This window comes from Chryseobacterium sp. WLY505, from assembly GCF_030846215.1.
In the GTDB taxonomy this organism is placed as follows: Bacteria; Bacteroidota; Bacteroidia; order Flavobacteriales; family Weeksellaceae; genus Chryseobacterium.
On record NZ_JAVCWI010000011.1, the window covers coordinates 57,672 to 115,342 of the forward strand.

Below are 57,671 nucleotides of genomic sequence, written 5' to 3' on the forward strand. Positions count from 1 at the left end.
TTAGTAATCTTATTATCTTTGGTTAGAATATATTCAATTTTAAAATATAAGTCATTCATATCTTTTGAGTTTTCCTGCTTCATTAAGGGAATTATGAAGTCATCAAAAGTTTTTTCATGGTTAAATATAGGTCGAATTATCTGATTGGCAACTAATAAGCTATCATTGTTTCTAACTTCAATTTTAGGTCTAAATTCTGGATACTTTTTTATAAAATCCTCTCCTTTTAATAATAGTGATATTTCATTTCCTTCTTGTAATATCAGATAATTATCTTCAAACCAGTATTTGAAGGTACGATTTTCAAGATTTATCTTATCATTATAAAATTTAGCTTTGAATCTTTGCTTATAAATGACTAATTCATCTTGATTAATAGTATACAAAAGTCTGAAGGAATACTTAGAGTTATTTATTTCTAAGTTTTTTCCATTAGATTGAACAATTTTATCTAGAATCCATTCACCTCTTAATTTTTGTGATTGAGAGTAAGTTTTAATACAGATTATCAGATAAAGTATAAATAATATTCTTTTCATCATATTTAAAAAATTAAAATATCCAAAATCATAAGACTTTGGATATTCAATATACTCATTTTAATGGTCTATTTCTGAGGAATATTCGCTAAAATATCTTTCAGGAAGCTCCAGAATTTCTGAGTGGAAGGGATGTTTGCCTTCTCGTCAGGAGAGTGCGCTCCTCTGATCGTTGGTCCAAAGCTTACCATTTCCATTTCAGGATAGTTGGCTCCGATGATTCCACACTCAAGACCTGCGTGGCAAGCTACTACATGAGGTTTTTCGCTGAACTTTTCAGTATAAAGCTTCTCCATTAGTTGTACAATTTCTGAACCTGGTTTTGGCTTCCATCCCGGATATGATCCGCTGAATTCAACATTCATTCCAGCAAGCTCTGCTACCGATTTTAATTGTTCTGCCACTGAATATTTGGAAGAATCTACAGAAGATCTTGTAAGGTTTAAAATCTTAAGTTCTCCACCTTTCAGTTCTACTCTTGCAACGTTGTTGGAAGCTTCTACAAGATCAGCCACATCAGGGCTCATTCTGTAAACTCCATTGTGAAGAGCTTTTAAAGTATAGATCACTTTTTTAGAATCTGCTTCTGAAATAGCTTTATCAGAAGACGTAGAGTTCTCAATATTGATTTGAAGTCCCGGTTCTACAGTCGCGAATTCTTCTAAGATATCTTTTTTAAGAACCGTTACATTTTCAATAAATTCCTGAGCATTTCTCACAGAAATAACAGCAGTTCCTTCTCTTGGGATGGCATTTCTCAGACCTCCGCTATCTATAGAGATCAGTTCAATATTCTGGTTTTCCAGTCCGGTGTAAAGAAGTCTTCCCAAAATAATATTGGCATTTCCGAAACCTTTATGGATATCCATTCCGGAGTGTCCACCCTGAAGACCTTTTACTTCAAGTCTTACAATTTGTCCTTTTGAAGCTTCTGCAGCATAGGTTTGAGTGATTGTCACGTCTACACCTCCTGCACAGCCAATATCAATTTCATCATCCTCTTCAGTATCAAGATTCAATAGAATTTGCCCTGTCAGTTGTCCTGGTTTTAGTCCTAAAGCACCTGTCATTCCAGTCTCTTCATCAATCGTGAAAAGAGCTTCCAATGCAGGGTGTGGAATATCTGAACTTTCAAGGATAGACATGATGGTAGCTACTCCTAAACCATTATCAGCTCCTAAAGTAGTTCCTTTTGCCTTTACCCAGTCACCATCAATTTCCATTTTGATTCCTTCCGTTTCAAAATCGAAATTCACATCATTGTTTTTCTGGCAAACCATATCAAGGTGCGATTGAAGCACGATCGATTTACGGTTTTCCATTCCTGCCGTGGCTGGTTTTTTAATAATTACGTTTCCTACTTCATCTACCGTAGTTTCCAGTCCTAAATCTTCACCAAATCCTTTGATGAAAGCAATTACTTTTTCCTCTTTTTTTGAAGGTCTTGGAACTGCATTTAATTTGGAGAAGTTTTTCCAGATAATCTGCGGTTCTATATTAGATAATTCCATTGAATTTTATTTTTCTCAAATTTACGAAATAAAAAATGCTTCCGTGAGATACAGAAGCATTTTTGTGGGATTTCGCTTTATTAACATCCGCATTCTCCATAGATCGGAGTGGTAAATGTGGTTCCGTCCGGTTTCTCTATAGTCAGAGTGCCTTCAAACAGTAAAGCTTCTTCGCCTTTTATTTTTTTACCTTTTACAGAAATTTTGTAATCGTCATTTTCTATTTCCTTGGTAAGCAATTCATCTACTTCCATATCACTTGAGGAAATAAGATTCATAGCCAGCCTTTTGCCGTCCAGCATCATATAAGCTGTTTTTCCGGCGTCATCTGCATAAATGTATCTCTCATTTTCAAAATCAGTTTTGCTTGCTGCAAAATAGCAGGAGCATTCTTTGATTTCTTTTGGAAACGGAATGGTTCCTACCAGAATATTTCCTGATGAATGATGTGCTGAAGCAGTATCTTTAGTAATATGTAAAGAATCAGCAGCAGAACCTGAAACTGTTTCTTTCTCCTTTTTACAGGCTACCAATAGAAATGCGGAAAATACAATGATTACATATTTCATGTCTTTGTGGTTTTATTATTTGTTTATCCTCTTGCTCTTTCAAGAAGTGTCATCATTAATAAAGAAAGGATTACCAAGCTTTCTTCTTCGTCATCAATATCGATCAGTCTGTCCAGCTGGAATCTTCTTCCGAAGAATGAAGGCATTTTTTTCAGTTTAAAATAAGCCTTTCCATCAATTCCTGTTACGGTGTAAGATGGATTAAGGAAATACCCTGTAAACATTCCGATAATAGGAAGTTCTCCTACAAAGCTGTCCCAGAATCGCACCCATGCACTGTCTTCCTGAATTTTAAACTTCGGCTGATCGTGTGAATCCAGAATATCATAACTTGCTTTCCAGATAGAACGCATTCCTTTTCTTGCCAGTCTGCCGAAATTTTTGTTGTCAATAAGATCATTCAAAGAATAAGAAGCATTGAAATCAATCCATTGATTTGCCCTGATTCTGAAAAGCTCTTTAGACTTGCTTTCATCATTAAAAACGATAACATCCTCTTTCAACTTAAACATTTTCTGACGAACATAGGCTACATAATTTCCATTTTTGTCAGTAATATTAAAGTCACTTGCTAAAGTAGTGATTTTGAATTTGAAATCCAGAGGATAATTAAGATTGTTAAGTACCATGTCAGTTTATTTTTTTCATATTTAATTTAAGCCGCAAATATAAAGGTTTTTTTAGTGCTCTCAGGTATGGTAGAGATTTAAAATATCATAATGAGACATTGTGTTAAAAATAAACGCTATGGTCGCAAGGTTGATATTTACTTTATTTATTTCGATAGCAAAGGCGCTTCGTTCCAAGGTATTCGCTTTGTTTATTGCTGAGTGGAACGCCCTTGCGATTCTTTTTTAGCCATTAGATATCTTAGTGGACCTCGCATGAGAATCTATTTAACACAGCATTTGCAGGGTTTGCTCGCAAAGACATTTTGTTCAGCCAGGATATCAGCTTTATCTATTGCTGAGTGAAACGCCCTTGCGATCGTTTTAAGAATTATAAAAATTCCTTAGCGAACATTGCATTAAAATTTATTTATGTTGTATGAAAATTCACAAGCAAAGCGAATTGACGATTCACTATTCACTATCAATTATCAACTTTAATCCTTATTTTTGTACCTATGGATTACCCTAGTAAAGTATTGGCAAAAGCGGTAGATGAGATTTCGGGATTGCCTGGGATTGGACGAAAAACGGCTTTGAGGTTAGCACTCCATTTGTTGAAGCAGCCCAATTCAAGAGCTGTAAGTCTTGGAAATTCTCTGATTAACCTTGTCAATGAAATAAAATACTGTAAAGAATGTCACAATTTTTCAGATTTTGACATTTGTGAAATATGCAGCAATGAAAAGAGAAATGGTGAACTGATCTGTATCGTTGAAGATGTGCGTGACGTAATTGCGATTGAAAATACAGGAAAGTATACAGGAAAATATCTGATTCTCGGTGGGAAAATTTCTCCCATGGAAGGAGTAGGGCCAGGCCAGCTGAATATTCCAAGTATTGAAAAGAAACTGAATGACGGGAAAGTAAAGGAATTTATTTTCGCACTGAGTGCCACCATGGAAGGGGACACCACAGCTTATTATATTTACAAGAAATTTAAAAACTTCAATGTGAATTTTTCAAGTATTGCAAGAGGAATTTCTGTTGGTGATGAATTGGAATATGCGGATGAAATTTCTTTAGGAAGATCTATTATCAACAGGTTGCCGTACAACGAAAAGGATTAATATGAAGCTGTCCGTTATTATTGTTAATTATAATGTTACCCAATTACTCAGAAGCTGTCTCCTGTCACTCCAGAAATACATTCAGGAAATAGAGTATGAAGTGATTGTTATTGATAATGCTTCTACAGACAGTTCATGGGGAGATCTTATTCCGGAATTTTCCGATGTACATTTTATTTCATCTGCAACAAATGGTGGTTTTGCAAAAGCAAATAACCAGGCTGTTCAGCAGGCAAAAGGAGAATATGTATTGCTTTTGAATCCCGATACGGAATTTGAAGGGTTTTATATGAATGAGCTGCTGGATTTTGCAGATGCTCAGCCTTCATTCGGATGCCTGGGAGTGAGAATGCATGATGCAGAAGGGTATTTCCTTCCTGAAAGCAAACGTTCGGTTCCGGATATGTTCAACTCGTTTGAAAAGCTGTTTACCAACTTTAAGAATAATAACTCCAAATCTTATTACAGAAACGATATAGAAGAAAATGCCATTGCAGAGGTGGACGTGATCACCGGAGCATTTTTATTGGCTAAAAAAAAGGTCTATGAAAAAATTGGTGGATTGGATGAAGCTTATTTTATGTATGGAGAAGATATTGATCTCTGTTATACTTTTTTAAGAAACGGATATAAGAATTTCTATTATGGGAAAGTTTCTATCCTTCACCATAAAGGAGAAAGTACCATCAAGGATGAAGTCTATCTCAACAGGTTTTATGGAGCGATGCAGATCTTTATTGATAAGTATTATAAAGAATCGAAGCCTGTACAGTATTCATTTTTAAAGGCAGGATTAAAACTTCGGCATCAGATAGAAAAGATCAAGTTAAAATAAAAAAGCAACTCAATTTGAGTTGCTTTTGTTGTATGTAAGATAATATTCTTCTTATTTTGCCGGAGCTGCAGGAGTCTGTGCCGGAGTAGTTGTAGAAGAAGCAGGAGCTGACTGTTTAGCCGGAGCTTCTTTCTTAGCAGGCTGTTGTGCAGGAAGTGCCTGAGACGGCTTACCTGTAATAACAACACTTAAAAGGATAAGAACGATGATAGTTCCGCCTAGAGTCCATGTTGCTTTTTCCATGAAATCATTGGTTCTCTGTACTCCGAACTGTGCAGATGATGCACCTCCGAATGTACTGGAAAGGCCTCCTCCTTTTGGGTTTTGTGCCATAACGATAATTACCAATAAGACACTGGCAATCATAACAAGAACCATCAATAGTGTAAATATAGTATCCATTAATTCTTATATCTTTTTGAATGGGCAAATTTAATCTTTTTTTACTGAATTACAAAAAAAGATGTCGCCAAATGTTGATAAAAATAAAAACGGCAACAATTGTTGCCGTTTTTTGTATAAAAACAGGATGTTCTTATTTAAAATCGGCATCTGTAGCCTTATTGATCTCATAAGACTTTACCGTCATCGTCATGTCCATTCCCATCTGGCTTACAGAGATGGTATAAGGCATTTTTACGCCGTTTACATCTTTGTAATTCGAGAATGTCGTCGGAATGGTCATTTCCTGACCTTTAGCTTTTATTTTTTTAGTTTCTCCGGTTTTTAATCCCGTTGCCACACTGTAGTAATAGGTTGTATTTCCTCCTTTAATAGCATAAGAATCTTCACCTCCGATTTTCTCAATTCCTCCTAATTTATAGTCGGGAGATTTTGCAAATCCCAATTCTTCAAAAATCTCAGGATTTTTTTGTTTTTCGGCAATTTCCTCTGGTGTGATGTCAACCTTTTGTCCCATTTGCATAGAATAGCCGGTTTTCCCGTCGAATACCTGCTTCTGAACAACCTGTCCCATTGCTGTTACAGTGGTAAGCTCCTTTCCGCCTTGTGCTTTAACAATTTTAAAATCGATATTTTGTCCTTGCATAGACATTGAGGCGTTGGTTGTATAAGAAGTGATTTTCGCCAGATTAGCTTTTCCTCCGATAGCATTGATGTACTTGTCAACAACAGATGCAACGGTTACATTGGCATCCACTTTTTGTACAGTTGGTTTTGCAACAGGGTTGGCTTCTTTATCGAAATATTTTACAGGATAACCTAGTTTTTCCAGTCCTTCAGAAATATCAGAAGCTTTACCAGCGATGAATATTCTGCTCTGGTTGGGTAAGATGGTAGCTTTTACTGCATTGGAAACATCTGCTGCAGTTACCTTATCAATAGATTTTAAGTAATTGGTGTAGAAATCAGCAGGTAAATCCTGAACCTTCAGGTTTAAAGCAAATCTTGCGATATTGGCAGGTTGTTCCAGGGCCAGAATGAAAGCTCCTTTCAATTTAGCTTTAGCATTTTCCAACTCTTCTGGTTTTATGGTAGAGATCGCGTTAAGTTCATTCATGAATTCCTTAACAGCTTTGTCTGTAACCTCATTTCTTACGCTTGCACTTGCAGAGAATTGTGGAGAATACTTGCTGGCCACCATTTCTGAGTAAGCCCCATAAGTAAATCCGTTTTTCTCACGAAGGTTCATGAAAAGTCTGGCTTCACCGCCACCACCAAGGATGTAATTGGCGATTGTAGCAGGGAAGTAGTTGGCATCTTTCATTTTCAGGGTGTTCAGGTTGTTTAAAGAAACAACCGACTGTACTGCAGAAGGAACATCTACTATGTTGATCTCCGTTTTAGCAACATTAGAAGCAGGTTCTAATGGTGTAATAGGAGTGTTCGCTTTTTTCCAGCCACTGAAAGCTTTTTCGATCAAAGGCTTTACCTGGTCAAACTTTACGTCTCCTACAATTACTAAGTAAGCATTGTCCGGAGCGTAGTATTTTTTATAAACATTTTGTACATCAGCAAGCTGAATTTTGTTGATAGACTCAACGGTTTCAAACTCACCTCTTGACGTATTCTTCCCATACATCAAAGCGTTGGATACTCTTTCAGCAATTGAAGAAGCATTTTTTTCATCAGCTTTTAATCCTTCAAGGGTTCTCTCTTTAGAGTTTTGAATTTCCTCAGCGGAGAATTTAGGATTAATGATCGCATCAGCCATTAGACCTAAAATTTCAGGGAAATATTTTGAAAGTGAATTGGCAGAAGCACCTCCTGAAGAGAAATTAAGATTTGCCCCAAGATAGTCTACTTTTTTGTTGAAATCGTCTTTGCTGATGTTGGTTGTTCCGTTTTCGAACTGCTCAGCCATAATGCTGCTTACTCCAGTTACTGCTCCTTCGTTGTATGGAGGTCTGTCCATAGAAAGGCTGGCACTTACTCTTGGTAATTTGTTGTTCTCAACCACCATTACGGTAAGACCGTTGCTTAGCTGGAAAGTTTTTGGCTTCGCAATGTTAATCGCAGGAGTAGGTCCTGGTTTTGGCATTGCATTAAGATCTATTTTTTGTGCTGAAACCATTCCTGTAAAGAAAAATGCTGCAGCTATATATGTTAATTGCTTTTTCATTTGTAAAAATTTAATTTTTAATAATCATATTGTCACCTAAAAAGTTGAATGATTACTTTTTCTCAGGTACGTAATTGATGATTATTCTTTGGTTGGAATTAAGATATTTTTTAGCTGCATTTTGAAGATCCTGTCTGGTGATAGATCTGTAAATGTCGATTTCTTTGTTGATCAGATTTGTGTCACCCATCAATACGTGGTTGGTTGCCAATGAAGCCGCAATTCCCTGAATGCTTGAGTTGGCATTTACAAACTGGTTTTCGTATTGGTTTTGAAGTTTTTGATAATCTTCTTCAGAAATTAAAGTCGTCTGAAGCTTTTTGATTTCAGCATCAATATCTGTCTGTAAAGCCTGTTTCGTAGTTTGTCCCATTGGAATCGCGAAGAAGGCAAAAATACTGTAGTCTTCAAGTCCCTGGTTGAAAGCCGCTACCTGAAGTGCTTTTTTGTCCTGGTCTACTAATTTTTTGTATAAAATAGAAGACTTACCACTGCTTAAATAAGAAGAAAGCATATCCAAAACATAAGCGTCTTTTTCTTTGTTAGCTGGAGTTCTGTACGCGAATACATAAGCAGGAAGCTGGATGTTCGGGTCAGTAGCAGTCACTTCTTTTTCCTGAGTGATAGGTGTTTCTTTCGGGAAATCTTTTGGATAAAGGGTTCCTTTTGGAATTCCTCCGTAGTATGTTTCAATCCATTTCTTAGTCTGCTCAGGTTTGATATCTCCAGCAACCACTAAAGTAGCGTTATTAGGAACATAATACTTTTTGTAAAATGCCTGGAATTCTTCCAGTTTGGCCGCATTAAGGTCTTCCATTGAACCTATAGTGGGCCATTTGTAAGGGTGATTTGTAAATAAATTATTTAAAATTGCTGTAAAGAGATTTCCATATGGCCTGTTATCCATATTTAATCTTTTTTCTTCTTTCACTACTTCTCTCTGAGTATCTACACCAATCTGGTTGATTACTGCATGACGCATCCTTTCTGCTTCCATCCAAAGGCCAAGCTGTTCATTATTGGAAGGGAAGGTTTCGTAATAATATGTTCTGTCGTTGGTCGTATTGGCATTATTTACACCTCCATTTGCAGCGACAATCTTCATCCATGTACCTCTCTTGATATTTGGTGTTCCTTCGAATAAAAGATGTTCAAAGAAGTGAGCAAAACCTGTTCTGCCTTGTACTTCGTCTTTTGCTCCTACATGGTACATTACACTTGTTGTTACAACCGGTGCAGAATTATCCTGATGAAGAATTACGTGAAGACCATTAGGAAGATCATACTCCTCGAATTTGATTTGCTGTGCATTCATGATTAGCCCGAAGAAAGCTACGGCAGCAGCAGAAAGAAGTCGCTTTTTCATAAAATTTAGAAATTGTTTATCAATTAGTGCCAAATATGCTCTATTTGTTACAATTTCTAATGAAAATAAAAGATGGGCAGTTAATAAAAAGAAATCCGTACCTCATTAAAGATACGGATTTTATTATTTAGCATTCTTCTACATACATTGTCATTTCAGCGGGACCTCGGCCTAATATGGATGTGTTGACTCCGCATCCCATGCCAGCTCCTCCACTCATTGGAGCACAACTATCGCAATGATGCATTGAAATTACTTTTCCGGATGAACATGTCATACCACAAACAAGGCTGCCTTCACCGCCCGATAGCTTTCTAAGCTCCGTTCTGGAAAGCTTTTTTAAATTTTTCATGATTAAAAGTTTTGTTAAAATTCAGTTATAAATATACATATTAATTCTATTGAAAGAGATAAATTTTGTTTTTTTTCAAAATATTAAATTTAATTCTCTCTATATCGAAAATATTCAGTTCTAAATTCTGTATAAATTATTTTGATGCAGATGCAATACTATGAAAGTTTGAATTCTCCTCCGAATACCTTAATTTTGTGTTCCCAAAAATTTTTTTGCTGTATGGACTATTTGAAAGGACTCAACGAATCACAATATGAAGCTGTTACCTCTTTACAAGGACCTTTGATGGTACTTGCCGGAGCAGGTTCCGGGAAAACGCGTGTATTGACCATGCGTATTGCCCATTTAATACACAACGGAATAGATCCCTTCAATATCCTGGCGCTTACCTTTACCAATAAAGCAGCACGTGAGATGAAAGAACGTATCGCCAAAGTAGTAGGGGACAGCAATGCAAGAAGCCTTTGGATGGGTACATTTCACTCGGTTTTTGCAAGAATTTTAAGAATTGAAGCCCATTATCTTGGGTATCCTTCCAATTTTACCATTTATGATCAGCAGGATGCCCTGAATGTGATTAAAAAAGTGCTGAAGGATATGAATATTGATGCTGATCTTTATAAACCTAAAAAAGTTCAGGCAAGAATTTCAACCTATAAGAACAACCTGATTACGGTAAAAGCTTATTTCAACAATCCGGAACTGATGGAAGCGGATGAAAAAGCGAATATGAAATTCATCGGGCAGATTTATCAGAAATACGTAGATCAGTGCTTCAGAAACGGTTCTATGGATTTTGATGATCTTTTATTGAAAACCAATGAACTATTAACCCGTTTCCCGGAAGTGCTGGCAAAATATCAGGACAGATTCAGGTATATCATGGTAGATGAGTATCAGGATACCAACCACTCTCAGTATCTTATTGTAAAAGCTTTGGCTTCAAAATTTGAGAATATCTGTGTGGTAGGAGATGATGCACAGTCTATTTATTCTTTCCGTGGAGCGAATATCTACAACATCTTAAACTTTAAAAAAGATTATCCGGATGCTATAACGGTATCTCTGGAGCAGAATTACCGTTCCACACAGAATATTGTCAATGCAGCGAATGTGGTCATCGCTAAAAACCTGCAGCAGTTTAAGAAAAATGTCTTCAGTGATAATGAAGAGGGAGATAAGATCAAAATATACCGATCTCTTTCCGATGCTGATGAAGCCAATTTCGTGGCAGGAAATATCTGGGAACTTCGTAACCGTGACCAGAGAAAATACAGCGATTTTGCCATTTTATACCGAACCAACTCTCAGACGCGTGCTTTTGAAGATGCGCTGAGACGTAAAAATATTCCGTACAAAGTGTATGGAGGCCTTTCTTTCTATCAAAGAAAAGAAGTAAAAGACCTTATTGGATACCTTCGTCTTCTGATCAATGAAAATGATTCTGAGGCGTTAATGAGGATTATCAATTATCCTGCAAGAGGAATTGGAGAAACGACACAGAATAAACTGATTGTTTTTGCTGATGCTCACAATATTGCGGTTTCAAAAGTATTGGAGAATCTTCCGATGTATGCACCGCAATTAGGTCTGAACAATGGAGTTTTAAACAAACTGAATGACTTCTGGTCAATGATCAAAGCTTTTCAGGTATTGCTGAAAACAGAAACGGCTTACAGTGTTGCTATGGAAGTGGCAAAACGAAGTGGTTTAATCAAGTTTCTGAAAGATGATCAGACGCCTGAAGGAATTTCCAGAGTAGAAAACGTACAGGAATTGATGAACTCTATGCAGGGGTTCATCGAAGAACAGATGCAGCTTGAAGACGGAGATCCTAGTCTTTCCAATTTCCTTGAAAATATTGCCCTTTCTGCAGATACCCAGGATAAGGAACTGGAAGATGATATGGTTTCTCTGATGACGATTCACCTTTCAAAAGGACTGGAGTTCCCGGTGGTTCACCTGGTAGGACTTGAAGAAAACCTTTTCCCAAGCTTTATGAGCTCGGCAACCAGAGAAGATCTGGAAGAGGAGAGAAGATTATTCTATGTGGCATTGACAAGAGCAGAAAAACAAGCTTTCTTCTCTTATGCTGTTTCCCGTTTCCAATGGGGAAAAATTACGGATGCAGAACCTTCAAGATTCTTAAGCGAAATTGATGATGAATATATTGAATTCCTTAATCCTGCTTTGGAAAAAAGGTTTATCAATAATTCAGGCGTGAAATCCAATATTTTTGATGAGCATCCTTCAGAAATGAAATCGTTCAAAAAGGTTGAAAAGAAAACTATTGACAGAGTTGATACTTCGAAACCTGCTCCTGAAGTCAGAAAGCTGAAACCGGTAAGTACAGCGAAGATTATCAATCCAAGCGGAGCTTCTTCTCAGGATATTGAAGTAGGAGATAAAGTGAGACACGACCGTTTCGGAATTGGGGAAGTGACTTTCCTGGACGGAACAGATCCTCAGAATATCAAAGCAAAAGTTGTTTTCATGCATGAAGGAGAGAAAAATCTGATCCTGAAATATGCTAAACTGACTAAGATTTAATTTTCAAAATAAAATAAAGTAAACGGATTCATTTTTTGGATCCGTTTTTATTTTTAAACACAAAGTTCGCAATGTCTGGATCTGCTATTTTTTGTTCGCAAGGACGTTTCACTTAGCATAGATGATTTCCTTGCTGAACGAAGTGCCGTTGCGACCGAAAGAATAATCAATAAGCAATTTGTCTCTTTGCGTGTTTAGCGTTTTTACTAAATTCATTTTAACGGGAAGTTCGCAATGTGATTATCTGGATCTTCTATTTTTCGATCGCAAGGGCGCTCTACTTAGCATAGATGATTTCCTTGCTGAACGAAGTGCCGTTGCGATCGTAAAAATAATCACTAAGTAAGAATTTCTCTGCGCACATAGCGTTTTTTCAAAATTTATTTTACTGTTAGCCTTCTATAAAACAATGTTTTTTTACGAATGTTTCCTTAAATTATCATAACTTTAAATGAGGGATAGAAAGAAACGATAATAGTTTTTTACAAAAACAAAGTCTATCTGTTTTGTAGACTAGTAAATAAATTTTACATTTGCACCTTGTAAAAACATAAATGTTAATCAAATTATAAACTATGAATAATAAGAAAACTATTCTTTCGGCCTCAGTTTTATTTTTCCTCGGCGTATTCACTTACGGACAGGAAAAAGACAGCATAAAAGCACATAAAGACACTATAAAAACCAATACTGTAGAAGAAGTAGTCGTACTAGGTTCAAGAGCCGGTGCCAGATCTAAAGTAGACAGTCCGGTTCCTGTAGATGTATTCAATGTAAAAGAATCTTCTATTATCCTTCCACAAACCAATATCGGACAAATTCTTAATGCGGTTGCCCCTTCATTTACTTCTACCATTCAGACCAATTCAGATGGAACAGATCACCTGGATCCTGCACAGCTGAGAGGGTTGGGTCCCGATCAGGTTTTGGTTCTGGTGAATGGAAAAAGAAGACATACTTCAGCATTGGTGAACGTCAACGGAACACCCGGAAGAGGTACTGTAGGAACTGACTTGAATGCTATTCCATCTTTCGCTTTGAACAGAATTGAAGTATTAAGAGACGGAGCTTCCGCACAATATGGATCTGATGCCATTGCCGGAGTAATCAACCTTGATTTGAAAAGAGATACAGGAAAACTGGCAGGACAGATAAGCTATGGAGGAAATCTTACACCAACAGCTAATGACCACACCGGAGATTTTGACGGGCAAAATATTCAGTTGGATTTAAACTATGGGAATAAAATCGGAACCAAAGGAGGTTTCTTTAATATCACCTGGTCTTCACAATTCAGAAATCCAACGTATAGAGCAGGTACAGAAAGCGGTCCTATCTATAACCCATATAATGCGATCGAACAACGTGCCTTGAACGACGGAGTCAACCTTTCTTCACTTTTTACCAATATTGGAAGTACACCCAATTCACAACAGATTGTAAATTACATCCATCAGTATGCGCAAAATGTGAGCTATTTTTCTCAGGGTTTACAGAATGATATTCAGGGAGCGAATACCATTTCTGCACTACAAAATGTTTTAAAATCTGCAAATTTCACCAGAGAACAGCTTAATTATTTTACTGATCAGGAGCTGGCCTACAGAGGACAGACGAGAAAGGATTTTAATATGCAGGTAGGGCAGTCTAAGCTTAACAATCACCAGCTTTTTGTGAATGCTGAAATTCCTGTAAGTGATAACTGGAAAGTGTATACTTTTGGTGGTTATAGCATAAGACACGGAACTTCCGGAGGATTCTACAGAAGACCAAGTGAAAGCAGAACTTTTACTGGATTGTATCCTAATGGTTATCTTCCACAGATCGGAACAGATATTCAGGATATCTCATTAGCAGCTGGAATCAAAGGAAAATGGGAAGGATGGAATATTGATTTCAGTAATACATACGGACAGAATTCATTTACCTATAATATTCAGAATACAGGAAATACTTCTTTGCGTTTTGCTTCACCAAGAGAGTTTAATGCAGGAGGACTAAGATTTTCTCAAAATACCATCAATTTAGATTTCTCTAAAAAATATGATGTATGGGAAGGGATTAACGTTGCCTTTGGAGGTGAGCACCGTTATGAGAATTTTAAAATTACCCAGGGAGAAGAAGCTTCTTATGCAACCTATGATGTTTCTGGAAATGTTTGGAACGGAAATTCTGTAAGACCTACAGATTTTTTTGGAGCATCGCTTCCGGGAGGATCACAGGTATTCAACGGGTTTAAACCTGGAAATGCAGTGGATAAAAACAGACAGTCGGTAGCAGCGTATGCGGATGTGGAATTTAACTTTACCAACTGGTTATTGGTAGATGCTGCAGCGAGATATGAAAACTATTCAGATTTCGGATCTACATTTAATTATAAACTGGCTTCAAGAATCAAAGTAGCGCCTGATTTTAATGTGAGATTTGCTGGTTCTACAGGATTCAGGGCACCATCTATCCACCAGATTTATTATAATGTAACCTCTACATTATTTACGAATAATCAGCTTTTGGAAGTAGGAACTTTCAGTAATGATTCTCAGCTGGCAGGATTGCTGGATATGCCAAAACTGAAGCAGGAAACATCCAAATCAGCAAGTGTAGGATTTACCTACAGAATTCCTTCAGCGAGTCTTACCTTTACAGCAGACGGATATTTCACGAGAATTGATAACCGTATTATTCTTACAGACCAGTTCCTGAGAGCCAATGTTCCTCAGAAAGCACAGGAAGCTTATGATCAGCTGGGAATCAATGCAGCGCAGTTCTTTACGAATGCCATTGATACGGAAACAAAAGGAGTGGACGTTGTAATTTCCCATAATGTGAGATTTTCAGGAATAAAACTGGATAATAATTTTGCTATTAACCTTAATAAAACGAAACAGGTTGGTGATATCCATTCTGCAGGACTTCTGCAGTCGCCACAATTGGAGAAGGTATATTTCTCTGAAAAATCAAGAGTATATCTTGAAGAGGCTGTGCCTAGAGTGAAAGCCAGTCTTTCTCACACCCTTTCATGGAAGAATGCAAGTTTATATCTGAGAAATACCTATTTCGGGAAAGTGACTGGAGCTGATATTATTGATGTGAACGGAGACGGAATTATTGATTTTAATGAACACCAGCAGATCGGAGATAAGATTATTACGGATTTGTCTGCGGCTTACCAATTTACCAAAAATGTAGGATTGACGTTAGGAGTAAACAATTTGTTTGATATCTATCCAACGAAAAACCTTACTGCTTCTACCAATAACGACCAATTCATCTATTCAAGATCGACTTCACAGTTCGGACAGAATGGAAGGTATGTTTTCGCAAGATTGAATTTCAATTTTTAAATAAAATAAGAGATCATATTTATAAACTTTTATATGTTGAACCATTAAGATGTAATGAGAGTTTAAGAGTATTAAGATAAGCTTCGTTTTAAGCTTAAGAATCAAAATGATTCACCTTAACTATACTTTATTTCTTAAATCCCCTTAATGGTTTTAATATATTCTACGTTTAAATAACTCTAATAAAAAAACAGTTCAGAAATCCTGAACTGTTTTTTCTTTATGTAATTAAACTTTTATTTTTGAACCATTAAGATGTAATGAGAGTTTAAGAGTATTAAGATAAGCTTCGCTTTAAGCTTAAGAATCAAAATGATTCACCTTAACTATACTTTATTTCTTCAATCCCCTTAATGGTTTTTCTTTATAAAATTTGAATCTTATCTTTCTACCAGTTCTTTCACTGGTTCACCATAATGGTCAATTTCAGTTGTTTTGATTTGAAGCAGCTGATACCACTTTCTGAAAGCTCCTGCAAATACAATAAGCATCAGAACCATGGCTGTCACCGCTAAAGCAGCCAGTAAATATTGTCCTTTAGGAATATAAATGGCAGTTACTTGAATATAACCTGCCCAGAAGGTAATTCCCGCCATAAACACACCCGGAATAGCCGAGCATAAAGCATATTTTCCTCTGTTCATTCTGATCAGCATTGTTGTACAGACGATAAGTCCGCAAGCTGCCAAAAGCTGATTACTGATTCCGAATAACGGCCAGATACTGTTTACATTTCCGGTATACACCAAATATCCCCAGGCAAAAGTGAAAAGGAGACTGCTGATAATGATCCCCGGAATCCAGTTTTTATCATTGAATTTTGGTATCACAGATCCCAGCATTTCCTGCAAAAAGAAACGTCCGACTCTTGTGCCTGCATCAATGGCAGTAAGAATAAATACTGCTTCAAACATAATGGCAAAATTATACCAATAAGCCGTCAGCTGGTCCATATACGGGATTTTATTAAAGATATGGGCCATTCCCACGGCCAGAGATACAGCACCTCCGGTTCTGCCATACAGATCAATACCTATTTTCTGGGAGTAATAATCAATATCTACCCCATGTAGGGAAGGGTGCGCTGCCAGAAATGAGTCATAAGCCTCTTTGGGTGTATTGATCGCAAAATAATCACCCGGCATCAAAGTACATGCTGCAATAAGCGCCATCAATGCCACAAAACCTTCCACAAGCATAGCTCCGTATCCTACAAAAAGAATTTCTCTTTCCTTATTAAGCATTTTTGGAGTCGTTCCGGTAGCAATCACCGCATGGAATCCGGAAATCGCTCCACACGCAATCACAATAAAAATAAAGGGAAGGACCGGACCGCCAATAATAGGGCCGCCACCATTCACAAAAGCTGTGATAGCAGGCATCTGTATCGTAGGATGAATAACGATTACCCCGATAGCCAGCATAATAATAGTTCCTATCTTTAAATAAGTCGAAAGATAATCTCTTGGAACCAAAAGAAGCCATACCGGCAATACAGAAGCAATAAAACCATACAGTGGGATCGCTATAGAAATCGTTTTAATATCCCAGGAAAATAAACCATTCATCGTAGGATTCTGCATCAGAGTGTGTCCACCAATAATCCCTGCAATCAGAAGAATTCCTCCCAAGATACTTGCAAAAAGTACACTGTTCTTTTTATAGCGCATAATCAGCCCCATAATGATGGCAATAGGCATCGTAATGATTACTGTAAAAAGAGACCATGAAGCTTCATGCATCGCGTTGATGCAAGCTAAAGATAGACCTGCCAGTGTAAGAATCAAAATGAAGAGGATCGCAAAACCTGCTACCGTACCCGTTGCTTTCCCGATTTCTTTGGAAGCAATCGTGGCTAGACTTTGCCCTTTATGTCTTACTGAAGCAAAAAGAACAATCATATCATGAACCCCACCTCCCAGTACGCATCCTATCAATATCCATAAAGCTCCCGGCAGATATCCGAACTGTGCAGCAAGAACAGGTCCTACCAAAGGCCCGGCAGCTGCAATAGCTGCAAAATGATGCCCGAAAAGTACATTTTTATTGGTAGCCACATAATCTTTACCATCGGCAAATTCTACAGCAGGTGTTGTATTCTGGTCATTGAGCCGGAGAACTTTGTTGGCAATGAAAATACCATAAAAACGGTAAGCTATTGCAAAAAGAAGAACAGATACAAAGATGAGCGTAAGCGCATTGATATTGTTTAAAGATTCCATATTGCTTATTTTTATTGATAAAAAATTAAATTATTGGTGTTTTTATTGTTAATAATTTAAACAAAGACCAAGGTAATTAATTCTCAATGAAAAAATATCAATATGTATATCAATCTAGCAAATTTGTGATTTGTTTTTTATTTATCGTTATGACTAATAGTGTTTTGTATTATTCTTAAACAGGAATATGTATATTACTTCTTTTGTGAAAGAATGAATTCCACCATCTGATCCGTAAGTTGATCCAGATAAGCTTTATCAGTCGTGCCGAAACCATGCACTCCGCCATCAACGACGATCAGGGAGTTCTGTATTTTGGCTCTGTTTAATTTTCTGTGGAGCTTTTTAGACTGGCTTAAAGGAACAATTTTATCATTATTCCCCTGAACAATTAAAGTAGGAACTCCCTCTGAAACAAAATAAACGGGAGATATCGTTTTAAGATAATCAATAGCGCTGTCCTGATCTTTTCTGATATTATATCCGGAAATTCCTTTGACAAGATTTTCCTGTAAACCGACAATTTTTTTAGACATTAATCCGATCATTCCTACCGGAATTGTTCCTAATCTTGTATGAAAAAGCTTATTAAGATCAGCCGGCCCATAATGATCAATCACATAATTCACTTTAGCCGAATAAGAGGAAAGTTCGGGATTGCCCAGATAAGTATTGTCTGGTGTATAGGCTGCCATGAGGGATAGGTGAGCTCCGGCAGAAGCCCCGAACAACCCGATATTATTGGGATCAAGATGATACTGCTCTGCATTTTTTCTTACCCATCTTATGGCATCTTTGGTATCTTCCAAAGGCAAAGGAAAATGAATGCTGTCACTTAAAAGCGTATAATTGATACTGATTACCGCATACTGTTTGTCTATCAGTTTTTTTACAGTTGTTTCAAGATAATTATCTGCATTAACCACTTTGTCGCCTTCTACCCATCCGCCTCCGTGAACATAGATCAATACCGGAAGTTTTTCAGTGGTGGCATTCTTGGGAGTATAGAGATCAAGAGCGAGAGGTTTCCCCTTTCTGTTTGTTTTGTACACGATATCTTCGGAAACTGTTGCAATTTCAGGGAGTAATGTACTTTTTACAGCAGCAGCTTTGTTGGGTCTTAATGGTAAGTCTTGTGAAAAAAATAAATTTGTAAAGCTTAAAAATAAAATAAAAAACAGGTTTGTGAAAAACCTGTATGTTGATATGTTGTTGATGTGTAATTTCATAATAAATTTTTAAGGAGTGTTATTTTACTAACTCCTCAAAAAGCTTACCAAAAGTGGCATTCAGATCCTTTGATTTTCCCGGATGAGGTCTTGAGGTCTGTACGACAGAACTTCTTACCGCTGTCAGCCATCGGAAACGTTCCGGAATATCAAAAAAAGCAATAGGGCCGCCATCTTTCTCACCGTTAGCAATTTTTTGAAAGCTTTCCAGATTGTGGATGATATCATCGTAATCCAGTTTGCTGTGCATCAGTTTGAATTTGTCCGGACACAAATAGAATTCCACTCTGATGAATTTCTCCTTTTTGGAAAACATCACCAGCCCGATATTGAAAAACTCTTCTCTTTCAACTTTAGGCACCAGGCGTATTACCGCATATTCATATATTTTATCCTCTTGCATTTTTCGCTTCGTTTACAAAGATTTGAGAATTTTCTAATCTGGTTTTCATAAATTGAAAATAGATTTCACGAATTTCATCCGGTGTTTCATCCGCATCATTCCAGTGTAACCAGTCTTCAGGAATCATGTTGACAATGTCTCTGAAGAGCGTATCATTCAAAATTTCATGAGCAAATTTATCAGCTTCGTCAAGCATTTTTGCCTTAGGAAGAAGCACGTGGTCTTTCACGTATTTGAAAGGGGTTTTAGCTGCTGCATCAAAATTCTGCCATGAGTGGTGGAAGTAGAACGAAGCACCGTTATCGATGATCCAAAGTTCTTTATGCCACATCAGCATATTTGTATTTTTAAAAGTACGGTCGATGTTGGTAATGAATGCATCCAGCCATACTATTTTTGAAGCCAGAAGCGGATCCACACTTACTCCCGGATCATAGGTAATAGAACCGGAAAGATAATGTAACCCGAGATTCAGCCCTTCAGAAAACTTCAGAAGATCCTGGATTTCCTCATCGGCTTCCGTTCTTCCGAAATCAGCATCAAGATTAACGAAAACAAGTTCAGGAATTTTAAGTCCCAAAGCTTCGGTAATTTTCCCACCCAACAGTTCGGAGATCAGCATTTTTACCCCATGGCCTGCGCCACGGAATTTTAATACATATTTGAAATCATCATCAGCTTCTGCCAGAGCCGGAAGAGATCCTCCTTCTCTCAGGGGCAGAATGTAACGCATCACGGTTACAGTTCTTAAATTCTGCATGCAGCAAAAATAAGCTTATTTTTTAATAATTTTTTTAGTGAATTCCTTTTCTCCTGTTTTATATTGCAGGAAATAAACTCCGCTGGTCAAATGCTGAAGTGAAATACTATAGCCGGTCTCTGTCTTATTCAAATGATAAGGAATGATTTTTCCTGAAGCTTCTGTAAGGGAAATTACTTCAAATTTCTTTTTAGAAACGACATTAACCAGGTTTTGAACAGGATTGGGATAGATCTGAATACCGTTTTCTATACTTGTTTCCGCTGTATGCAACGTGTTGACAACAACCAGTTTTGTTTTGGTTGTAGTTGCTCCGCAGGCATCTGTTGTAAGTTTTACATGATAATTTCCTCCCACAGTATAGGTGTGTGTCGGATTTTCCAGCGTAGAAGTCGTTCCATCACCAAAATCCCATGAATAGTTGGCTGCATTCTGAGTTGCATTCGTAAACTGAACGATGCCTGCTCCGGTAAGCTGATAAGTAAATCTGCTGTGAACATCATTGTTGGTCACATACCATTGACCAGGCTGATTGTACACTTCTGTTTTCACAATTTCTTTGATCAGTTGAGCCTGTGCCGGAGTAAGATTTCCATTAAAAGGAACCTGCGTAGGATCTTTCTTGAATATAATAGTGTAAAATGTGTACGCAGCAGCCATAGAACCTATATAACTGGGATGTGATTCATCCTGATCATACAATTCGATGGCCGGGTTTTGCTCTCTGATCGTTCTCCAGACTTTACCTACAGGAGAGACAATGCCTTCATTGTTCATCGCCATTTCCATGTAACGGTTATAAATTTGAGTGTCCATTCCCTGATACGTGCAGACTGTGGGAAGTCCAGGGCAATTGGCTGCATCACCATTTTTTCGGCCCCACGTCATATAGAAAATAACATTTCCACAAGGATTGGATGTTTTAAATAAATTGGAAAGCTGAAGGGCATAAGGATACACCTGGTTTTGTACCTGTGAATCAGGAAACGAAGGAAGCTGGCTCTGTTCCTGCAGTACCACGTAATCCCAGTTTCCCTGATTAATGTCTGTAGTGACATTCGGATTGTTGGCATGATCCTGCAGGGTAGCACCTCCCGGAGTCTGACTGTGATGTTCGAATACATCGCCGTTAGATGTGGCAATACTTTGAATAAGACCAGGTAAATTGTTAACATAAGTATAACTGTTTCCAATAAAAAAGACCCTTTTGGTCGTCTGGCTCAGGATCAAAGAAAATGTAATTAAAAATAAAAAAAGTAGAGTTTTTTTCATAAATTTCAGTTTGAATTCATCCTATAAATATAAATAATATTAAGTAAAACCCATTTGTTTTATGAATTTGATTATAGAAAAGAATATATACTTAGAAAATAAAGAAACGAAAGGTTTTCTTGCTGATGTTTTTTATAAAGACAGCCAAAAAAAACTTCCCCTGATCATATTTGTTCACGGATACAAAGGGTATAAAGATTGGGGAGCCTGGAATCTGATGGCTGAAAAGTTTGCGGAGGCAGGCTTTTTCTTTGTCAAGTTTAATTTTTCACATAACGGAACAACAACAGAAGATCCGTTTAACTTTGGAGACCTCGAAGCTTTTGGAAATAATAATTATTCTAAAGAACTTTCCGATCTTGGAGTAGTAATTGACCACTTTAGTAAAGATCCCCATGTGGATGATGAAAAGATTGTACTGATCGGGCACAGCAGAGGAGGAGGGATTTCTATTATTAAAACCTTTGAAGACGAAAGAATCAACGGTTTGATTACATTGGCCAGTGTGGATACTTTAGATCGTTTCCCAAAAGATGCTGCTTTAGAAAACTGGAAAAATAATGGTGTCTATTATGCTTTAAACGGACGTACCCAACAGGAAATGCCTCATTATTATCAGTTTTATGAAGATTATGAAAAAGATATTCACCGTTTTGATGTAGAACGAGCTGCAGAAATGGCTAAAGCTCACATGTTGATTATTCATGGAACAGAAGATGAAGCGGTAGAGGTGAAGCAGGCAGAACATCTTCATATTCTTCACCCCAATTCAGAGCTGTTTCTGATTGAAAATGCCAACCATACTTTCGGGGCAAAAGAACCATGGGAAGGAAATGAATTACCAAAAGATCTCCATACGGTAACTGAAAAATGTATTGACTTTATCAAAGAAAAATTGAAATAAAACGTTTAAAACTACGTTATTATATAGTAACCACCATAAAATATATTTATGAAAAAAATTATTGCAGGCGCATTTGCGCTTTCACTATGTGTTGTTTCATGTAAAAAAGAAACAAAAACAGAATCTTCTGTAAGCAGTGATACTTTGGCAACCGTAATGCCTAAGGATTCCGTAACAACTCCAAAAACAGATTCAGCAGCAACGGCAGCTCCTTCTGCTCCTGCTCCGGATAATATCATTACCAAAAACGTTGGGAAATATCCTCATGATATTAAATTCTTTGAAGATAAAGGTATTTCAGAAAGACTGAAAAAACTTACCGGAGCTCAGTATGATGAGATGGTAAAGAATTTCAATGTAGAAAGTCCTGTTACGTCAGAAAATGGAATCTACAAACTGACAGGATGCAAACAGCACGATTGTCCGGGATATGCTACAAGCATTTACTATGATGCTAAAAATGACAACCTGAATGTTTCTATCGATAAAAACGGTAAGTTAACAGAATTTGCTGAAAAAGGAAAAATTACTGTTTCGGAATCGCTTAAATCCAAATAATAAAAAAGGAGTGAAACTTTCACTCCTTTTTTTATTGATGATCAATCGATATCTTTAATTCGTTCTAACAGCGTTCTTTTTTACTGATTTTAAAAGACTTCTGAAATTTTTCATGGTCATCATTTCAGTTGAAGGATCGAAGATGGTCACCTTTTGATCTTTCTCCACCGAAACTTCTGAGTATGCTTTCAGAGAATATATTTTCTTCATAGTAATGATATCATAGACATCCATCATTGCAAAAGTTTCATTTTTCTTATATTCATACTGCGTTCCAATTGAATTATCTAAACCGTTTCGCACTTTCATGGTGTAGATGTTTACCAGGAAATTGAAATCAGAATTTCTTTTCAATACCTCAAGATCTTCAGTTTCCGGATCAAAAGGAATACTATTCTGAATGATATTTTCTGCTTTTGCCGTTTTTAAGTCAAAGGCTTTGCCATTGCTTAAATCCTGGAATAGTTGAAACGCTTCCTTGCTCATCATTTCCCGGTGATGCGAATCTACATCCGTTTTGATGTTGTTAATCAGCCACTTTTTATCCTTCGAAAATACCAATGACTTGCTGTAGATCCCGTAATCTTTTTTTACAGGATAATAACATGATTGTAATGTGATTAAGAGAAAAAGGAAGAAGATGTATTTTTTCATCAGTAAATCAGACTATTTAATTAAAATCTTCCATGCTTCTTCAATTTTGCTTTCAAGAAGTAATTTCTGGGCATCAAGATGGATATTTTCATCAGCATGAAAGTCACCTTCAGGCAACACTTCCGTATTGGCAAGCATTCCAAGGTCATTTCCTGTGAAGACTTTGCTGTACTTAATAGAATCTGGAAGCTGATCAAAACCAATTCCTTTTGTTACCAAAGGCTTTGGTACTTCAAAAAGACTGTTTTCATTGCTTCTGGAATACCAGTTGGTGCCTAAACGGGCTACCATATCCAGTTTTTTCTGATCCAGATTTCCGGCTTCATTCAGATATTCTTCTCTGATATGGATTTTCTGAACTTCACAGATTACCAGATTTCCTGCGCCACCCTGATCACCCAATGATTTTACCTCTAAAACCTTGCATTCAAAATTAACCGGGCATTCTTCAATAAGTTTAGGTTGTACAAGATCTGCATCTTTCATGGTAAGACCGGATTTGATAAATTCATTGACTCCGGTTTCGTATTCTGTAGAAGCTAAAGAGATCTGCTGTACAATCGGAAAATTGACTGTTCCGATCACTACTTCAGGCACTTCAATAACATTTTCCAGCGTATGTTTGGTGGTATTGTCACGAACCCTTCTCGATGGTGAAAAAATCAAAATCGGAGGAACCGTACTGAACATATTAAAAAAACTGAACGGAGATAAGTTATTATTACCGTCTTTATCCACTGTAGAAGCCAATGCAATGGGACGTGGTGAAACGGCGGTCTGCATAATGGTCTGCAGTTGTACGGAGGTTATCTCGGAGGGGATTACTGTTTTCATGTTTTTCTTTTAACACTTAAGTTATTTTAGTTATTTCTAATGCTGTTTAGCGGAGAGCACTTAAGTTTGAAAATCTACGATTTTCATTCTTTTGAAAGCTCTTTAAATATTTTAGAGGCAAAAAACTCACAACCTTCATGATAGAGGTTGGTGACATTGAAATTAACTAGGATTGAACGGGGTACTTTTAAAAGATTCATATAATTCATTGTCTGAGCTTTATGAATCTGATGGATATCAGTAACGGATTTTAATTCAAGAACAATTAATTCTTCAATCAAAAAATCACATTTTACTTTACAGTCTATATGACTTCCTTTATATAAAAATGGTATTTCAAGTTCACTTTGATAGTTTAAACCTAACAGATCAAACTCTCTTTCTAAACATTTGTGATAAACCTCTTCATATAGGCCCGGACCAACCAGCTTATGTACTTCTATACAAGCTCCAACGATTTTGTAAGATAAATCATTAACTAATTTTTGAGTCGTCATAATGTAAGAAAATGAAAATCGTAGATTTTCAAAAAACTAAAGTGAACTTAATTTTACCATTATCATATAACTTTAAAAACTAAAGTGTTTAAATAATTATTAAAGTGTTGGAATAATTTTACCGGAAACTTCACCGAAACCTACTCTTACACCGTCTTTTTCTGCCCATGCTTTCATGGTAACCGTATCATTATCTTCAATGAACTTTCTTTCTTCTCCGTTGCTTAATGACAGAGGATTTTGTCCTCTCCATGTCAGTTCAAGCATAGAACCGAAAGATTTTGGATCACTTCCTGAGATGGTACCGCTGGCATATAAATCACCTACTTCCACATTACATCCGTTTACCGTGTGATGTGCCAGTTGCTGGGTCATATTCCAGTACATGTGTTTGTAGTTGCTTTCACAGATCAGGTTCTGATCTCCGTTTTCAGGCTGGATATATACTTCAAGGTTGATATCATAGTTTTTATCACCTTCAAATTTTAAATATTCTAAAACTTCAGGATCCTGTACTGGGGAAGCAGTTCTGAATGGCTCCAAAGCTTCCAGCGTAACCACCCATGGAGAAATAGAAGAACCGAAGTTTTTCGCAAGGAATGGCCCTAGCGGAACATATTCCCAGGATTGGATATCTCTTGCAGACCAGTCATTGAAAACGACCATTCCGAAGATTGCATCTTCTGCATCTTTGGTAGAGATACTTTCTCCCATCTCTGTATTTCTATTGATGATGAAAGCCATTTCCAGTTCGAAATCCAATTGTTTAGATACTCCGAAAACCGGTTTGTCTGCATCTGCTGGTTTCGTCTGACCTTTAGGACGGTTGATTTCCGTTCCGGAAACTACGATAGAGGATGCTCTTCCGTGGTAACCTACCGGTAAATGTTTCCAGTTGGGTAATAAAGCGTTTGCCGGATCTCGGAACATTTTTCCTACATTGGTAGCATGTTCGATGCTGCTGTAGAAATCGGTGTAGTTCTGGATGTGGACAGGCATCATCATTTTTACTTTATCCAGGTCATAAAAAGCTTCTTCAATAGTCTTCTGATCTTTTGATAAAGTGGATCCTTCCTGTAATAAAGTTTGGATTTTAGTACGAACAGCATTGGTAACAGGTTTACCCAGCTCGATAAATTCGTTGATCGTATAGGCTTCAAAAACATTGTCGTCTAATCCTTCAATATCTTCAAAATAACCAAGATCGTACAAGGTAGCAAGATCAATGACCTGATCTCCGATTCTTGTACAGCATCCGATATATTCTTTGTTAAAAACTGCGACTCCGAAAGGAATATTGTGTATAGAAAAATCCGAATTTGAGGAGTAGTCTACAAATGATTTCATAAGTTTAGATTTTAGTTAGATTCAATATCATCCGGAAGAATTCCCCGGTACATTTATTTGGTCTTTTTTGAATAAGAGGCTTCATCAATCCATCTGTCTCGGGTATTGACATCGATAAGGTACAAAATATTGTCCTGCTGTGTCAGCAATAAAGTTTTAGTGACAGGCATTGGGATTTTTTTGTTTTCAAGCATGTCTGCCCGTAAAGAAATAATATTTTTTTTCCTGATGATATCACCGGTGAAAACATTGGAACTGCTTTCTCCAGTTGCTTTATCATCGAAAACTTCTACATAGGTGGCATTATTCCCTTTGATAATAATAAAGTCCCTTTCTGTATGGTCGGCTTCATCTTTAATAAAAACAAACTTTTTGTTGTCAATATTTACATTTTCAAGATGCTGATTGATGCCTTTTCTTTGTTCAAGTCGGTTAAGGATTTCATTCAAAGTACCATATTGAGCTTTAAGCACTAAGGTTCCCAGAAGAAAAATCCCGATTAAAAGTTTTCTCATATACTGTGTTTTATAAAAAAGTTTTGCCAGAATATTGTATCCTGACAAAACTTATATTTTCTAATGTAAAATTAAAGATTCCCTCTTCTTTCCTGCTCTCTTTCTAATGCTTCGAACAATGCTTTGAAGTTTCCGGCACCAAAACTCTGTGCACCGTGTCTTTCAATAATTTCGAAGAATAGAGTAGGACGGTCTTCTACAGGCTTCGTAAAGATCTGTAATAAGTATCCTTCTTCATCATGATCAATAAGTATACCTAACTCCTGAAGTTTTTTAAGATCTTCATCAATATGACCTACTCTTTCAGGAACCATGTCGTAATATGCTTCTGGTGGAGCAGAAAGGAACTCTACACCACGTTTTTTTAATTCAGTTACGGTGTGGATAATATCCTTTGTTGCCACAGCAATGTGCTGTACTCCTTCTCCTTCGTAGAAATCAAGATATTCTTCTACCTGAGATTTCTTTTTACCTTCTGCAGGCTCGTTGATCGGGAATTTTGCATATCCGTTTCCGTTTGACATTACTTTAGACATCAATGCAGAATATTCTGTGTTGATCTGCTTGTCATCAAAAGAAAGGATGTTTACAAATCCCATTACTTTTTCATACCATTCTACAGTTGGGATCATTCTGTTCCAGTCAACATTTCCTACACAGTGGTCTACGTATAATAAACCTGCTTCTTCAGGCTTATAATCGCTTTCCCACTTTTCATAACCAGGCATAAAAGCACCGTTATAATTTTTTCTTTCAACAAACATGTGAACGGTTTCTCCATACGTGTAGATACCGGACATTCTTACCTCACCATGCTCATCAGTTAACGTTACTGGCTCTAAATAAGGTTTTCCACCTCTTTTAGTTGTTTCTTCGAAAGCTGCATAAGCGTCATCTACCCAAAGTGCCAAAATTTTTACTCCGTCACCATGTTTTTTTACGTGTTCACTGATAGGAGATTCAGACTTAAGTCCTGTAGTTAATACCAATCTGATTTTTCCCTGTTGAAGCACATAAGATGCACGGTCTCTTACTCCTGTTTCAGGACCCGCATAAGCTACAGACTGAAAACCGAAAGCGGTTTTGTAATAATGAGCAGCCTGTTTAGCATTTCCTACATAAAACTCAATATAATCTGTACCGTTAATCGGTAAGAAATTTTCTGCTTGAGCTATTTTCTCGGCAAATGTAAGTGTTGACATATTTTCTCTTTTACTTTTATTTTATTGGTATGCAAATTACAAAAAACTTAGACATTGCGAAAATATTCGCACGGATTCATTGAATATATTTAACATAACCTTAAAGAAGAGTTTACTTAAGTATATTTAAGTTTCATAAGTCTAAAATCATCTGCCTACATTTGTTATACAAAAGACAAGTGAAAAAAAATATTTTCGAAACATGAAAGCCGTAGATACTCTCTACGGCTTTCTTATTTTTAAGTTGTTTCAATTTTTCTGTTGAGCATTCCCGCGTCGGGATTATAGTTGTCCCAGATCTTCCAGGAATTATTTATTTTTTTGATAAAATAAATTTGTGTACTCAGTTGATTGACAAAGTGTTCCTCTCCGGTTTCTCCAACTTTAAACAGCAGATTCCAGAACTCCTGAGATTCCAGGATTTTCTTGTCGGGTTCATCGGTCACCACTTGAATATCAAAAACCTCATAATTGGATCTGTTGTTTTTAGTAACCAGCTGAAAGTCTTTATCACATAATTCTTTACTGAACAGTGAAACCCTTTCCAGGAATGGAGAATCATCAAAAACCAGATCTTTAAAAAGCTGGGTATTATGATTGGGAAACTGTTTACAAAACTCAAAAGCGGTTGCACAGTATTCATAAACCATTTTCGTAAGATAAGACTGATCATCAGTTTCCTCTTCTTCCTGTTTCTTATATCTGATAGCAAGGATGTAATCATTGAGATCTTTATATCCTAAGAAAATGCAGATTTTATCAAGTGTTTTAAGAAATCTAAGGTCATTGTGAGTTTTATCCTGGTAATCGTTTTCAAAAAAGCGTTGTAAGGTTACATGGGAAATGGTATTTCCGATTTCAAATTTTTTTCCTCCTTTCAGTTCTTCCGCTTCAGAAAGCTCGTCTTTGATAATTTCAGAAAGAATAATATAATGGCTTCGCTTCCATTCATTCACATTCCCCAAAACAGAATTCCTTACCTTGGAATGTTTTACCACTTCGTCTCGTATCGAATTATATATAGTTTTCAATTTCCTTGTTTTTGAAAGAATTTTATCAAATATACTGCCAAAAATTTAATATTTTTTTATCATTTTATGACAATGAGTTCAAAATATGTTTTAAGTTTTCAATTTAAAAAGGCAGTTTCAAGGACTTTATAATTTGATTATCAGTGTTTAAATCTTTCAAAAGCAGCTCTTTCCAGCATCTCTCTGTCATCCGGATGGGCAATACTGATGAGTTCCTGCGCTCTCTGGCGAAGATTCTTACCATACAAATAGGCTGTTCCGTACTCAGTAACCACGTAGTGGATATGGCCTCTGGTAGTTACGACACCAGCTCCCTGTTTAAGGAAAGGAACAATTCTGGAAATTCCTTTTTTCGTCCTTGCCGTAATAGCTATGATAGGTTTTCCATCATCACTTAATGCTGCACCGCGCATAAAATCCATTTGCCCTCCAATTCCGCTGTACTGGAGTGTTCCGATAGAATCGGCACATACCTGGCCTGTAAGGTCTATTTCAATGGCAGAGTTAATGGCTACCATTTTTTTGTTTCGCATAATATTGATCGGAAAATTCACTTCACTCACGTCTCTGAAGGCAAAGACTGTATTGTCATCCACATAGTCGTAAAGTTTTCTTGTTCCGAAGCAGAAACTTGTAATGGTTTTATTGTCGTTGTAGCCTTTGTATTTGTTGTTGATCACATCATCCTGAATAAGGTCAATAACACCGTCACTCAGCATTTCTGTGTGAATTCCCAGGTCTTTATGGTTGGTAAGACATTTTAGCACGGCATCAGGAATGGTTCCGATGCCCATCTGAAGGGTAGATCGGTCTTCAATAAGCTCCGCTACATTTTTTCCTACGAGCATTTCTTCAGGACCTACTTTGGAACCATAATCTACTGTTGGGAGTTCCTCTTCATGCCAAACCAGTTTATGAATCCTGCTGATATGGATCATCCCGTCTCCATGGGTTCTCGGCATTCTTGGATTAACGATGGCAACAATGATTTTTGCTGTATCTACAGCGGCTCTTGCAATATCTACAGAAGTCCCCAAAGTACAAAAACCATGTTTGTCGGGTGGAGAAACTGTAACGATAGCTACATCGAGAGGGAGAATATTTTTTCTGAATAAAATGGGAATTTCACTTAAGAAAACGGGAACAAAGTCTCCACGGTCAGAATTTACAGCATCACGCACAGGTGTCGAAACAAATAAAGAGTTGATGAAAAAGCTGTCTTTGTATTGTGGTTTTGCAATTTCCACATTTCCCTGCTGGGTGATGGAAACCATTTCCACATTTTGCAAACGATTAGACTGTCTTGCCAGCTCATCAATCAGATAATTCGGTGTACAGGCACTGCCGTGAAAAAATACACGGTTTCCACTTTTTATCGTATATATTGCTTCTTCTGCGCTGATGTAATTATTCATATTTTGTCTTTTTAAAAGGGTGTTCAATGTATTTTTACAACTCATAAAAATACCGCTCTTCTTTCAAAGATAATCTTTATAATTTTATATTCATATAAATATTTTGAGGATATTGTACAGATTTTTATCATATGAATACATCAGCAGTGATTTAAAAACGAAAGGACTCAATGCATTGGCATTCAGTCCTTTCGTTTTGTCTGTTATTTTGATGGAAATTTTAATTAGCAGTTTCTACTGCAGTTTTCTGTTTCATGCTTCCCGTTTCTGCAAATCGTAAATGCCAGCTGAATGCCTCTTGTAATAAATGTGGCGTATGACCTCCTTTTTCACAGGCTCTGTCGAAGTAAGATTGTAGTTCTTCTTTATAATCCGGGTGAACACAATTATCAATGATTTTCTGTGCTCTTTCTCTTGGTGCCAGTCCTCTTAAGTCAGCCAATCCGACATCTGTTACCAGAATATCTACATCGTGTTCTGTATGGTCAGTATGAGAAACCATTGGAAGAACGTGGGAGATATTGTTTCCTTTTGAAGCGGCCTGAGTTACAAAAATACTTAAATAAGCGTTTCTTGCAAAGTCTCCGGAACCTCCGATTCCGTTCATGATTTTTGTCCCTCCGATATGAGTGGAGTTTACATTTCCATAGATGTCGAATTCAATGGCGGTGTTGATGGCAATTACTCCCAATCTTCTGATCAATCCCGGAGTATTGGAAATATTCTGAGGTCTTAAAACGAATTTGTCTTTATATTTTGAAAGGTTTCCTAACACTCTTTCGTAGCATTCCTGAGAAACGGTAATGGATGATGCAGAAGCAAAGCTAAGCTTACCGGAATCGATCAGATCAAATGTACTGTCCTGAAGAACTTCCGAAAACATGGTCAGGTCATAAAAATTACTGTTTTTGAATCCTGTCAGAACTGCATTGGCAACCTTACCGATACCTGCCTGAAGAGGAAGTAAACGGTCTGTAAGTCTTCCTAAAAGAACTTCATTTTCAAAGAAAGCAAGAAGATGTTTGGCGATTGCTGTTGTTTTTTCATCGGGTTCTGCAATATCTGCCGGACTGTCTTTACGGTTGGTAAATACAATAGCCTCAATTTTTTCAGGATCTACAGGAATGCTTTTTCTCCCGATTTTGTTCCATGGTGCAACAATTGGAATGACATTTCTGTAAGGATAATCTTCGGCCTGGTAGATATCATGGATGCCATACACTTCTTCAGGTACTTCTGTATTGATTTCAATAATAACCTTTTTAGCCAAAGCCGCAAAAGTAACAGAATTTCCCACAGAAGTAGTCGGAACAATACTTCCGTCTCTTTCAATATAAGCAGCTTCGATAATGGCTACGTCAATACTCTGAAGATTTTTGGTGTGAAGAAGCTCGGCACTTTCACTTAAATGCTGGTCGATGAAGAGAATTTCACCGTTGTTGATTTTGTTTCTTAAGATAGGATCTACCTGAAATGGCATTCTTTTTTTCAGAACATTGGCTTCTGCCAGTTTTCCGTCAGTACCGTGTCCCAATGAAGCTCCGGTCATCAAAGTGACTTTCAAGTCTTCTGTTTTTCCTCTTTCAGCCAGTGCGGGCAAAATGGCTTTGCTGTCACCTGCTTTTGTAAAGCCGCTGGACCCGATGGTCATACCGTCTTTAATGATTTTTACAGCGTTTTCGGCTGTGGTTACCTTTTGGTGTAAACTTTCTAATCTGATTCTTTCTAACATGTAATATTGATTTTGTTTTAAACCACCATTACTTAGGATGCGATATGAAAAATAATGATGGTCAATATGTTAACCATACCTCACAAATTTACGAAAAAAGACGCTTTAAATAAAGGATTTAAAGCGTCTTTTGTATGTATTCAGTAATACTTTTTGATAATTTTACTGTTTTATTCTAACCATGAAGTTTTATAAGAAGGATCTTCTACTTTTAAAGCTTCTTCTGTAATTTTTAACGGGCGGAAAGGGTCTACCATTACGGCATATTCTTCCGTGAATTTTTTACCGATACTTCTTTCCATAGCACCAGGGTGAGGTCCGTGTACAATTCCACCAGGGTGAAGGGTGAAGTCCATTAGGTCAATATGGTTACGGCTCATGAAATCACCTTCTGTGTAGAACAATACCTCATCAGAATCAATATTAGAGTGGTTGTAAGGTGCAGGAATAGCCTGTGGGTGATAATCGTACATTCTTGCACAGAATGAGCACACTACGAAATTGTGTCCTTCAAAATTCTGGTGAACCGGTGGCGGCTGGTGAATTCTTCCGGTAATGGGTTCGAAGTTTTTAATATTGAATTTATAAGGATAAAAATAGCCGTCCCAGCCTACCACATCAAATGGGTGTGTTGCGTAGATGAAGTCGGTAATCTGGTTTTCTTTTTTTACTTTAATCAGGAATTCTCCTTTTTCATCGATGGGTTCTTTATAAGTAGGAGCAATCATGTCTCTCTCGCAGAATGGAGAGTGCTCTAAAAGTTGCCCGAATTCATTTCTGTATCTTTTCGGAGTGTAGATAGGAGAGTGGCTTTCCAATACAAAAAATACCGTATCATCAGATTTTAGTTCTACCTGATAAATCGTTCCTCTCGGAATAATAAGATAATCTCCTGTTACGAATTCAAGATCTCCTACAAATGTTTTTAAGATTCCGGTTCCGTTATGAACATACAAAAGCTCATCACATTCCGCATTTTTGTAGAAATAATCCATCGATTTTCTTGGCTTTGCCAATCCCATTTTCAGGTCATTATTCATCAAAAGGATCTTTCGGCTGTCCATGAAATCATCTTCAGGAGTAACGTTCATTCCCTTAAACATTCTTGGAGCAACATTCTTTTCCACTGCAATTTTGGGAGTAACATCTTTCGGCTCACCGATAGATTTAATCTGTGTAGGGCGGTGGATATGATATAACAGAGAAGAAATACCATGGAAGCCTTCTGTACCGAAAAGCTGCTCATAGTAAAATTTATCTTCAGGAGACTTAAAGATCGTGTGTCTTTTTGGTGGGATATTTCCCGATTGATGATATCTCATTTTACTTTCATATGTAGTTTCTCAAATTTAATCATTTTTCATGAATTCAATCCATCTATATTTTTTGGATTAAGTTTTGTATTTGAAAAATAATTGTTAGATTTGTCTAACAATTTTAATTTCATGAAACGAATATTATTTTCTATTACTTTTTTATCAACCTATTGTTTTGCGCAGGAGACCGACAGCTTGGGTGTACAGCAAACTAAGAGTCAGGATTCTGCAAAAGTTATGAAGAGGGAATTCAAGACAAGTGCCATTGAGGATGTAGTGGTTACTGGTACCATAAAACCGATGAGCAGGTCCAAAAGTCCTGTGGCAGTGGAGATCTACAGCCAGAAATTCTTTCAGAAAAATCCTACTCCCAGCATTTTTGAAGCCATTGCAATGGTAAATGGGGTGAAACCTCAGCTGAACTGTTCCGTATGTAATACTGGGGATATTCACATCAACGGACTGGAAGGGCCATATACCATGATCCTGATTGACGGAATGCCGATTGTAAGTTCTCTTTCCACCGTATATGGACTAAGCGGAATTCCGAATAGTTTGGTTGACCGAATTGAAGTAGTAAAGGGGCCTGCATCTTCCATTTATGGTTCTGAAGCTATGGGAGGGGTGATTAATATTATCACCAAAAATGCACTGACTGCTCCTAAATTAAGTGTTGACCTGATGACATCGAGTTGGTTTGAAAATAATCTGGATCTTTCCACCAAATTCAATGTGGGGAAAAATGCCGCTTCATTATTAAGTTTAAATTATTTCAGTTTTCAGGAAAGAATAGATCAGAATAAAGATAATTTCACAGATACCACTTTACAAAGCAGAATTTCCGTATTTAACAAGTGGAATTTTAAGAGAAAAGAAAACAGACAGGCTAGTTTTGCTTTGAGGTATCTGTATGAAGACCGTTTTGGAGGAGAAATGCAATGGAATAAATCCTTCCGGGGCAGTGATGAAGTATACGGAGAAAGTATTTATACGAACAGAGCAGAGGTTTTCGGATTGTACGAATGGCCGATGAAAGAACATATTGTGACTCAGTTTTCTTATAATTACCATGATCAGAATTCATTTTATGGATCCAATCCATTCAATGCGACACAAAAAGTGGCATTCGTGCAGACGTATTGGGACCGAAGCTTCGGGAAACATGATATCACAGCCGGACTTACTTTCAAAAGAACTTTTTACGATGATAATACACCCGGAACATTAGCAGCAGATGGGATTACCAATGCGCCGATGAAATCTCCTATCTGGGGAGCTTTTATCCAGGATCAGTGGGAGATTAACGATAAAAATACTTTGCTGATTGGATACAGATATGATTATGATAAAGTACATCATTCCGTACATTCACCGAGGTTTGCATGGAAATTTAATCCTAATCCATACCATACCTTGCGTTTCAACTTTGGAACAGGGTTCAGAGTGGTTAATTTATTTACGGAAGATCATGCTGCATTGACAGGCTCAAGAGAAGTTGTGGTAAAATCAGATCTGAAACCGGAAAGATCGATCAATGGAAACCTGAATTATATCTGGAAAATTCCCGTAGGAAACCGAATGGTAAATCTTGATGCGTCGGCATTTTATACGTATTTCAGTAATAAAATTGTAGGTGATTTTGATTCCGATCCTAACAAAATTATTTATGACAATCTTCACGGATACGGAATTTCAAGAGGTGCTTCCCTGAATGTGGATTTCAGTTTTCAGTTTCCTCTAAGTGTTAATCTGGGAGTGACGTATTTGGATGTCTATCAGAAATTTGATAACGAAAATCAAAAAACACAACAGCTGCATGCCCCAAAATGGAGTGGTACTTATAATCTGACGTATAAGTTTGCGAATAACCTGACCATCGATTTTACAGGACAATTCTACGGTCCAATGCGACTACCTGTCTTAGTAAATGATTTCCGCCCTGAATATTCACCTTTTTATTCACTGGCCAATATTCAGGTGTCCAAGAGCTTCAAATCCGGATTTGAAGTGTATTGCGGGATGAAAAACTTATTCAATTTCAGGCCTAAAGATCCTTTGATGAGACCATTTGACCCGTTTGATAAGCATGTTGATGATCCTATCAACAATCCTAATCATTATACTTTTGATACGGCATACGGTTATGCCCCGATGCAGGGAATCAGAGGTTTCTTAGGAGTAAAATATACTTTAAAGTGAAAAAAATAGCTTTATTTTTAATGTTAGTGCCCTGTTTTTATCTGTCTCAGATGAAGACAGGCACTTTTTCTGATCTTGAAATTCAGCAGAAAGAAAATCCGAAGCCAGTTGTGATCCATCTTTATACAACTTGGTGTGCGGTTTGTAAGATTGAGTCTTTTCGTATGAATAAAGATCAGGAGCTGGTGAATATGATCAATGATCATTTTTATTTTGTCAATTTCGAGGCGGAGAAGACGAAGGAGAAAATTCATTTCCAGAATCAGGAGTTTGAATATCTGCAGAATGGAAATTCCGGAATTCATGAGTTGGCGCTGGCTTTGTCGAAGAATAAAAATCAGCCTGTTTATCCTTTGTGGGTATTTCTGGATAAGCATCAGAATCTGGTGTATTATCAGGAAGGGCAGATGACGCCTGAGAAAATGAAGCAGAAACTGTTGGAGATTTCGGCTTTGTAATTGAATGTTGTTTATATATCATTTCTCAAAGATTACACGAATTACACAGATGCTTGCGGAAAATATGAGTGCGTTTTTTTATGTTTCTGAGTTTTTGTTGGAAAAACGCAAAGGCACAATTCTTTCTTCTTTTATCCGTTTTTAAGACGCGAGGATTTTATCTTCGATAAAATTTAATAATGCTTATAATAGTTCTGAAGAATACTAATAATTAAGTAATAACCTTGCTGAAAATCTTCGTTTTTTGCGCCATAAAACAACTTATTGTTTATTGTTTATTTTTTCTTTGCGACTTTGCGTTTTCCCAGCTTTAAAAGTATTTTTTTATTTCCCACAGATCGCACAGATTACGCAGATGTATGTGTAGAATCTGCAAAATTTGCTAGATCTGCGTGAGTTTTTTAATGTTTTTGAGTTTTGTTTGAAAAATGCAAAGGCGCAAAGTTTTTTTCTTTCTTATGTTTTAAGGCACTAGGATTTATCTGCGATAAAATTATACATTTCTAATACTTTATAAATAATTCCTTGCTGAAAATCTTTGATTTTCTTGCGCCTTAAAAACAATACATTATTTATTTTTCTTTGCGCCCTTGCGCTTTTCCAACAAATTAAATTTCTGCATCAATCAAAACAGCCAGTTGAATGCAAGGTTCATCAGACCGGTTGCTCCATGCATGGTTTGTTGCCCTTTGAATAACGATGTCGCCCGGCTTCAGAAGCGTTTCACCTTCTTCCATAATGAGATAAAGCTCACCGGAAAGAATAATGATATAATCCAGTGTCGGCGTTTGATGCATCATCGGATGAGGTTCATTCTTTTTCCATTCTACACCTAAATCTTTATCCGGCGGAACTACTACATATCGGAAGTAAGTACCGTTCTTAGGCGTTTGTGGAAATCCGGTATTGGGAATTCGGTTTTCAAAATCCAGGCTGGCTGGCATGGTCTGAGTATTCCATACATCTGAAATGATGAGTCCTGGAAAATGTTCGACGGCATTTTCTACCTGTTGGTCTTCAATAATGACAGATTTTCCGTCTTTTGTTCCTGTTACGATTCGTCTTGGTATTTTGTTCATAGATTAATGTTTCATGATCAGTTTATGACCTTGAGTCTGATTGTTTTTTAATATGGAATGTGCCTCCAGAACAGTATCCAAAGAAAGGCTTCCAACGGTTTTATATTGTGGAGGGAGAATCGTTCCGTTTTCAATGAGAGTCTTGATGGTAAGCAAACTGTTCTTATAGTACTCGTATTTTTTTACCATTCCATACGTATAATTGGAGATATTCATAATCAGAGTTCCTTTATTGAAGAGGGTTTCGTGAGCATCTTTGGTGACCAGGGCTGTCACATCCACATACATTCCGTTAATTTTTAAAGCTTCTGCTGTCAATTCTGACATGGAGTTTCCCACCAGATCAATTCCATATTCAAAATGCTGGTTATTATTGGCTTTTACAATATTCTCAATAAGATTTTCTTCTTTATAATTGATGATCTGATGATCTTTTAAACCCAATTTGAGAAGAATCTCTCTGTTTTCCTCACTGCCAACCGTGGCTGTGATCTGCCGGATATTATGTGCTAATAAAAGTTTAATCACAAATGAACCTACACCTCCGGCTGCACCTGTAACAAGGATTGTATTTTCCGGATTTAATTTCAAACGGTTAAAAATCTGTAAAGAAGTAAGCCCCGCTGAAGGAATAGCCGCTGCCTGTTCAAACGAAATATTTTTAGGCTTAAAAGAAACAATGGCTTCAGGAACGGCAATATATTCAGCGTAAGTGCCGTTGCTTCCCATGGAGCCGCTGCCACAGTAGACTTCATCTCCAATATTGAATTCTGTAACTTCCGTACCTTTATCTACTACAATTCCGGATAATTCTCTTCCTAATATCGGGGAACTGATCAGTTTCCGTTCCAATTCATTTTCCAGCATCTGATAATCGATGGGATTGAAACCACTTGCTTTAATCTGAATTAAAACTTCATTGCTTTTAGGTTGGGGTTGTTCTGTAAATCCATCTTCCAGTGTTCCGTTCTTATTTAGAATAACTGCTTTCATTATTGTTAATTTGATACACAAATGTAAAGAAGGAATAGTTTATATTTGCTACTAGTTAACCAATGGTAACTAGTTACCTTCATGAAACTATTATGGCAAAAATCATTGAAAATGGTATCGAAAGAGAAGCAAGCTGTACAGAAGAACTGTTCGCGATGCGGGACAGTCTGGATGTTTTGGGAGGAAAATGGAAACTGATGATCTTACGGTATCTGACGAACAGACCGGATCAGATGATTCATTTTAAAAAGCTGGAACGCAGTATTGAAGGAATCTCTGCAAAAATGCTGAGCAAAGAATTAAAAGAACTGGAAACCAATCTTCTGATCACAAGAACGATTCAGGATACAAAACCGATTACGGTAACATATGCGGTGACGGAATATGGAAAATCTGTATTTCCTGTGACGGAAACATTAGTGAATTGGGGAATAATCCATCGGGAAAAAATCAAAGAATCAATGGGATAATTTTGAGATATTGGAAAACGCAAAGACGCAAGAATTTCCTTTAAATATGCCTTAAGTCGCAAGGATTTAATCTTTGATAAAATTTATTTCTGTTGAATTTTAATTGAAACAGACTTGCTGAAAATCTCCCATTGAGCAAAGTCGAAATGTTCTTACGCATTAAAGAAGTATATTATTAAATTTCTTTGCGCCTTAGCGATTGCTAATCAATCTTGCTTCATAGAGAAAAGATCAAAAATCTGTATTGATCAAAAAATCCTCATACCCGTGAAGAGTTGAGGATTTTAAATACTATCAAATTGTTGATTAGTTTTTATCTAACCAAGACTGTACCAGCTCAGCGTGATTTTCCACCCATTCTTTGGCCGTAGCTTCTTTATTTTTACTCTGTTCCATTTTCATTAAAAGATCAGACATGTTTTCATCATCAAAATGGAGTTTTGAAAAGAATCTGGCCAGCTCCGGATGATCTTTTGCAAAGCTTTTTCTGGAATAGGTTTTAATCTGTTCTGCTTCACCATATATCTTTTTGGGATCATCAAGAAACTTCAGCTTCATTTTTCCAAACATCCAGTGGGGCTGCCATCCGGTTACCACAATCCATTCTTTACGTTGTATGGCATTCTGTAATTCGGTGATCATGGCAATGGTAGAGGAGTTGATCTGCTGAAAATCCAGTTGATAATCAACGATCGCTTTATCTGTTCCGGTAGTTAATCCGGCTCCTTTTTCAATTCCAATAATTCTATGGTTGAATTGATCTTTATGCTGACTGAGCTCTTCAATGGAATTAACAGGAACATATTCCGGTACAACCAGTCCTATACGGCCATTGTCATAATTGGTTCCAAGATGAGTCAGTCCCGGAAATTTAGCCAGCTTTTTAGCATGAGTGTAAGGTAGCCAGACTCCCATGAAAAGGTCTGTATCTTCATTATTCATCGAAGCCAGAATCATATCTGTAGAAGCTTTTTGAATAATCACATGATAACCTTGTTTATCCAGAATAGCTTTAGCAACGTGCGTCATTGCTACATCTTCCGCCCAGCCGTCTACCATTCCTATGGTGATGTATTTAGAGTTTTTTATGTTTTCACACGAACTTAATGCTGTAAATAGTAACATTAAAACGGGTAAAAACAGATATTTAAATTGTTTCATTTTATTGCTTTTTCTTTACAAATCCCTGGGTAATTCGGTCGAGGATAATGGCTAAAATCACTACGGATAAACCACTTTCAAATCCTAATCCGATATCCAGATTATTAATTCCTTCCAGTACTTTCTCTCCCAAACCGCCTGCAGCAATCATTCCTGCAATAACGACCATGGATAAGGATAACAATATGGTTTGATTGATTCCCGTTAAAATCGTTTTCATTGCTAAAGGAAGTTCTACTTTAAATAGAATCTGACGGTTGGTGGCACCAAAAGCTCTGGCTGCCTCTACGATATCTTTTGGAACGGCTTCAATTCCCAATGTCGTTAATCGAACCGCGGGTGGCATCGCAAAAATAATGGTTGCAAAAGCTCCAGGTACTTTACCAATACTGAAAAACAGTACAGCCGGAATCAGGTAGACAAATGCGGGCATGGTCTGCATCAAATCCAGTAAAGGACGAATGATTTTGTCGGCTATTTTGCTTTTCGCAGCTAAAATTCCCAAAGGAATAGAAAGAATAAGAGCGGTAATGGTGGATACAAAGATAAGTGCCAGCGTTTCCATGGTTTCTTTCCATAGACCCATTAAAAATATTAAACTTAATCCGGCAGCCGTTACTACAGCAATACCTTTTCCGGCTTTCCATAATGCCAGCAGGGTAAAAAAGAGAATGATTACATAAAAAGGTGTGCTTGTTAAAACCCATTCAATCCCCATAATGGAGGAGTTTCCCAGATGTTTTATGACATCAAATACAGGCTTTCCGTTTTCTGTGAGCCAATTGATTGCAGTTTCTACATATTGGCCTATATCTATAGTTTTATTCATCTTATTGGTTGTTTGCGATTTCTTTTAATTCTATAATCTCTTCTTCGTTAAATTTGGTGGCTTCTATGACCAGCGATAACTGGGTAACAAGACCTAGAAATTTATTGTCTTCATCAATTACAGCGATGGACGATTTGTTTTCAGAGATCAGTGGTAACATCTCTTCAACAGTCACTTCAGGATAAACTGAAGGAACATTGCTGTTGATAATAGATTCTACCGTAGGTTCTTTCATTTTGGCAATGCGGACCACATCTTTAAGGGTTACAAAACCAAGAAATTTATTTTGAAAGTCTACCACAGGCAAGTTTTCCAGCCCTGTAGCTCTCATTTTTCTTAAAGCTCCTTCCGGACCGTCTTTTCTGAAACGGACCACCGTAGCTTTGTCAAACATTAAAGATCTTGCGGTGATAATCGTTTTACGGTCTACTTTCTCTACGAACGCTTTTACATAATCGCTTGCCGGATTGGTCAGAATATCTTCAGCAGTTCCTATCTGTTCTATGACCCCATCTTTCATGATGACGATACGGTCCCCGATTTTAATGGCTTCGTCCAAATCGTGGGTAATAAAGACGATGGTTTTTTGTAATGTATTCTGCAGTTCAAGCATCTGATCCTGCATTTCAGATTTGATCAATGGATCCAGTGCGGAGAAGGCTTCATCCATAAGTAATACTTCAGGATCATTCGCCAAAGCTCTGGCCAATCCAACTCTCTGCTGCATTCCTCCGGAAAGCTGGGAAGGATATTGGTTTTCAAAACCTGTTAATCCTACAATATCCAGCGCTTTCTGTGCTTTTTTATCGCGTGAAGCTTTATCTTCTCCTCTGATTTCTAATCCGAAACCTGCATTGTCGAGAATTGTATGATGGGGAAGTAATCCAAATTTCTGGAAAACCATACTCATTTCCGTTCTTCTTACTTCCAGCAGTTCTTTGTTGTTTTTTCCGGTAATATCATCGTCATTGATGTATACTTTTCCGGAAGTAGGTTCATTCAGCCTGTTAAGACAACGCAGTAAAGTCGATTTTCCGCTTCCTGACAATCCCATGATCACAAAGAATTCTCCTTCATAAATTTCAAAACTGGCTTTGTTGATTCCTATGGTGCAGCCTGTTTTTTCAAGAATTTCCTTTTTGGAAAAACCTTTATCCAGAAGTTCCTGTGCTTTTTCTTTGTTTTTACCAAAGATGATGGTCAGGTCTTCCACTTTAAGTTTTACTTTTCGAGTGTTTTCATTTTTTTCCATATTCAGAATTTTTCAATTAATAATTTGATATAAAAAATTGTACACCAATTCATTATATACATTTAACTTTCGTTGTTCTGCTGTTGGCAAAAGGATAAAATAATTTGCTAAGCCTTTAATGATAAAAGCTTTAAACAAAAAAATAACAGCATAAAGACCTGCTGGCCTTATGTTTATTTTAAATATTTCAATAGATTATACTCTAGAAAAAGAGTGTATTATGTAAAAAGAAATGATCTTTTACATAGATTCTACAATTAAATTACTGATGAGGTAATTACAGATATGTGTACTGAACAACTTGAATGGCTACATTTCATCAAAATGCTTGCCAGCATCAAAAAACTGTCTATCAATTTTTTATGACGGTGCAAATTTACGAATTTTATATTAAATGGATTTTCAGCTATGTAAGTTGTTGATTTTTAGATCTATTTTGAAATGGTGATTTTATAATGGTTTTTTCTCTTATCATTAAGATTAAGAGAATATTGATGTGAGAAGAAACTTGACGATATTATTTGTAAGGCTATTTTAATAAAACGGCAATAATAGCAAGGATAGCGGGTAATGCCTGAACGAAAAATATTTTTTTAGTGGCAGAGATTGCCCCATAGATTCCGGCAACGGCTACACATCCTAAAAAGAATAATGCCACATTGGTCTGCCATTGTGGATCTTTAATCAAAAAAGACCAGATCAGTCCGGCAGCCAGAAATCCATTGTAAAGCCCCTGATTGGCAGCAAGTCCTTTCGTTGGTTTAAACATTTCTGCAGGCAATGCTGCTTTAAAAACTTCTTTTCCTTTAGTTTCCCATGCGAACATTTCCATCCAAAGAATATAAAGGTGTTCCAGTGCCACAACAGCGATCAGAATTTTAGCAACGATTTCCATGATTCAATATTTTCTCATTGTAAAACTAAAAAAATAAAGTTAAGTTTGAGTATTAATTCTTACAATGGATCCATTCAAATCACATTTAAACAAATTTATTACGGTAACGGACGAAGAATACACTTCTATTGTATCATTTTTTGAGGTAATGGATGTGAAAAAGAAACAAAACCTGATGCTGGAAGGAGAGATCTGCCGGAATATGTTTTTTGTGGTGAAAGGCTGTCTGAGGAAGTTCTTTATCAATGAAAAAGGAGTAGAGAATACCACTCAGTTTGCCATTGAAAACTGGTGGATTACGGATACATTTGCTTATGAGAGACAGCAGCAGACGGATTTTAATATTCAGTCGGTGGAGCATTCTACTATTTTGGTGATTGATTTTAAAAATCAGGAATTATTGTTTGCAAAACATCCCATAATGGAGCGTTATTTCCGGATTGTTTATCAAAGGGCTTATGCAGCTTCAGAAAGAAAAATCCGTTATTTGTCTGAATTTTCAAGAGAAGAACTGTATATACATTTCAGCACTCTGTACCCGTGGTTTATTCAAAGGATTCCTCAATATCTTGTTGCTTCGTTTCTCGGATTTACACCGGAGTATTTAAGTGAAATCAAAGCAAAATTACGATCTTAAACCAGTTTAAGTTTTTTACGGATCATAACCCGGAAATTTGTCATGTGATTAAAAGCTAATGCAATGACAAATCAAAAAAATCAATTTCCGCAACTTTTTTTAAGACTGGCTCTTGCCGTTACGATGCTTTCTGCGGTGGCAGATCGGTTCGGATGGTGGAGTAAAGAAAATTCATCATGGGGAAACATGGAGCGTTTTAAAGAATATACAAGACAGCTTACCTTTTTTCTTCCGGAAGCTTTGAGTACGGTTTCAGCGTATGCCGCTACCTTTTTAGAAATTCTTTTTCCTTTGATGCTGATTTTTGGATTTAAAACAAAGTTTGCAGCCTATGGAAGCAGTATCCTGCTGTTAATTTTTGCGATATCCATGACCATCGCATCAGGACCCAAAGCTCCACTGAACTATTCCGTATGGGTGGGAAGTGCAGCTGCGCTTTTACTGGCGGTACAGCAACATTATTCTTTAACTATAGATCAATTAACCAAAAAAATATAATATTATGAGCGCAAGATTAAATATTGCAACAGTAGATTCAGCAGCCTATAAAGCCATGTTGGGATTGGAAGGATATTTACAGACTATTTCTTTAACACATATTCAGAAGGAGCTGATTAAGATCAGGGCTTCACAGATCAATAAATGTGCTTTCTGTCTTGATATGCATACCAAAGATGCTATCAAATACGGAGAAAACCCTCAAAGAATTTTTATTCTAAACGGATGGACAGAAGCAAAAGAATTTTTCACTGAAGAAGAACAGGTGCTATTGGCAATGACAGAAGAAATTACGCTGATCAGCGATAAAGGTTTAACCGAAGAAACATATCAAAAAGCGAAGTCTTTCTTTGATGATAACCAGATCGCTCAGATCATCATGGCGATCATTACGATCAATGCATGGAACAGAATTGCAGTAAGTACTCATCTTCCGATTGCAAAATAGTGAATTCAGGAAGATGGATGATGGAGGATGAAAGTTGATGAAGACTGCATCATCTACGGATGTTTACTTTATTTTAAGAAACGGCCTTTCAAATTTTTGAAAGACCGTTTTGATGCAAGATGCAAAGTGACAGTGTAACAGGGTTCGGGTATTAATTCTAAAAATAAATTTTTTGGTTCATTTTATTTTTTAAACCGGAATTACATTGTCTCTCCGTTTCTCGGATTATATTTCTAATAATTAAATTAATAAATAGCCACAGGATTTACATTCACCTGAGTAGAACCTACATACAAAGGCTGTCCCAGCACGAATAAAAATTCCCAGACTTTTTGTTTTACCAAAGGACGGCTGTCTATCAGTTCCAGGTTATAAATTCCTTTTTTAGCCAGCATAAACTGGTTGATGGGGAATTCTTCTTTACTTTTGGGGTTAGGATATACTTCGGAAGCCCAGGTGTCACCGCCAAAAGCAACGATTCCCTGATCGGCAAGCCATTTTGCTGCATCCATTCCTATGCCGGGTTCTGTTTCCAGAAATTGTTGATTGTTTTTACCAATTAATTCAAGCCATCCGGTGTTGAAAAGAACGATATCACCTTTTCTCAGAGTAATTCCTTGTTTCTTTAAAACGGATTTAATGTCTTCAACCGTAAATTCTGTTCCTCCCGGCACAATTGATTTTCCATAATGAGCCGTCATATCAAGCACTACACCACGGGTAACGAAAGGAGGTACTTTTTCAACGCCCAGTTTTTTTACGCCTTCTACGGTTACGAAATCTGTTGCCTTGTTTCCGTTATAGTAAGTGTTGTCAATACCAATGTGTCCGATACCGTTCAGTTGTGTTCCAACTCCGGTCCATCCGTTGACCAGTTCATCATTGAAGGTAAATTTATTAGAACCTATGCTTTTTCCGCCCTGTTCTCCAGGCTGGATATTGTATAAATTGAAACTTCTGTGTCTGAAAGCAGGCAGGTTTTTATCAATAGGAACGGCAAGTGCTAACGTTTTACCTTGTTTTACCAGTCCCAGTGCTTGTTTTACAACTTCCGGTGTTAACAGATTGGCTGCTCCAATCTCATCTTTCGCACCGTAAGCCGAAGGATACCATGATTGATCTTCAGGATTGACGAGTGTCTGAGCTTTTAAATTAATGCTGTTGATAGTCAATAGTGTAGCTAACCCGAACATTCTGATCAGATTATTTTTCATTTTTAAAAAGATTTGGGGGTTAAAAGAGGGAAGCAGAAAGCTGGAGGAGGAAATTTATAGATGCGGGATAAGAGATGGATTAGTGTACAATTCAACTCCAATTGTCATTCCGACGAAGGAGAATTTCATTCTTCCAGCTTCCTGCCTTTGTATTAAATTTCGTTCAAAGCAGAACCGATAAAGTTCAATTCTTCCTGTGAAAGGTCAATAGACATTGCTTTTGCGTTTTCGATGGCTTGCTGTGCATTTCTTGCTCCTGCCAATACAACGGTAATGGCTGGTTGTAACGTAGTCCATCTTAATACCAGCTGAGAAAGACTTGCTCCTTTTTCCTGTGCAATAGGTTCTATTTTTTCTAAGAAAATTTTCACTTTATTCAGATCAAACTGTGAAAAATATCCGTTTCTGTGGTCGTTATCTTTTAATTGGGTTTCTTTGAAATATTTACCTGTTAAAAGACCTCTTTCCATTGGGCTGTACACAATAATTCCTGTATTGTTTTCTAAAGAATAAGGGACAAGATCGTTTTCAATAGCACGGTTCAGCATGCTGTAAGAAACCTGGTTGCTGGCAAGTTGTAAAGTTCTGTTAGCCTCTTTCATTTGAGCTACACTGTAGTTGCTTACTCCTGCAGCACGGATTTTTCCCTGTTGAATCAATAATTCCATGGCTTCCATCGTTTCGGAGATAGGTGTAGTACTGTCCGGCCAGTGAAGCTGTAAAAGATCGATATAATCTGTGCCTAATCTTTTTAAGCTCTCTTCAACTTCTTTGATGATGTTTTCTTTAGAAGCCAATTTATAAACCGGAAGTGTTTTCCCTTCATCTTCCGCATCAAAGAAAAATTCTCCTTTGCCGTTATTGCTTCCGTCCCATACCAATCCGAATTTTGTTAAAAGCTGGATTTTTGAACGGTCTTTTCCTTTGATGGCTTCACCAATCATTTCTTCACTCAGTCCGAAACCGTAGAATGGTGCGGTATCAATAGAAGTTACTCCGTGATCCAATGAAGCGTGAATAGAATTGATGGAATCCTGTTTTTCATTACCGCCCCACATATTTCCACCAATAGCAAAAGCTCCGTGTGTGATAGTTGATAATTCTAAATCTGTATTTCCTAATTTTCTATATTCCATTTTGTTTGTTTTAAAATTGTTGTGTTAAACCACCCCGTCAAAAATTCTTTGAATTTTCGCCACCCCTCCGGAGGAGGGGGAATTCTCGCCGTTTCAATGGTGACACTTTTAAGAACTTTTCGGATTTAAAAAGAAGTAAAATGTTCTTTTCTGTATTCTGAATAGCAACTTATTTTTATTGAAGTGTCTGAAAGCTTTTGTGGTGGTTGTGGTTAAAAATTATCTGTTATTTATTTAATTCTTTTACAATAGCTTCTCCAACGCTTTTTGCAGATTGTGGATTCTGTCCTGTGATCACTCTCTGATCGGTTACCACATGATTCTGCCAAAGCCCGGATTTTTCAAATTTCGCTCCTCTTTCTTTCAGTTTATCTTCCAGTAGGAAAGGAACTACGTTGGTTAATTTTACTTCAGATTCCTCTTCATTGGTAAAAGCATTGATCTTTTTACCGTCTACAAGATATTTCCCGTTATTCAGTTTGATATTCACCAAACCTGCAGGGCCATGACATACTGCGGCTACAATTCCTCCGTTTTCATAAATTTTGGAAGCGATATCTGACAGTTCTTTATTGTCTGCAAAATCCCACATCGCTCCGTGTCCTCCTGCATAAAAAATGGTTGAGTATTCTTTGGGATTCACCTGTGATGGCGTCATAGAATGATCAATCTTGTTTTTGTACTCCTTGTTTTCCCAGAATTCCTTGTTGACAGGATCTTTCAAATCGAAGCCGTCTACCGGAGGAGTTCCGCCTTTCGGGCTTACAAAGTCAATTTCATATCCCGCTTGGTGAAGAACTTCCCAAGGGTGAGAAACTTCTCCCAGATAATATCCTGTATCTTCACCGGTACTGCCTTTTTTATCATGGCTGGTAACAACAAATAAGATTTTCTTTTTCATATTCTTTGATTTTTTGGTTTGTGCCTGAACGAATCCAATCGTAAAGACTGCCAGCATTAACAACGCTAATTTTTTCATAATTAAATGATGTTGGTAAGATAAATCTGTGGTTTTTCCTGAAGCTTTTCATCTACCAAAGCTCCGAAAGCCTGGATATAAGGCTGCTGATTGTGCTGATCCAATCCTTCTTTACTTTTCCAGATTTCGTAGAAAACAAATTCATTTTTGTCTTCAATTCCCTGATGAAGACTGTAAAGTTCACATGCTTCTTCTTTTCTTGTTTCTTGTACCATATTCTGTAGAACTTCCAGTACTTCTGCCTGATGTTCTGCTTTGGCTTTTATAATCGCTGTAAGATGAATTTTCATAATTAAATAAATTTTTCAATTGAGTTATAAATAGGTTTCCAATCCAGTTCTGCTTTCGCTTTATCCGAACTGCATCTGCTGTTGGATGCAAATCCGAAATAACCTCCTGCAGGACCGAATTTATCAACTGCTTTCTGTATACTTAACGATTCTGCAGGTTGTAGTCTGTATTTTTTACTGATGTTTTCTGCAATGTTTTTTAAAGAAGAGGAACCGTTTTCTGCATAATAGATGGAACCTCCTTTTGCTTTTTCCAATGCGAGTACATACAGATCTGCGAGATCTTCAATATGTAAGTTTGACCAGATATTTTCGCCTTCACCAAAATAAACTCCATGCCCTTTTTCCTTAGAAAAGTTAATAAGAGCCGGGATCTGGATACTGTCTTTTTTAATTCCTAAACCTTCTCCGTAAACCATGGTAGGAACAATAACAATACTTCTTATGCCTTTGTTTGAAGATTGCAGTACATAATTGTTGATCAATACTCTTGATGCCATTTCGAGTCTTGGCTGTAAAGGGAAATCTTCTCTGAAGATAAAATCACTTTTTTGACCATTTTCTTTTCCTCCAAAAATAGCAGAGCCTGAAGTGAATATAAACGTTTTCTCACTTCCTTCCAATGCTCTGATAAAGTTATCTGCTGCATAAGGATCATCTGCTGAATCTGCATTATGAATAACTGCATCCACACCGGAAACTGCTGTTCTGATAAGATCTTCATCATGGATATTCCCCACAATGGTTTTGATTCCTAATGATTCCAGTTCCTGCACATGGGTTTCATTACGAACCAGGCCTGTCACTTCATAATTCCTGTCTAGGAGTTTTTTTGCGATAGTTCCGCCAATATAGCCGGTAATACCTGTGATCAGTACTTTTTTCATGATACCAATTCCGGTTTCAATTCTTTTTCAAATACATTTCTTACGTGCTCTCTGTACAATTTCATATCACGCTCTACATTGGCATTTTTCTCTACATCATGAAAGTGAAAGCTTTCCATTTTTTCTAACGAAACAAAGGCATTCATTCTATGGAATCCAAATAACGGGCCTTCATCCACACTTTTTTCGCTGAAAAATTCTCCGGGAAGCGTGAAGGCAGTTGCAGGAGCATTCCAGCTGGTAGTCAGCATATATTTTCTTCCTCCAAGCATTCCTCCTGTTCCGTAGTTGATTTCGGGGTTATCAGCTTTTCTTCCGTCGCTCATATAAATTCCTTTGGCATGACCTGCTGTGAATACTTCGTCAATATATTTTTTCAATCCGTTAGGCAATTGGAACCACCAGATAGGAGTGTGGTAGATAATGTAGTCTGCCCATACAAACTTCTCCACCTCTTCATTTTTGTCGTAGCTTTCACTTACATTGGTTATCTTTACTTCTACGTTGTCAAATTCTTTAAGAACGGCTAATGTATTGTCTGCAATAGTTTGATTATATTTTCCTCCGGAATGTCCGAAATTCTGTCCTCCGTTGATGATTAGTACTTTTTTCATTTTTTTATGATTGTTTAAATTTTACTCTGCAAAGTTATAACGGATATATGTATAATAAAAATAATATAAATTATAGATTGTTATTATTTTTGTGATAGTTTGTTTTTTTGATTGAGGTTATGAGGTCCGGGTTGCGGGTTACGGGTTGTGGGTTTCGAGGTTATTTTAACCAGCAGCTAATCATTCACAATTGATTTTGCGCAGCAAAAATTGACTATCGACCATTTCCCTTTTCATGGTAAAATGTCATATTCTCTCTGAGCTGAAATTCCTTTCCGTCATGTAAATTTGTTTAATAAATTGAAGGAGAATGATACAGATAGCTGTTTTTAGTGATGTGCATGGAAATCTTCCGGCATTGGAAGTAGTGTTGAAGGATATTGAGCAGAGGGGAATCAACCAGAGATTCTGTTTGGGAGATCTGGTAGATTTTGCACCCTGGGGAAATGAAGTGATAGAAAAAATAAGAAGTCTGAACATTCCCTGTCTGATGGGAAATCATGATGAAAGAATTGCATTTGATATTCCTGTTGTTCCTTTATCCAAACATTCAGAAGAAGAAACCATTGCCAGATTCATTGCGATAGACCATTCAAAAAAACATATTACAGAATCAAACAAAAAATTTCTTTCCGAATTACCTTTTCATTTAAAATTAAATTATAAAACAGGTAAAAAGCACTGGAATATACAGTTAGTACACTCCAGTCTTGAAAGCAATGATACCTACTTATATGAATCTAAGAATGATGAGGTTTTCACATCAATGCTGAAGAACGCGAATGCTGATCTCATAGTGATGGGGCACACCCATTTATCATTTAAAAAACAGTTTGAAAATAATACCTGGGCTGTCAATTGTGGTTCTGTGGGCCGTTCTAAAGAAGAAAACAGACTGGCTTCTTATTTAATACTGACTTTAGATGAGGAAGAAATTATTCCTGAAATTATACAGCTGCCTTATCCGATTGATGAAACTGCCCGTCAGATAAGGGAAAGCGGAATTCCGGATTATTATGCGTCATTTTTGAAACATGAAAACATATCAATATTATAATTATTTTGTAATTTTGCATTATAATATTAATAATTAAGTCATGGTTAATTTAGAATGGTATCGTACTTTTAAGGCGATCTATAAAACCGGGACATTGACAGGTGCTGCCGATGCTCTGTTTATATCACAGCCGGGAGTGAGCCTTCATTTAAGCTCATTGGAAGCTTATGTAGGATACAAACTATTCGACAGAACGGGTCGGAAAATGATTCCGACAGAAAGAGGAAAAGTATTATTTAACGCAGTTGCCGAACCTATTACCAAACTGGAAGATGTAGAGAAAAATTTTCAAAAATCGACAGAGAAGCATACTCCAACCATCAGTGTCGGAATGTGTTTTGAGACTTTTCAGACCACTTTGGAGCAATATGTTTCTTCACTACCTTTTAATCTGATTATCAGTTTCGGAGAATATCCTGAAATGCTGGATCAGCTGGATAAAGGCATTCTTGATCTGATCATAACTCCGAAAAAAGGATCTTCACCCAATATCGAACATGAAGCATTCTCGTCGGAACAAATTGTTCTGGTAGGAGGGAAGGATGTGGATAAAACAGCTTTCAATAAAGTGTTGAAGACAAAAGATGCGGAGCAGATAGAGGAGTGGCTGAAAAACGAAAAATGGTACGGAACTACCGGTGATATGGAACACCTTTTCCAGTATTGGATATTGAATTTTGGTCATAAACCGAATTTCCGTCCTAATTATATCGTTCCCAATATGAACTCAATCATCCGTTGTCTTAAAGGGGGGACAGGATTAGCCGTTGTTCCCGATTTTTTATGCAGAAATGACATTGAGAGCGGAGATATTCAGCTGATCTGGGAAGGAAAGAAAAAATTTGAAAATACTCTGTATTTCGGTTGTCGTAAGAAAACCAATTATCAAACAGAAATAGAGCATATTAAAGGCTTATTCCGTAAGGTGATGGCTTAATACAACCATATCTCTCATCTGTAAACCGTTTTCATAAATAGGATCCGGATAATTTTGAATAAAAAAATCTTTCAGGATTCCACTTTTGATGAATCCGTTTTTCTCATAAAATCTGATCTGTTGGAAGCCGGTATCCGATGTTCCAACAGTCAGTGTTTTATAATGATTTTCTTTGGCAATTTCTTTTGCTTTATTCATCAGAATACTTCCGATGCCTTTACTTCGGTAGCTTTCAATGACGGCAACATTTTTAATTTCCAGTTCAGTATCACTTTTTCTGTACAATGCCATCACCGCAATGCTTTCAGTGCCGTTATGCAGAAGATAGATGTCAGAATTGAAAATGTATTGATTAATTGCTTCCTGGGTTTCATCTGCCATCAACAAAAGAGGATAAGGAATTTCCTCACCAGAATGCAGCAGACTGAAGGTAAAATTTTCCATTTACAGACTCATATGAATAAGTGGATAATCTTTTCCTGAACCATCTTTTTCAGATCTTCCCGTCTTTTTGAACCCCATTTTTTCATAAAACCCGATGGCCTGAGGATTTTGTTCATTGACATCTACTTTCGTCAATCCGGTTTTCTCTTTCATAAATTGATAAAGCGTTTTTCCATAACCTTTTCCACGGGCATTATTATGAATGAAAAGCATTTCCAGATTGCCTTCTGCTACAGAAGCAAACCCTTTGGATTCATTATCTTCAGTAATTAAATAGACTTCCAGGTTAGGAAGGTAATCTCTTGGAATGGCTTCTTTGAAATAATTGAAATCCTCTTGAGCAAGAAAATCGTGCGTTGCTTTTACTGCTGATTCCCATATTTCCATAATTCTCGGATAATCCTCTGCTGTAGCCAATCTGATATGTTGTGACATGATTTTTAAATTTTAAGCAAAAATAGAGAAAATTGAGATGAGATGCGAGGAGAAGGGTGAATTTTGAGGCTAGAGGCTAGAGGCTAGAGGCTGGAAGTTAGAAGTTATAAGTTATAAGTTAGAAGTGGCTTGATAAGCTTTATCAACTACAATCATTCCCCTTCTCTGAAGGGGTGGATTTTTGCAAAGCAAAAAGACGGGGTAGTTTAAACATCATCTTAAGAACCTCATTAAATAACAATTTTTTAACAGGAACAGTAAAATTGGTAGGCAGGATTTTCAATTTTTTATTGCAAATTTGTTTATCACTTTATATTAATAATTAAAATAAAGATTTATGCAAAAGAAAACCTATATAGGACAACCTGTGGTAACATTAAATAACGGAGTGGATATTCCGGCTTTAGGATTCGGAGTATGGCAGATGGAAGATCTGAAAGAATGTGAAAATGCAGTCATCAAAGCTATTCAGACAGGATATAGAATGATCGATACGGCTGCTATTTATCAGAATGAAACGGCAGTAGGTGCTGCTGTGAAAAATAGTGGTGTAAACAGAGACGAACTGTTTATCACATCCAAAGTATGGGTTCAGGATCATGGATACGAAAAGGCGAAAAGTGCTTTTCAGAGAACATTAGACAGATTACAGATGGATTATCTGGACATGTATCTTATCCACTGGCCATACGGAGATTTTCTGGGTACATGGAAAGCTTTGGAAGAATTATATCACGAAGGAAAAATCAAAGCGATTGGAGTATGCAATTTTACTGTAGAGAAACTTGAAGAATTAAAAGCAAGTTCAACTGTTTTACCGGTTATCAATCAGATTGAGCTGCATCCTGTTTTCCAACAGAAAGAATTACAGGTGTATGACAGGGAAAATAATATTGTAACACAGCCATGGAGTCCGCTAGGAAACGGTAATGCGAATCTTTTAAGCAATCCTGATCTGAAAGCCATTGCAGAAAAATATGGTAAAACCGTAGCTCAGGTAATCTTGAGATGGCATCTGCAGGAAGGATTTGTAGTGATTCCCAAATCTGTAACCCCTTCAAGAATTGAAGAAAACTTTAATGTATTTGATTTTGAGCTGACAGAAGATGAAATGAATGTTGTCCGTTCTTTAGATACAGGAAAAAGATTATTCTTTGATCCTAAAGATCCTGAATGGGAGCAAAAAATGCTAAATTCCGTAGCGGATATTTAATAAAAATAAAGAATAAAAATCTTCCCACAGTTTTCAGTATTTCACAGGTTTCAATCTGTGTTTCTATGAGATCTGTGGGAATTGTATTTTTATTCAGGTGAGGAATATCATATCCCGTTGAAAATGAAGTATTCCTATTTTTTGTACCTTTTTAATTAAAATGATTTTTTATGTTCTGGCCGGATACCATCAGTAAAAAACTAGGGATACGATATCCCCTTATTCAGGCTCCGATGTTTGGAGTGAGCACCGTAGAGATGGCTGTTGCAGCTGCAAAAGCAGATTGTCTGGGATCGCTTGCACTGGCCGATCTTTCTGCAGATCAGTCTGTGGAATTGATCAGAGAAATGAAGACGCTGACTGATAAACCCTTTGCTGCGAATATATTTGTTCATCACATTCCTGAAGTGACTGATGCTTTAAAAGAAAAATATAGTAAAACCAAGCAGTTTATAGAACAGCTGGCAAAAGAAAATGGGATAGAAGTTTATCTTCCGGACCTTGAAACAATCAATATAAATGGCTATCATGAACAGGTAGATGCGATTATTGAAGAAAACTGTAAAATTGTAAGCTTTACTTTCGGAAATCTTGATGATCAGAGTATCCGGAAATTAAAGGAAAAAGGTGTCACCCTTATCGGAACATGTACTTCTGTAAAGGAAGCTTTATTGCTTGAAAATTCCGGTATTGATATTATTTGTGTTCAGGGAATTGAAGCTGGAGGGCACAGGGGAAGTTTTGAGGCTGAACATATTCCTCAGATCGGAGGGTTGTCTTTGCTGTCACAGATCTATGATCAGGTAAATGTTCCTTTGATCTATGCAGGAGGAATTTATGAAGCAAGAACCTTAAAGGCAGTGAAAGATTTAGGCGCACAGGGATTTCAGGTGGGTAATCTTTTACTGGCATCTAAGGAAAGTGCTCTTTTGCCTTTTGAAAAAGAACGATTGAAAAAAGTAACAGAAGATGAAATTGTTTTAACGAAGAGTTTCTCCGGAAGGTATGCCAGAGGAGTGAGAAACCAATTTATAGAAACAGTAGAAAATTCAGAATATATTTTACCTTATCCTTATCAGAATAAGCTGACCAATGCTCTTCGTAAAGCAGCAAAATCTTTGCAAAATCCGGAATTTGTAGGAATCTGGGTGGGACAGTCCATTCACCGGTACAGCGAACTTTCTACTGAAGACATTTTGAAAAAACTGATCGAAGCATGTGAAAGATAAAAACTGTATGTTTTAATTTGATGATAATTTTATATTTTCGTACATCAATATTCTTGACCTGACCAAAATATAAAACTAAAACCATAAATGAAATATTCAGAAGGAATTCAGAGATCGCTTCCATTCGGATATCTTTTTCTCGTTATCATGGGAATACTAAAAGAAAGTGTATTCTACTATCAGATCAATATCAATATTCTCAAGTATTCAACAATCATGGACATTCTGATAAGTCCGATTGCTACTTTAACAGCTCATCCCATTATATTGATTGCCCTGATTGGGGTTGTAGTATTTTCATTTGCTTTTCCCTCTTTTTTATCAAAACAAGCCAATAAAAATAAACGTTGGGCATTACAAATGGCATCTCTCAAAGAACATGAAAACATGAGTAAGGAGGCTATAGAAAATCATTTTACCAATATGTTTGTGAGATTTCTGGCCATGATGTTACTGTCTTTCTTTGTAGGAATAGGATGGGGAGAAGGTCTCGGGCTTACGAGGAAGATCAAGGAGAATAAGCTTAAATATGACTATAAGTTAAACTATGGTGATGAAAGCTTTGACCAGGTACATCTCATAGGATCCAACAGTATGTATTATATTTATCTTGCCAAAGGAAATAAAACGATAAAAATAGCACCGATAGGTTCCATTAAAAGTATCGAACTGACGAATAACAAAAAATTGAGTGATAATTAGAGCGTATTCATAATAAAAAAGCTTCAGATTGAATTTCTGAAGCTTTTTATTTATTTTGTTAAGTCTAAACCGCCAAAATTTCCGGAGCTCATCATGAGATAAACGCCATCCGTTTTATCCAATGTATTCCAGTAGGCATGCAGATCTTCAGCATTGGTGAAAACCTTCAGTTTTTCATTCTTGAATTTTTCTTTTATAAACTCAGGAGATATGGGTTCCATTCTCTTGATCTTCAAAGCATCTTCAGAGTAGAAAACAATAGCTTCTTCCAGACCGTCCATGGCGTGATCATATTGTTCAAGAAAAGCAGGATTTAAGCTGGAATAGGTATGAAGTTCCAAAAATCCGTATTTCTTATCATTTTTAAATTGCTCTGCGAAGGCTTTCACAGCTGCTTTCACCTTACTTGGTGCATGGGCAAAATCTTTGTAAAGAATTCCTTTATCTTCTCTTTCTACTTTCTCAAGACGCTTGGATGCTCCTTTGAAACTCATGATCGCCTCATAGAAATCTTCATCCATAATGCCAAGCTGCTGGCAGATATGTCTTGCACCCTCAAGGTTCAACAGGTTGTGGGCTCCAAAAACAGAAAGAGGAACATCTCCCATTTCGGTTTTTAAATACACTTTACCGTTATTGATTTCGTATTCAGGAGTTTTGTAAGGGATCTTTCTGAAATAATTCTCTGCATTTTCCACTACCTTCACCACTTCCGGATCTTCTTCATTATACACAAGAACTCCGCCTGCTGTAATGCTTGCTACAAACTTTCTGAACTGCTCGATATAATCATCAAATGTTTTGAATACATTGATATGATCCCACGCAATACCGCTCATTAAAGCGATATTAGGCTGATACAGTAAAAATTTCGACCGAAGATCAATAGGAGAAGAAAGATATTCGTCACCTTCCAACACCATGAAATCATTATCCTGAGTAAGTTTTACCATACAGTCGAACCCTTCAAGCTGTGCACCTACCATAAAATCCACATCTTTCTGATGGAAATTCAGTACATGAAGAATCATTGAAGTAATGGTAGTTTTACCATGTGATCCTGCAATAACAACTCTTGTCTTATTTTTAGACTGTTCGTACAGGAATTCAGGATAAGAATATATTTTCAGGCCCAGTTCTTTTGCTCTTGCCAGCTCAGGATTATCCTGGTGTGCATGCATCCCAAGAATGACTGCATCAATATCCGGAGTGATTTTTTCCGGAAACCAGCCCATTTCCTGAGGCAGAATTCCTTTCTTTTCCAATCGGGATTTTGAAGGCTCAAAAATAGCGTCATCAGAACCTGTCACCTGATATCCTTTGTCTTTTAATGCGATGGCGAGATTATGCATGGCGCTTCCGCCAATGGCAATGAAGTGGGTTTTCAATTGTATTTACTGTTTTTTAACATTAGTATTAATGATCTGCTGGAAAGCTTCAAGAATATTGTTCCAGTTGGTCTGATAGTTCGGAATAATCATACTTGCATCCGTTTTACTGCCTTCATTAGGTCCTTTCTTAACGTTGATGGAAGTTGAAATATTATCGTACAGTTTTTTACGGTCTTCCTGTATCCTTCTGAAATTATTCTGAGAAAGAACCTGATCCAGTTTCTTTAAATCTTCATCAGAAATCTTAAAATCCTGTTTGTATTTCTTACCCTGTCCTTCAAAAGAATAGTGTACAATATTCCCTTTGATCAGGAGATTTTCATAAACAGGAGCATAGCCTCCGCTTTTCGAATAGCTGATATCAAAATCCGAATAAATCTTTTGGCTGTTGCATGAAACTAATACTATGATTGCGAATAAGATTCCAAGTATTTTGTTCATAATTTTTAATTTACTTTAATTATTTGAGTCCTTTTGTTCTAATTTTTTAGCTTTAAGTTCTTCATCATAACTGTGTAATACATTGAAATCTTCTGTCTGCTCTATGGCAGTCATGATTTTCAATAAAATTTCCGGTGCTTTTTCATTATCATAATCAATATCCAAAGGAGCTTTGAATTCCATCGTAGGCTTCACACCGGTTACCTTCACACGGAGTCCTTTTTTATCAAAAGCTCTTCTGAATCCGTTTATTTTGATTGGAATCACAATAGGACGCTGATTTTTCACCAGTTTGGCTGTTCCTCTTCGCCCCTGTGCAAAAGCCGATGTAGTTCCTTGAGGGAAAGTAGCTACCCAGCCATTGTCCAATGCTTTCATAATATTATCAACCTCGCTCATATCTACCATTCTGTTGACATTTTTTCCTTCAGCTCTCCAGGTTCTTTTTACAGTTACAGCACCTGCAATTTTAAAAATTTTAGGAAGAATCCCTTTATTCATGGT

General features: G+C 37.0%; 56 protein-coding genes (2 of these 56 cut by a window edge). 17 read left to right on the forward strand and 39 right to left on the reverse strand.

Going from position 1 to position 57,671, the window contains the following annotated elements; translation table 11 throughout:
- The 4 genes from RAH34_RS18705 to RAH34_RS18720 all read right to left on the reverse strand — a co-directional run.
- Positions 1-542, reverse strand: the 5' portion of a protein-coding gene (locus RAH34_RS18705; RefSeq protein WP_114820776.1) for a hypothetical protein. Its footprint begins 427 nt before the window's first position; 542 of the gene's 969 nt are visible here — the first part of the coding sequence; it begins with the start codon at positions 540-542; the stop codon falls past the left edge of the window.
- A gap of 65 nt (positions 543-607) precedes the next feature.
- Positions 608-2,050, reverse strand: coding sequence for an aminoacyl-histidine dipeptidase (locus RAH34_RS18710; protein ID WP_306597125.1), 1,443 nt, complete (start codon positions 2,048-2,050; stop codon positions 608-610).
- An 80-nt stretch (positions 2,051-2,130) separates the two neighbouring features.
- Entirely contained in the window at positions 2,131-2,619 is a 489-nt protein-coding gene (locus RAH34_RS18715) for a hypothetical protein (protein ID WP_114820778.1), read from the reverse strand.
- A gap of 23 nt (positions 2,620-2,642) precedes the next feature.
- Complete coding sequence (locus RAH34_RS18720; protein ID WP_114820779.1) at positions 2,643-3,248, reverse strand: hypothetical protein; 606 nt, start codon at positions 3,246-3,248, stop codon at positions 2,643-2,645.
- 497 nt (positions 3,249-3,745) lie between these two features.
- Between RAH34_RS18720 and recR the strand changes: the two genes are divergently transcribed.
- Both recR and RAH34_RS18730 read left to right on the forward strand, forming a co-directional pair.
- Entirely contained in the window at positions 3,746-4,357 is a 612-nt protein-coding gene (gene recR / locus RAH34_RS18725) for a recombination mediator RecR (protein WP_076596214.1), read from the forward strand.
- The gene (locus tag RAH34_RS18730; protein ID WP_306597169.1) at positions 4,353-5,192 is read left to right on the forward strand and encodes a glycosyltransferase family 2 protein; all 840 of its coding nucleotides are present in this window, start codon (positions 4,353-4,355) and stop codon (positions 5,190-5,192) included. The genes recR and RAH34_RS18730 overlap by 5 nt, the downstream gene beginning before the upstream one ends.
- A 51-nt stretch (positions 5,193-5,243) precedes the next feature.
- On the opposite strand, the gene secG is transcribed toward RAH34_RS18730, so the two are convergent.
- From secG to RAH34_RS18745, 3 genes are all read right to left on the reverse strand, one after another.
- Positions 5,244-5,594 carry a preprotein translocase subunit SecG gene (gene secG, locus RAH34_RS18735; protein ID WP_114820781.1) on the reverse strand — a complete coding sequence of 117 codons (351 nt, stop codon included), beginning with the start codon at positions 5,592-5,594 and terminating at the stop codon, positions 5,244-5,246.
- A 133-nt stretch (positions 5,595-5,727) separates the two neighbouring features.
- Complete coding sequence (locus RAH34_RS18740) at positions 5,728-7,773, reverse strand: pitrilysin family protein (RefSeq protein WP_306597126.1); 2,046 nt, start codon at positions 7,771-7,773, stop codon at positions 5,728-5,730.
- A gap of 52 nt (positions 7,774-7,825) precedes the next feature.
- Positions 7,826-9,139 (reverse strand): pitrilysin family protein, encoded by a 1,314-nt coding sequence (locus RAH34_RS18745; RefSeq protein ID WP_306597127.1) that lies wholly within the window; start codon positions 9,137-9,139, stop codon positions 7,826-7,828.
- Positions 9,140-9,713: 574 nt separating this feature from the next.
- On the opposite strand from RAH34_RS18745, the gene RAH34_RS18750 reads away from it, so the two are divergent.
- Both RAH34_RS18750 and RAH34_RS18755 read left to right on the forward strand, forming a co-directional pair.
- Positions 9,714-12,044, forward strand: coding sequence for an ATP-dependent helicase (locus tag RAH34_RS18750; RefSeq protein ID WP_306597128.1), 2,331 nt, complete (start codon positions 9,714-9,716; stop codon positions 12,042-12,044).
- 575 nt (positions 12,045-12,619) lie between these two features.
- The gene (locus tag RAH34_RS18755; protein ID WP_306597129.1) at positions 12,620-15,388 is read left to right on the forward strand and encodes a TonB-dependent siderophore receptor; all 2,769 of its coding nucleotides are present in this window, start codon (positions 12,620-12,622) and stop codon (positions 15,386-15,388) included.
- Between the two features lie 380 nt (positions 15,389-15,768).
- Here the strand turns inward: RAH34_RS18755 and RAH34_RS18760 are convergent, their stop codons facing one another.
- The 5 genes from RAH34_RS18760 to RAH34_RS18780 all read right to left on the reverse strand — a co-directional run bounded on the left by RAH34_RS18760 (position 15,769) and on the right by RAH34_RS18780 (position 21,274).
- Positions 15,769-17,610 carry a carbon starvation protein A gene (locus RAH34_RS18760; protein WP_306597130.1) on the reverse strand — a complete coding sequence of 614 codons (1,842 nt, stop codon included), beginning with the start codon at positions 17,608-17,610 and terminating at the stop codon, positions 15,769-15,771.
- A gap of 194 nt (positions 17,611-17,804) precedes the next feature.
- Positions 17,805-18,839 (reverse strand): alpha/beta hydrolase, encoded by a 1,035-nt coding sequence (locus tag RAH34_RS18765; protein ID WP_306597131.1) that lies wholly within the window; start codon positions 18,837-18,839, stop codon positions 17,805-17,807.
- A 19-nt stretch (positions 18,840-18,858) separates the two neighbouring features.
- On the reverse strand, positions 18,859-19,242 hold the full coding sequence (locus tag RAH34_RS18770) for a DUF3037 domain-containing protein (RefSeq protein ID WP_306597132.1): 384 nt from the start codon (positions 19,240-19,242) through the stop codon (positions 18,859-18,861).
- A complete protein-coding gene (locus tag RAH34_RS18775; protein WP_114820789.1) occupies positions 19,229-20,002 on the reverse strand; it encodes a HipA family kinase in 774 nt (257 codons plus the stop codon). Before RAH34_RS18775 ends, RAH34_RS18770 begins: the two co-directional genes overlap by 14 nt.
- Before the next feature lie 15 nt (positions 20,003-20,017).
- Entirely contained in the window at positions 20,018-21,274 is a 1,257-nt protein-coding gene (locus RAH34_RS18780; protein WP_306597133.1) for a PKD domain-containing protein, read from the reverse strand.
- Positions 21,275-21,335: 61 nt separating this feature from the next.
- On the opposite strand from RAH34_RS18780, the gene RAH34_RS18785 reads away from it, so the two are divergent.
- Entirely contained in the window at positions 21,336-22,178 is an 843-nt protein-coding gene (locus RAH34_RS18785) for a S9 family peptidase (RefSeq protein WP_306597134.1), read from the forward strand.
- 48 nt (positions 22,179-22,226) lie between these two features.
- Entirely contained in the window at positions 22,227-22,736 is a 510-nt protein-coding gene (locus RAH34_RS18790; RefSeq protein WP_306597135.1) for a hypothetical protein, read from the forward strand.
- Positions 22,737-22,790: 54 nt separating this feature from the next.
- On the opposite strand, the gene RAH34_RS18795 is transcribed toward RAH34_RS18790, so the two are convergent.
- The 10 genes from RAH34_RS18795 to RAH34_RS18840 all read right to left on the reverse strand — a co-directional run bounded on the left by RAH34_RS18795 (position 22,791) and on the right by RAH34_RS18840 (position 33,285).
- Complete coding sequence (locus RAH34_RS18795; RefSeq protein ID WP_306597136.1) at positions 22,791-23,390, reverse strand: hypothetical protein; 600 nt, start codon at positions 23,388-23,390, stop codon at positions 22,791-22,793.
- A gap of 12 nt (positions 23,391-23,402) precedes the next feature.
- Positions 23,403-24,224 (reverse strand): flavin reductase family protein, encoded by an 822-nt coding sequence (locus RAH34_RS18800; RefSeq protein ID WP_306597137.1) that lies wholly within the window; start codon positions 24,222-24,224, stop codon positions 23,403-23,405.
- An 83-nt stretch (positions 24,225-24,307) separates the two neighbouring features.
- Positions 24,308-24,721, reverse strand: coding sequence for a GxxExxY protein (locus tag RAH34_RS18805; protein ID WP_306597138.1), 414 nt, complete (start codon positions 24,719-24,721; stop codon positions 24,308-24,310).
- A 99-nt stretch (positions 24,722-24,820) separates the two neighbouring features.
- Positions 24,821-26,068, reverse strand: coding sequence for a fumarylacetoacetase (gene fahA, locus RAH34_RS18810; protein ID WP_306597139.1), 1,248 nt, complete (start codon positions 26,066-26,068; stop codon positions 24,821-24,823).
- 53 nt (positions 26,069-26,121) lie between these two features.
- Positions 26,122-26,583 carry a hypothetical protein gene (locus RAH34_RS18815; RefSeq protein ID WP_306597140.1) on the reverse strand — a complete coding sequence of 154 codons (462 nt, stop codon included), beginning with the start codon at positions 26,581-26,583 and terminating at the stop codon, positions 26,122-26,124.
- A 71-nt stretch (positions 26,584-26,654) separates the two neighbouring features.
- Positions 26,655-27,785: a 4-hydroxyphenylpyruvate dioxygenase gene (hppD, locus tag RAH34_RS18820; RefSeq protein ID WP_034697426.1), complete on the reverse strand. Its 1,131-nt coding sequence runs from the start codon at positions 27,783-27,785 to the stop codon at positions 26,655-26,657.
- 239 nt (positions 27,786-28,024) lie between these two features.
- Positions 28,025-28,816, reverse strand: coding sequence for a hypothetical protein (locus RAH34_RS18825; RefSeq protein ID WP_114820797.1), 792 nt, complete (start codon positions 28,814-28,816; stop codon positions 28,025-28,027).
- Between the two features lie 140 nt (positions 28,817-28,956).
- Positions 28,957-30,231, reverse strand: coding sequence for an acetyl-CoA hydrolase/transferase family protein (locus tag RAH34_RS18830; RefSeq protein WP_114820842.1), 1,275 nt, complete (start codon positions 30,229-30,231; stop codon positions 28,957-28,959).
- A 220-nt stretch (positions 30,232-30,451) separates the two neighbouring features.
- Complete coding sequence (locus RAH34_RS18835; protein ID WP_306597141.1) at positions 30,452-31,963, reverse strand: succinate CoA transferase; 1,512 nt, start codon at positions 31,961-31,963, stop codon at positions 30,452-30,454.
- A 170-nt stretch (positions 31,964-32,133) separates the two neighbouring features.
- On the reverse strand, positions 32,134-33,285 hold the full coding sequence (locus tag RAH34_RS18840; protein ID WP_121490017.1) for a homogentisate 1,2-dioxygenase: 1,152 nt from the start codon (positions 33,283-33,285) through the stop codon (positions 32,134-32,136).
- Between the two features lie 123 nt (positions 33,286-33,408).
- Between RAH34_RS18840 and RAH34_RS18845 the strand changes: the two genes are divergently transcribed.
- Positions 33,409-35,478 carry a TonB-dependent siderophore receptor gene (locus RAH34_RS18845; RefSeq protein WP_306597142.1) on the forward strand — a complete coding sequence of 690 codons (2,070 nt, stop codon included), beginning with the start codon at positions 33,409-33,411 and terminating at the stop codon, positions 35,476-35,478.
- A 50-nt stretch (positions 35,479-35,528) separates the two neighbouring features.
- Positions 35,529-35,936, forward strand: a complete 408-nt coding sequence (locus tag RAH34_RS18850; protein ID WP_228411964.1) for a thioredoxin fold domain-containing protein — start codon at positions 35,529-35,531, stop codon at positions 35,934-35,936.
- A gap of 608 nt (positions 35,937-36,544) precedes the next feature.
- Here the strand turns inward: RAH34_RS18850 and RAH34_RS18855 are convergent.
- The gene (locus RAH34_RS18855) at positions 36,545-37,015 is read right to left on the reverse strand and encodes a cupin domain-containing protein (protein WP_306597143.1); all 471 of its coding nucleotides are present in this window, start codon (positions 37,013-37,015) and stop codon (positions 36,545-36,547) included.
- Positions 37,016-37,018: 3 nt separating this feature from the next.
- On the reverse strand, positions 37,019-38,008 hold the full coding sequence (locus RAH34_RS18860; protein WP_306597144.1) for an NADP-dependent oxidoreductase: 990 nt from the start codon (positions 38,006-38,008) through the stop codon (positions 37,019-37,021).
- Positions 38,009-38,100: 92 nt separating this feature from the next.
- Between RAH34_RS18860 and RAH34_RS18865 the strand changes: the two genes are divergently transcribed.
- On the forward strand, positions 38,101-38,478 hold the full coding sequence (locus RAH34_RS18865) for a helix-turn-helix domain-containing protein (protein WP_034697438.1): 378 nt from the start codon (positions 38,101-38,103) through the stop codon (positions 38,476-38,478).
- A gap of 306 nt (positions 38,479-38,784) precedes the next feature.
- On the opposite strand, the gene RAH34_RS18870 is transcribed toward RAH34_RS18865, so the two are convergent.
- From RAH34_RS18870 to RAH34_RS18885, 4 genes are all read right to left on the reverse strand, one after another.
- Complete coding sequence (locus RAH34_RS18870; RefSeq protein WP_306597145.1) at positions 38,785-39,639, reverse strand: glycine betaine ABC transporter substrate-binding protein; 855 nt, start codon at positions 39,637-39,639, stop codon at positions 38,785-38,787.
- 1 nt (position 39,640) lies between these two features.
- Positions 39,641-40,468, reverse strand: coding sequence for a proline/glycine betaine ABC transporter permease (locus RAH34_RS18875; protein WP_306597146.1), 828 nt, complete (start codon positions 40,466-40,468; stop codon positions 39,641-39,643).
- A gap of 1 nt (position 40,469) precedes the next feature.
- Positions 40,470-41,720 (reverse strand): glycine betaine/L-proline ABC transporter ATP-binding protein, encoded by a 1,251-nt coding sequence (locus RAH34_RS18880; RefSeq protein WP_306597147.1) that lies wholly within the window; start codon positions 41,718-41,720, stop codon positions 40,470-40,472.
- A 529-nt stretch (positions 41,721-42,249) separates the two neighbouring features.
- Positions 42,250-42,615 (reverse strand): DUF1304 domain-containing protein, encoded by a 366-nt coding sequence (locus RAH34_RS18885; protein ID WP_047429381.1) that lies wholly within the window; start codon positions 42,613-42,615, stop codon positions 42,250-42,252.
- Between the two features lie 64 nt (positions 42,616-42,679).
- Between RAH34_RS18885 and RAH34_RS18890 the strand changes: the two genes are divergently transcribed.
- From RAH34_RS18890 to RAH34_RS18900, 3 genes are all read left to right on the forward strand, one after another.
- Positions 42,680-43,252: a Crp/Fnr family transcriptional regulator gene (locus RAH34_RS18890; protein ID WP_306597148.1), complete on the forward strand. Its 573-nt coding sequence runs from the start codon at positions 42,680-42,682 to the stop codon at positions 43,250-43,252.
- A 63-nt stretch (positions 43,253-43,315) separates the two neighbouring features.
- A complete protein-coding gene (locus RAH34_RS18895; RefSeq protein ID WP_185144335.1) occupies positions 43,316-43,750 on the forward strand; it encodes a DoxX family protein in 435 nt (144 codons plus the stop codon).
- Positions 43,751-43,754: 4 nt separating this feature from the next.
- The gene (locus RAH34_RS18900; protein ID WP_062675364.1) at positions 43,755-44,198 is read left to right on the forward strand and encodes a carboxymuconolactone decarboxylase family protein; all 444 of its coding nucleotides are present in this window, start codon (positions 43,755-43,757) and stop codon (positions 44,196-44,198) included.
- 245 nt (positions 44,199-44,443) lie between these two features.
- Here RAH34_RS18900 and RAH34_RS18905 read toward each other — a convergent pair whose 3' ends face one another.
- The 6 genes from RAH34_RS18905 to RAH34_RS18930 form a co-directional block, all read right to left on the reverse strand.
- Positions 44,444-45,412, reverse strand: coding sequence for a cyclase family protein (locus RAH34_RS18905; protein ID WP_306597149.1), 969 nt, complete (start codon positions 45,410-45,412; stop codon positions 44,444-44,446).
- A gap of 152 nt (positions 45,413-45,564) precedes the next feature.
- Positions 45,565-46,548 (reverse strand): aldo/keto reductase, encoded by a 984-nt coding sequence (locus RAH34_RS18910; RefSeq protein ID WP_306597150.1) that lies wholly within the window; start codon positions 46,546-46,548, stop codon positions 45,565-45,567.
- A 226-nt stretch (positions 46,549-46,774) separates the two neighbouring features.
- Positions 46,775-47,527, reverse strand: coding sequence for a type 1 glutamine amidotransferase domain-containing protein (locus RAH34_RS18915; protein ID WP_306597151.1), 753 nt, complete (start codon positions 47,525-47,527; stop codon positions 46,775-46,777).
- 2 nt (positions 47,528-47,529) lie between these two features.
- A complete protein-coding gene (locus RAH34_RS18920; protein ID WP_114820807.1) occupies positions 47,530-47,817 on the reverse strand; it encodes a putative quinol monooxygenase in 288 nt (95 codons plus the stop codon).
- Between the two features lie 2 nt (positions 47,818-47,819).
- Positions 47,820-48,704 (reverse strand): NAD-dependent epimerase/dehydratase family protein, encoded by an 885-nt coding sequence (locus RAH34_RS18925; RefSeq protein ID WP_306597152.1) that lies wholly within the window; start codon positions 48,702-48,704, stop codon positions 47,820-47,822.
- Positions 48,701-49,318, reverse strand: coding sequence for an NAD(P)H-dependent oxidoreductase (locus RAH34_RS18930; protein WP_306597153.1), 618 nt, complete (start codon positions 49,316-49,318; stop codon positions 48,701-48,703). Before RAH34_RS18930 ends, RAH34_RS18925 begins: the two co-directional genes overlap by 4 nt.
- A gap of 310 nt (positions 49,319-49,628) precedes the next feature.
- Here RAH34_RS18930 and RAH34_RS18935 point away from each other — a divergent pair, with 310 nt between their 5' ends.
- Together RAH34_RS18935 and RAH34_RS18940 are read left to right on the forward strand one after the other, a co-directional pair.
- Positions 49,629-50,375: a metallophosphoesterase gene (locus RAH34_RS18935; RefSeq protein WP_306597154.1), complete on the forward strand. Its 747-nt coding sequence runs from the start codon at positions 49,629-49,631 to the stop codon at positions 50,373-50,375.
- A gap of 40 nt (positions 50,376-50,415) precedes the next feature.
- Positions 50,416-51,312 carry a LysR family transcriptional regulator gene (locus RAH34_RS18940; RefSeq protein WP_114820811.1) on the forward strand — a complete coding sequence of 299 codons (897 nt, stop codon included), beginning with the start codon at positions 50,416-50,418 and terminating at the stop codon, positions 51,310-51,312.
- Here the strand turns inward: RAH34_RS18940 and RAH34_RS18945 are convergent.
- Both RAH34_RS18945 and RAH34_RS18950 read right to left on the reverse strand, forming a co-directional pair.
- Entirely contained in the window at positions 51,289-51,756 is a 468-nt protein-coding gene (locus RAH34_RS18945; RefSeq protein ID WP_114820812.1) for an N-acetyltransferase, read from the reverse strand. The two genes, RAH34_RS18940 and RAH34_RS18945, sit on opposite strands and share 24 nt — an antisense overlap.
- On the reverse strand, positions 51,757-52,191 hold the full coding sequence (locus RAH34_RS18950; RefSeq protein WP_114820813.1) for a GNAT family N-acetyltransferase: 435 nt from the start codon (positions 52,189-52,191) through the stop codon (positions 51,757-51,759).
- A 337-nt stretch (positions 52,192-52,528) separates the two neighbouring features.
- Between RAH34_RS18950 and RAH34_RS18955 the strand changes: the two genes are divergently transcribed.
- The 3 genes from RAH34_RS18955 (at position 52,529) to RAH34_RS18965 (ending at position 55,335) form a co-directional block, all read left to right on the forward strand.
- The gene (locus RAH34_RS18955) at positions 52,529-53,404 is read left to right on the forward strand and encodes an aldo/keto reductase (protein ID WP_306597155.1); all 876 of its coding nucleotides are present in this window, start codon (positions 52,529-52,531) and stop codon (positions 53,402-53,404) included.
- 170 nt (positions 53,405-53,574) lie between these two features.
- Positions 53,575-54,633 (forward strand): nitronate monooxygenase family protein, encoded by a 1,059-nt coding sequence (locus tag RAH34_RS18960; RefSeq protein ID WP_306597156.1) that lies wholly within the window; start codon positions 53,575-53,577, stop codon positions 54,631-54,633.
- Between the two features lie 87 nt (positions 54,634-54,720).
- Positions 54,721-55,335: a hypothetical protein gene (locus tag RAH34_RS18965; protein ID WP_306597157.1), complete on the forward strand. Its 615-nt coding sequence runs from the start codon at positions 54,721-54,723 to the stop codon at positions 55,333-55,335.
- 50 nt (positions 55,336-55,385) lie between these two features.
- On the opposite strand, the gene murC is transcribed toward RAH34_RS18965, so the two are convergent.
- The 3 genes in view from murC to RAH34_RS18980 are tightly spaced (at most 15 nt apart) and all read right to left on the reverse strand, a layout consistent with a single transcriptional unit that may run on beyond the window.
- Positions 55,386-56,723 (reverse strand): UDP-N-acetylmuramate--L-alanine ligase, encoded by a 1,338-nt coding sequence (gene murC, locus RAH34_RS18970; RefSeq protein ID WP_306597158.1) that lies wholly within the window; start codon positions 56,721-56,723, stop codon positions 55,386-55,388.
- A 6-nt stretch (positions 56,724-56,729) separates the two neighbouring features.
- Entirely contained in the window at positions 56,730-57,167 is a 438-nt protein-coding gene (locus RAH34_RS18975; RefSeq protein WP_114820818.1) for a hypothetical protein, read from the reverse strand.
- Positions 57,168-57,182: 15 nt separating this feature from the next.
- Positions 57,183-57,671 carry the 3' portion of a 1-acyl-sn-glycerol-3-phosphate acyltransferase gene (locus RAH34_RS18980; RefSeq protein WP_114820819.1) on the reverse strand. Its footprint extends 318 nt past the window's final position, so 489 of the gene's 807 nt are visible here — the last part of the coding sequence; its start codon lies beyond the right edge, outside the window; its stop codon occupies positions 57,183-57,185.

What these genes read in the sequence shown, in the direction of transcription:
- RAH34_RS18890 (WP_306597148.1), top strand. Translation starts at nt 42,680, where the DNA reads ATGGATCCATTCAAATCACATTTAAACAAATTTATTACGGTAACGGAC.
- RAH34_RS18925 (WP_306597152.1), bottom strand. Translation starts at nt 48,704, where the DNA reads ATGAAAAAAGTACTGATCACAGGTATTACCGGCTATATTGGCGGAACT.
- RAH34_RS18905 (WP_306597149.1), bottom strand. Translation starts at nt 45,412, where the DNA reads ATGAAAAATAATCTGATCAGAATGTTCGGGTTAGCTACACTATTGACT.
- RAH34_RS18870 (WP_306597145.1), bottom strand. Translation starts at nt 39,639, where the DNA reads ATGAAACAATTTAAATATCTGTTTTTACCCGTTTTAATGTTACTATTT.
- RAH34_RS18765 (WP_306597131.1), bottom strand. Translation starts at nt 18,839, where the DNA reads ATGAAATTACACATCAACAACATATCAACATACAGGTTTTTCACAAAC.
- RAH34_RS18975 (WP_114820818.1), bottom strand. Translation starts at nt 57,167, where the DNA reads ATGAACAAAATACTTGGAATCTTATTCGCAATCATAGTATTAGTTTCA.
- RAH34_RS18850 (WP_228411964.1), top strand. Translation starts at nt 35,529, where the DNA reads ATGAAGACAGGCACTTTTTCTGATCTTGAAATTCAGCAGAAAGAAAAT.
- RAH34_RS18780 (WP_306597133.1), bottom strand. Translation starts at nt 21,274, where the DNA reads ATGAAAAAAACTCTACTTTTTTTATTTTTAATTACATTTTCTTTGATC.
- RAH34_RS18775 (WP_114820789.1), bottom strand. Translation starts at nt 20,002, where the DNA reads ATGCAGAATTTAAGAACTGTAACCGTGATGCGTTACATTCTGCCCCTG.
- recR (WP_076596214.1), top strand. Translation starts at nt 3,746, where the DNA reads ATGGATTACCCTAGTAAAGTATTGGCAAAAGCGGTAGATGAGATTTCG.
- RAH34_RS18855 (WP_306597143.1), bottom strand. Translation starts at nt 37,015, where the DNA reads ATGAACAAAATACCAAGACGAATCGTAACAGGAACAAAAGACGGAAAA.
- RAH34_RS18915 (WP_306597151.1), bottom strand. Translation starts at nt 47,527, where the DNA reads ATGAAAAAATTAGCGTTGTTAATGCTGGCAGTCTTTACGATTGGATTC.
- RAH34_RS18750 (WP_306597128.1), top strand. Translation starts at nt 9,714, where the DNA reads ATGGACTATTTGAAAGGACTCAACGAATCACAATATGAAGCTGTTACC.
- RAH34_RS18815 (WP_306597140.1), bottom strand. Translation starts at nt 26,583, where the DNA reads ATGAGAAAACTTTTAATCGGGATTTTTCTTCTGGGAACCTTAGTGCTT.
- RAH34_RS18885 (WP_047429381.1), bottom strand. Translation starts at nt 42,615, where the DNA reads ATGGAAATCGTTGCTAAAATTCTGATCGCTGTTGTGGCACTGGAACAC.
- RAH34_RS18880 (WP_306597147.1), bottom strand. Translation starts at nt 41,720, where the DNA reads ATGGAAAAAAATGAAAACACTCGAAAAGTAAAACTTAAAGTGGAAGAC.
- RAH34_RS18755 (WP_306597129.1), top strand. Translation starts at nt 12,620, where the DNA reads ATGAATAATAAGAAAACTATTCTTTCGGCCTCAGTTTTATTTTTCCTC.
- RAH34_RS18930 (WP_306597153.1), bottom strand. Translation starts at nt 49,318, where the DNA reads ATGAAAAAAGTACTAATCATCAACGGAGGACAGAATTTCGGACATTCC.
- RAH34_RS18945 (WP_114820812.1), bottom strand. Translation starts at nt 51,756, where the DNA reads ATGGAAAATTTTACCTTCAGTCTGCTGCATTCTGGTGAGGAAATTCCT.
- RAH34_RS18770 (WP_306597132.1), bottom strand. Translation starts at nt 19,242, where the DNA reads ATGCAAGAGGATAAAATATATGAATATGCGGTAATACGCCTGGTGCCT.
- RAH34_RS18715 (WP_114820778.1), bottom strand. Translation starts at nt 2,619, where the DNA reads ATGAAATATGTAATCATTGTATTTTCCGCATTTCTATTGGTAGCCTGT.
- RAH34_RS18920 (WP_114820807.1), bottom strand. Translation starts at nt 47,817, where the DNA reads ATGAAAATTCATCTTACAGCGATTATAAAAGCCAAAGCAGAACATCAG.
- fahA (WP_306597139.1), bottom strand. Translation starts at nt 26,068, where the DNA reads ATGAAATCATTTGTAGACTACTCCTCAAATTCGGATTTTTCTATACAC.
- RAH34_RS18910 (WP_306597150.1), bottom strand. Translation starts at nt 46,548, where the DNA reads ATGGAATATAGAAAATTAGGAAATACAGATTTAGAATTATCAACTATC.
- RAH34_RS18795 (WP_306597136.1), bottom strand. Translation starts at nt 23,390, where the DNA reads ATGAAAAAATACATCTTCTTCCTTTTTCTCTTAATCACATTACAATCA.
- RAH34_RS18965 (WP_306597157.1), top strand. Translation starts at nt 54,721, where the DNA reads ATGAAATATTCAGAAGGAATTCAGAGATCGCTTCCATTCGGATATCTT.
- hppD (WP_034697426.1), bottom strand. Translation starts at nt 27,785, where the DNA reads ATGTCAACACTTACATTTGCCGAGAAAATAGCTCAAGCAGAAAATTTC.
- RAH34_RS18790 (WP_306597135.1), top strand. Translation starts at nt 22,227, where the DNA reads ATGAAAAAAATTATTGCAGGCGCATTTGCGCTTTCACTATGTGTTGTT.
- RAH34_RS18800 (WP_306597137.1), bottom strand. Translation starts at nt 24,224, where the DNA reads ATGAAAACAGTAATCCCCTCCGAGATAACCTCCGTACAACTGCAGACC.
- RAH34_RS18785 (WP_306597134.1), top strand. Translation starts at nt 21,336, where the DNA reads ATGAATTTGATTATAGAAAAGAATATATACTTAGAAAATAAAGAAACG.
- RAH34_RS18720 (WP_114820779.1), bottom strand. Translation starts at nt 3,248, where the DNA reads ATGGTACTTAACAATCTTAATTATCCTCTGGATTTCAAATTCAAAATC.
- RAH34_RS18955 (WP_306597155.1), top strand. Translation starts at nt 52,529, where the DNA reads ATGCAAAAGAAAACCTATATAGGACAACCTGTGGTAACATTAAATAAC.
- RAH34_RS18960 (WP_306597156.1), top strand. Translation starts at nt 53,575, where the DNA reads ATGTTCTGGCCGGATACCATCAGTAAAAAACTAGGGATACGATATCCC.
- RAH34_RS18900 (WP_062675364.1), top strand. Translation starts at nt 43,755, where the DNA reads ATGAGCGCAAGATTAAATATTGCAACAGTAGATTCAGCAGCCTATAAA.
- RAH34_RS18835 (WP_306597141.1), bottom strand. Translation starts at nt 31,963, where the DNA reads ATGTTAGAAAGAATCAGATTAGAAAGTTTACACCAAAAGGTAACCACA.
- RAH34_RS18760 (WP_306597130.1), bottom strand. Translation starts at nt 17,610, where the DNA reads ATGGAATCTTTAAACAATATCAATGCGCTTACGCTCATCTTTGTATCT.
- RAH34_RS18710 (WP_306597125.1), bottom strand. Translation starts at nt 2,050, where the DNA reads ATGGAATTATCTAATATAGAACCGCAGATTATCTGGAAAAACTTCTCC.
- secG (WP_114820781.1), bottom strand. Translation starts at nt 5,594, where the DNA reads ATGGATACTATATTTACACTATTGATGGTTCTTGTTATGATTGCCAGT.
- RAH34_RS18935 (WP_306597154.1), top strand. Translation starts at nt 49,629, where the DNA reads ATGATACAGATAGCTGTTTTTAGTGATGTGCATGGAAATCTTCCGGCA.
- RAH34_RS18745 (WP_306597127.1), bottom strand. Translation starts at nt 9,139, where the DNA reads ATGAAAAAGCGACTTCTTTCTGCTGCTGCCGTAGCTTTCTTCGGGCTA.
- RAH34_RS18840 (WP_121490017.1), bottom strand. Translation starts at nt 33,285, where the DNA reads ATGAGATATCATCAATCGGGAAATATCCCACCAAAAAGACACACGATC.
- RAH34_RS18740 (WP_306597126.1), bottom strand. Translation starts at nt 7,773, where the DNA reads ATGAAAAAGCAATTAACATATATAGCTGCAGCATTTTTCTTTACAGGA.
- RAH34_RS18895 (WP_185144335.1), top strand. Translation starts at nt 43,316, where the DNA reads ATGACAAATCAAAAAAATCAATTTCCGCAACTTTTTTTAAGACTGGCT.
- RAH34_RS18950 (WP_114820813.1), bottom strand. Translation starts at nt 52,191, where the DNA reads ATGTCACAACATATCAGATTGGCTACAGCAGAGGATTATCCGAGAATT.
- RAH34_RS18865 (WP_034697438.1), top strand. Translation starts at nt 38,101, where the DNA reads ATGGCAAAAATCATTGAAAATGGTATCGAAAGAGAAGCAAGCTGTACA.
- RAH34_RS18805 (WP_306597138.1), bottom strand. Translation starts at nt 24,721, where the DNA reads ATGACGACTCAAAAATTAGTTAATGATTTATCTTACAAAATCGTTGGA.
- RAH34_RS18940 (WP_114820811.1), top strand. Translation starts at nt 50,416, where the DNA reads ATGGTTAATTTAGAATGGTATCGTACTTTTAAGGCGATCTATAAAACC.
- RAH34_RS18845 (WP_306597142.1), top strand. Translation starts at nt 33,409, where the DNA reads ATGAAACGAATATTATTTTCTATTACTTTTTTATCAACCTATTGTTTT.
- RAH34_RS18875 (WP_306597146.1), bottom strand. Translation starts at nt 40,468, where the DNA reads ATGAATAAAACTATAGATATAGGCCAATATGTAGAAACTGCAATCAAT.
- RAH34_RS18860 (WP_306597144.1), bottom strand. Translation starts at nt 38,008, where the DNA reads ATGAAAGCAGTTATTCTAAATAAGAACGGAACACTGGAAGATGGATTT.
- RAH34_RS18830 (WP_114820842.1), bottom strand. Translation starts at nt 30,231, where the DNA reads ATGAATAATTACATCAGCGCAGAAGAAGCAATATATACGATAAAAAGT.